At 72.7% G+C, this 56,797-nt stretch carries 55 protein-coding genes and 1 pseudogene (1 of these 56 cut by a window edge); 44 read left to right on the forward strand and 12 right to left on the reverse strand.

What is annotated here, in order from left to right; genetic code table 11:
• Positions 1-108: pseudogene (locus ACYVJE_RS17165) on the forward strand (IS5 family transposase); the annotation flags it as partial.
• 95 nt (positions 109-203) lie between these two features.
• Here the strand turns inward: ACYVJE_RS17165 and asnB are convergent.
• Positions 204-2,099 carry an asparagine synthase (glutamine-hydrolyzing) gene (gene asnB, locus ACYVJE_RS17170; protein WP_461145264.1) on the reverse strand — a complete coding sequence of 632 codons (1,896 nt, stop codon included), beginning with the start codon at positions 2,097-2,099 and terminating at the stop codon, positions 204-206.
• A gap of 288 nt (positions 2,100-2,387) precedes the next feature.
• On the opposite strand from asnB, the gene ACYVJE_RS17175 reads away from it, so the two are divergent.
• Together ACYVJE_RS17175 and ACYVJE_RS17180 are read left to right on the forward strand one after the other, a co-directional pair.
• Positions 2,388-3,035: a winged helix-turn-helix domain-containing protein gene (locus tag ACYVJE_RS17175; RefSeq protein ID WP_461145265.1), complete on the forward strand. Its 648-nt coding sequence runs from the start codon at positions 2,388-2,390 to the stop codon at positions 3,033-3,035.
• A 152-nt stretch (positions 3,036-3,187) separates the two neighbouring features.
• On the forward strand, positions 3,188-3,805 hold the full coding sequence (locus tag ACYVJE_RS17180) for a nucleoside/nucleotide kinase family protein (RefSeq protein ID WP_461145266.1): 618 nt from the start codon (positions 3,188-3,190) through the stop codon (positions 3,803-3,805).
• Between the two features lie 18 nt (positions 3,806-3,823).
• Here ACYVJE_RS17180 and ACYVJE_RS17185 read toward each other — a convergent pair whose 3' ends face one another.
• Positions 3,824-4,363 (reverse strand): hypothetical protein, encoded by a 540-nt coding sequence (locus ACYVJE_RS17185; RefSeq protein WP_461145267.1) that lies wholly within the window; start codon positions 4,361-4,363, stop codon positions 3,824-3,826.
• Between the two features lie 158 nt (positions 4,364-4,521).
• Here ACYVJE_RS17185 and ACYVJE_RS17190 point away from each other — a divergent pair, with 158 nt between their 5' ends.
• Positions 4,522-4,806, forward strand: coding sequence for an acylphosphatase (locus tag ACYVJE_RS17190; RefSeq protein ID WP_459156914.1), 285 nt, complete (start codon positions 4,522-4,524; stop codon positions 4,804-4,806).
• Between the two features lie 110 nt (positions 4,807-4,916).
• Positions 4,917-8,663 carry a chromosome segregation protein SMC gene (smc, locus tag ACYVJE_RS17195; RefSeq protein WP_461145268.1) on the forward strand — a complete coding sequence of 1,249 codons (3,747 nt, stop codon included), beginning with the start codon at positions 4,917-4,919 and terminating at the stop codon, positions 8,661-8,663.
• A 120-nt stretch (positions 8,664-8,783) separates the two neighbouring features.
• Here smc and ACYVJE_RS17200 read toward each other — a convergent pair whose 3' ends face one another.
• Together ACYVJE_RS17200 and ACYVJE_RS17205 are read right to left on the reverse strand one after the other, a co-directional pair.
• Positions 8,784-10,280: a sodium:solute symporter gene (locus tag ACYVJE_RS17200; protein WP_459156912.1), complete on the reverse strand. Its 1,497-nt coding sequence runs from the start codon at positions 10,278-10,280 to the stop codon at positions 8,784-8,786.
• A 2-nt stretch (positions 10,281-10,282) separates the two neighbouring features.
• Positions 10,283-11,464 carry an anhydro-N-acetylmuramic acid kinase gene (locus tag ACYVJE_RS17205; RefSeq protein WP_459156911.1) on the reverse strand — a complete coding sequence of 394 codons (1,182 nt, stop codon included), beginning with the start codon at positions 11,462-11,464 and terminating at the stop codon, positions 10,283-10,285.
• 135 nt (positions 11,465-11,599) lie between these two features.
• Between ACYVJE_RS17205 and ftsY the strand changes: the two genes are divergently transcribed.
• The 3 genes from ftsY (at position 11,600) to ACYVJE_RS17220 (ending at position 15,709) form a co-directional block, all read left to right on the forward strand.
• The gene (gene ftsY, locus ACYVJE_RS17210; protein WP_461145269.1) at positions 11,600-13,387 is read left to right on the forward strand and encodes a signal recognition particle-docking protein FtsY; all 1,788 of its coding nucleotides are present in this window, start codon (positions 11,600-11,602) and stop codon (positions 13,385-13,387) included.
• Between the two features lie 323 nt (positions 13,388-13,710).
• Positions 13,711-14,391, forward strand: coding sequence for a FadR/GntR family transcriptional regulator (locus ACYVJE_RS17215; RefSeq protein WP_459156909.1), 681 nt, complete (start codon positions 13,711-13,713; stop codon positions 14,389-14,391).
• Positions 14,392-14,491: 100 nt separating this feature from the next.
• Positions 14,492-15,709, forward strand: a complete 1,218-nt coding sequence (locus ACYVJE_RS17220) for a CynX/NimT family MFS transporter (RefSeq protein WP_459156908.1) — start codon at positions 14,492-14,494, stop codon at positions 15,707-15,709.
• 694 nt (positions 15,710-16,403) lie between these two features.
• Here the strand turns inward: ACYVJE_RS17220 and ACYVJE_RS17225 are convergent.
• Positions 16,404-16,769: a VOC family protein gene (locus ACYVJE_RS17225; protein WP_461145270.1), complete on the reverse strand. Its 366-nt coding sequence runs from the start codon at positions 16,767-16,769 to the stop codon at positions 16,404-16,406.
• A gap of 89 nt (positions 16,770-16,858) precedes the next feature.
• Between ACYVJE_RS17225 and ACYVJE_RS17230 the strand changes: the two genes are divergently transcribed.
• The 21 genes from ACYVJE_RS17230 to whiG all read left to right on the forward strand — a co-directional run bounded on the left by ACYVJE_RS17230 (position 16,859) and on the right by whiG (position 36,814).
• Positions 16,859-17,635 carry a helix-turn-helix transcriptional regulator gene (locus ACYVJE_RS17230; RefSeq protein ID WP_461145271.1) on the forward strand — a complete coding sequence of 259 codons (777 nt, stop codon included), beginning with the start codon at positions 16,859-16,861 and terminating at the stop codon, positions 17,633-17,635.
• Positions 17,636-17,664: 29 nt separating this feature from the next.
• On the forward strand, positions 17,665-17,808 hold the full coding sequence (locus tag ACYVJE_RS17235; RefSeq protein WP_461145272.1) for a hypothetical protein: 144 nt from the start codon (positions 17,665-17,667) through the stop codon (positions 17,806-17,808).
• A 185-nt stretch (positions 17,809-17,993) separates the two neighbouring features.
• Positions 17,994-18,608 (forward strand): AAA family ATPase, encoded by a 615-nt coding sequence (locus ACYVJE_RS17240; RefSeq protein WP_459156905.1) that lies wholly within the window; start codon positions 17,994-17,996, stop codon positions 18,606-18,608.
• 327 nt (positions 18,609-18,935) lie between these two features.
• Positions 18,936-20,657 carry a DEAD/DEAH box helicase gene (locus tag ACYVJE_RS17245; protein ID WP_461145273.1) on the forward strand — a complete coding sequence of 574 codons (1,722 nt, stop codon included), beginning with the start codon at positions 18,936-18,938 and terminating at the stop codon, positions 20,655-20,657.
• Positions 20,658-20,777: 120 nt separating this feature from the next.
• The gene (gene ffh, locus ACYVJE_RS17250) at positions 20,778-22,334 is read left to right on the forward strand and encodes a signal recognition particle protein (protein WP_459156903.1); all 1,557 of its coding nucleotides are present in this window, start codon (positions 20,778-20,780) and stop codon (positions 22,332-22,334) included.
• Positions 22,331-23,404, forward strand: a complete 1,074-nt coding sequence (locus tag ACYVJE_RS17255; RefSeq protein WP_459156902.1) for an amidohydrolase family protein — start codon at positions 22,331-22,333, stop codon at positions 23,402-23,404. The genes ffh and ACYVJE_RS17255 overlap by 4 nt, the downstream gene beginning before the upstream one ends.
• A gap of 89 nt (positions 23,405-23,493) precedes the next feature.
• Entirely contained in the window at positions 23,494-24,480 is a 987-nt protein-coding gene (locus tag ACYVJE_RS17260; RefSeq protein WP_461145274.1) for a lysostaphin resistance A-like protein, read from the forward strand.
• An 88-nt stretch (positions 24,481-24,568) separates the two neighbouring features.
• A complete protein-coding gene (locus ACYVJE_RS17265) occupies positions 24,569-25,387 on the forward strand; it encodes a lysostaphin resistance A-like protein (protein WP_461145275.1) in 819 nt (272 codons plus the stop codon).
• A 188-nt stretch (positions 25,388-25,575) separates the two neighbouring features.
• Complete coding sequence (gene rpsP, locus ACYVJE_RS17270) at positions 25,576-26,034, forward strand: 30S ribosomal protein S16 (protein WP_459156899.1); 459 nt, start codon at positions 25,576-25,578, stop codon at positions 26,032-26,034.
• Positions 26,031-26,276, forward strand: a complete 246-nt coding sequence (locus tag ACYVJE_RS17275; RefSeq protein ID WP_461145276.1) for an RNA-binding protein — start codon at positions 26,031-26,033, stop codon at positions 26,274-26,276. The genes rpsP and ACYVJE_RS17275 overlap by 4 nt, the downstream gene beginning before the upstream one ends.
• On the forward strand, positions 26,273-26,830 hold the full coding sequence (rimM, locus tag ACYVJE_RS17280) for a ribosome maturation factor RimM (RefSeq protein ID WP_461145277.1): 558 nt from the start codon (positions 26,273-26,275) through the stop codon (positions 26,828-26,830). Before ACYVJE_RS17275 ends, rimM begins: the two co-directional genes overlap by 4 nt.
• Before the next feature lie 92 nt (positions 26,831-26,922).
• Positions 26,923-27,753, forward strand: coding sequence for a tRNA (guanosine(37)-N1)-methyltransferase TrmD (trmD, locus tag ACYVJE_RS17285; RefSeq protein ID WP_461145278.1), 831 nt, complete (start codon positions 26,923-26,925; stop codon positions 27,751-27,753).
• Between the two features lie 209 nt (positions 27,754-27,962).
• A complete protein-coding gene (gene rplS, locus ACYVJE_RS17290) occupies positions 27,963-28,316 on the forward strand; it encodes a 50S ribosomal protein L19 (protein ID WP_459156895.1) in 354 nt (117 codons plus the stop codon).
• A 377-nt stretch (positions 28,317-28,693) separates the two neighbouring features.
• A complete protein-coding gene (gene lepB / locus ACYVJE_RS17295; RefSeq protein ID WP_461145279.1) occupies positions 28,694-29,632 on the forward strand; it encodes a signal peptidase I in 939 nt (312 codons plus the stop codon).
• Between the two features lie 59 nt (positions 29,633-29,691).
• Positions 29,692-30,417 (forward strand): ribonuclease HII, encoded by a 726-nt coding sequence (locus ACYVJE_RS17300; RefSeq protein ID WP_461145366.1) that lies wholly within the window; start codon positions 29,692-29,694, stop codon positions 30,415-30,417.
• Between the two features lie 21 nt (positions 30,418-30,438).
• On the forward strand, positions 30,439-30,762 hold the full coding sequence (locus ACYVJE_RS17305; RefSeq protein ID WP_459156893.1) for a DUF2469 domain-containing protein: 324 nt from the start codon (positions 30,439-30,441) through the stop codon (positions 30,760-30,762).
• Positions 30,763-31,301: 539 nt separating this feature from the next.
• On the forward strand, positions 31,302-31,700 hold the full coding sequence (locus ACYVJE_RS17310; RefSeq protein WP_459156892.1) for a YraN family protein: 399 nt from the start codon (positions 31,302-31,304) through the stop codon (positions 31,698-31,700).
• Positions 31,701-33,230, forward strand: coding sequence for a YifB family Mg chelatase-like AAA ATPase (locus ACYVJE_RS17315; RefSeq protein ID WP_461145280.1), 1,530 nt, complete (start codon positions 31,701-31,703; stop codon positions 33,228-33,230).
• 106 nt (positions 33,231-33,336) lie between these two features.
• Positions 33,337-34,524, forward strand: coding sequence for a DNA-processing protein DprA (gene dprA / locus ACYVJE_RS17320; protein WP_459156890.1), 1,188 nt, complete (start codon positions 33,337-33,339; stop codon positions 34,522-34,524).
• Between the two features lie 138 nt (positions 34,525-34,662).
• On the forward strand, positions 34,663-35,637 hold the full coding sequence (locus tag ACYVJE_RS17325; RefSeq protein ID WP_461145281.1) for a tyrosine recombinase XerC: 975 nt from the start codon (positions 34,663-34,665) through the stop codon (positions 35,635-35,637).
• Positions 35,612-36,814: an RNA polymerase sigma factor WhiG gene (gene whiG, locus ACYVJE_RS17330; protein WP_459156888.1), complete on the forward strand. Its 1,203-nt coding sequence runs from the start codon at positions 35,612-35,614 to the stop codon at positions 36,812-36,814. Before ACYVJE_RS17325 ends, whiG begins: the two co-directional genes overlap by 26 nt.
• Positions 36,815-36,862: 48 nt before the next feature.
• Here the strand turns inward: whiG and ACYVJE_RS17335 are convergent, their stop codons facing one another.
• Positions 36,863-37,522, reverse strand: coding sequence for a M23 family metallopeptidase (locus ACYVJE_RS17335; RefSeq protein WP_461145282.1), 660 nt, complete (start codon positions 37,520-37,522; stop codon positions 36,863-36,865).
• A gap of 610 nt (positions 37,523-38,132) precedes the next feature.
• On the opposite strand from ACYVJE_RS17335, the gene rpsB reads away from it, so the two are divergent.
• The 6 genes from rpsB (at position 38,133) to ACYVJE_RS17365 (ending at position 43,248) form a co-directional block, all read left to right on the forward strand.
• Positions 38,133-38,975, forward strand: a complete 843-nt coding sequence (gene rpsB, locus ACYVJE_RS17340) for a 30S ribosomal protein S2 (RefSeq protein ID WP_459156886.1) — start codon at positions 38,133-38,135, stop codon at positions 38,973-38,975.
• A gap of 126 nt (positions 38,976-39,101) precedes the next feature.
• Positions 39,102-39,917, forward strand: coding sequence for a translation elongation factor Ts (gene tsf, locus ACYVJE_RS17345; protein WP_461145283.1), 816 nt, complete (start codon positions 39,102-39,104; stop codon positions 39,915-39,917).
• A gap of 245 nt (positions 39,918-40,162) precedes the next feature.
• Positions 40,163-40,912, forward strand: a complete 750-nt coding sequence (pyrH, locus tag ACYVJE_RS17350) for a UMP kinase (RefSeq protein WP_459156884.1) — start codon at positions 40,163-40,165, stop codon at positions 40,910-40,912.
• A 102-nt stretch (positions 40,913-41,014) separates the two neighbouring features.
• Positions 41,015-41,572: a ribosome recycling factor gene (gene frr, locus ACYVJE_RS17355; protein WP_459156883.1), complete on the forward strand. Its 558-nt coding sequence runs from the start codon at positions 41,015-41,017 to the stop codon at positions 41,570-41,572.
• A gap of 36 nt (positions 41,573-41,608) precedes the next feature.
• A complete protein-coding gene (locus ACYVJE_RS17360; RefSeq protein ID WP_459156882.1) occupies positions 41,609-42,451 on the forward strand; it encodes a phosphatidate cytidylyltransferase in 843 nt (280 codons plus the stop codon).
• A gap of 59 nt (positions 42,452-42,510) precedes the next feature.
• A complete protein-coding gene (locus ACYVJE_RS17365) occupies positions 42,511-43,248 on the forward strand; it encodes a class I SAM-dependent methyltransferase (protein WP_461145284.1) in 738 nt (245 codons plus the stop codon).
• A gap of 13 nt (positions 43,249-43,261) precedes the next feature.
• Here the strand turns inward: ACYVJE_RS17365 and ACYVJE_RS17370 are convergent, their stop codons facing one another.
• On the reverse strand, positions 43,262-44,035 hold the full coding sequence (locus ACYVJE_RS17370; RefSeq protein ID WP_461145285.1) for a VOC family protein: 774 nt from the start codon (positions 44,033-44,035) through the stop codon (positions 43,262-43,264).
• Positions 44,036-44,281: 246 nt separating this feature from the next.
• Here ACYVJE_RS17370 and ACYVJE_RS17375 point away from each other — a divergent pair, with 246 nt between their 5' ends.
• The gene (locus ACYVJE_RS17375) at positions 44,282-44,734 is read left to right on the forward strand and encodes a hypothetical protein (protein ID WP_461145286.1); all 453 of its coding nucleotides are present in this window, start codon (positions 44,282-44,284) and stop codon (positions 44,732-44,734) included.
• Positions 44,735-44,765: 31 nt separating this feature from the next.
• Here ACYVJE_RS17375 and ACYVJE_RS17380 read toward each other — a convergent pair whose 3' ends face one another.
• Genes ACYVJE_RS17380 through ACYVJE_RS17395 form a run of 4 tightly spaced genes read right to left on the reverse strand, consistent with a single transcriptional unit; the run spans position 44,766 to position 48,001 of the window.
• Complete coding sequence (locus tag ACYVJE_RS17380) at positions 44,766-45,449, reverse strand: metal-dependent transcriptional regulator (protein ID WP_459156878.1); 684 nt, start codon at positions 45,447-45,449, stop codon at positions 44,766-44,768.
• Positions 45,450-45,453: 4 nt separating this feature from the next.
• Positions 45,454-46,299, reverse strand: coding sequence for a metal ABC transporter permease (locus tag ACYVJE_RS17385; protein WP_461145367.1), 846 nt, complete (start codon positions 46,297-46,299; stop codon positions 45,454-45,456).
• A gap of 44 nt (positions 46,300-46,343) precedes the next feature.
• Positions 46,344-47,081: a metal ABC transporter ATP-binding protein gene (locus ACYVJE_RS17390; RefSeq protein ID WP_461145287.1), complete on the reverse strand. Its 738-nt coding sequence runs from the start codon at positions 47,079-47,081 to the stop codon at positions 46,344-46,346.
• On the reverse strand, positions 47,078-48,001 hold the full coding sequence (locus tag ACYVJE_RS17395) for a metal ABC transporter substrate-binding protein (protein WP_461145288.1): 924 nt from the start codon (positions 47,999-48,001) through the stop codon (positions 47,078-47,080). The genes ACYVJE_RS17390 and ACYVJE_RS17395 overlap by 4 nt, the downstream gene beginning before the upstream one ends.
• Before the next feature lie 72 nt (positions 48,002-48,073).
• Between ACYVJE_RS17395 and rlmN the strand changes: the two genes are divergently transcribed.
• From rlmN to ACYVJE_RS17410, 3 genes are all read left to right on the forward strand, one after another.
• Positions 48,074-49,189, forward strand: coding sequence for a dual-specificity RNA methyltransferase RlmN (gene rlmN, locus ACYVJE_RS17400; protein ID WP_461145289.1), 1,116 nt, complete (start codon positions 48,074-48,076; stop codon positions 49,187-49,189).
• A gap of 140 nt (positions 49,190-49,329) precedes the next feature.
• Positions 49,330-49,755, forward strand: coding sequence for a hypothetical protein (locus tag ACYVJE_RS17405; protein ID WP_461145290.1), 426 nt, complete (start codon positions 49,330-49,332; stop codon positions 49,753-49,755).
• A 148-nt stretch (positions 49,756-49,903) separates the two neighbouring features.
• Positions 49,904-50,518, forward strand: a complete 615-nt coding sequence (locus tag ACYVJE_RS17410) for a hypothetical protein (RefSeq protein WP_461145291.1) — start codon at positions 49,904-49,906, stop codon at positions 50,516-50,518.
• Between the two features lie 188 nt (positions 50,519-50,706).
• Here the strand turns inward: ACYVJE_RS17410 and ACYVJE_RS17415 are convergent, their stop codons facing one another.
• Entirely contained in the window at positions 50,707-50,991 is a 285-nt protein-coding gene (locus ACYVJE_RS17415; RefSeq protein ID WP_459156871.1) for a DUF2631 domain-containing protein, read from the reverse strand.
• A 250-nt stretch (positions 50,992-51,241) separates the two neighbouring features.
• Between ACYVJE_RS17415 and dxr the strand changes: the two genes are divergently transcribed.
• From dxr to ACYVJE_RS17440, 5 genes are all read left to right on the forward strand, one after another.
• The gene (dxr, locus tag ACYVJE_RS17420; protein ID WP_461145292.1) at positions 51,242-52,468 is read left to right on the forward strand and encodes a 1-deoxy-D-xylulose-5-phosphate reductoisomerase; all 1,227 of its coding nucleotides are present in this window, start codon (positions 51,242-51,244) and stop codon (positions 52,466-52,468) included.
• Positions 52,469-53,752 carry a M50 family metallopeptidase gene (locus tag ACYVJE_RS17425; RefSeq protein WP_461145293.1) on the forward strand — a complete coding sequence of 428 codons (1,284 nt, stop codon included), beginning with the start codon at positions 52,469-52,471 and terminating at the stop codon, positions 53,750-53,752. It begins immediately after the preceding gene.
• A 352-nt stretch (positions 53,753-54,104) separates the two neighbouring features.
• Positions 54,105-55,256: a flavodoxin-dependent (E)-4-hydroxy-3-methylbut-2-enyl-diphosphate synthase gene (ispG, locus tag ACYVJE_RS17430; protein WP_459156868.1), complete on the forward strand. Its 1,152-nt coding sequence runs from the start codon at positions 54,105-54,107 to the stop codon at positions 55,254-55,256.
• 133 nt (positions 55,257-55,389) lie between these two features.
• Positions 55,390-56,229 carry a GNAT family N-acetyltransferase gene (locus tag ACYVJE_RS17435; protein WP_459156867.1) on the forward strand — a complete coding sequence of 280 codons (840 nt, stop codon included), beginning with the start codon at positions 55,390-55,392 and terminating at the stop codon, positions 56,227-56,229.
• 122 nt (positions 56,230-56,351) lie between these two features.
• Positions 56,352-56,797, forward strand: partial view of a penicillin-binding transpeptidase domain-containing protein gene (locus ACYVJE_RS17440; protein WP_459156866.1) — the 5' end (the start) only. The gene runs 1,396 nt beyond the window's last position; the window shows 446 of its 1,842 coding nt (coding positions 1-446); the start codon lies at positions 56,352-56,354; its stop codon lies beyond the right edge, outside the window.

Genomic DNA, 56,797 nt, shown 5'->3' on the forward strand with positions numbered 1-56,797 from the left:
TGCATCAACCGGCTCAAACGCCACCGCGCCGTGGCCACCCGATACGACAAACTCGCCGTCCGCTACGAAGCCACCGTGACCATCGCCGCCATCAACGAATGGCTCTAACTTATGAAACAGACCCTAGCAGGCGCACTACCAGCAGGGCGTCCGGCGCGGGCTGAGCTGGTGCGGGGGAGGGGCTGGCCCGCGGGAGACCGGACTCAGACCTTCACGGTCGGGGCGTGCAGCTCGAACCAGGTGGAGAAGTCCAGCACGTGCTCGAGCAGGTTCCGCCCGCCGGCGCTGAGCTCGGCCGGTTCGGTTTCGGCGGCCTGGCGCACCTGGCCGGGGTCGAACAGGTCGAACGCCGGCTCCTGCCCGCCGAGCAGGTCGTGCACCTGGTGCTGCAGCGCTGCCGCGTACTTCGCGTCCTGCGTGGACGGGTAGGGGCTCTTGACGCGGTTGGCCACGGACTCCGGCAGGACGTCCGCCGTGGCGCCGCGCAGCAGGCTCTTCTCCCGCCCGTCGTGGGTCTTCAGCGACCACGGCGCGTTGAACGCGTACTCGACGAGGCGGTGGTCGCAGAAGGGCACGCGCACTTCCAGGCCGACCGCCATGGACAGGCGGTCCTTGCGGTCCAGCAGCATCCGCACGAACCGGGTGAGGTGCAGGTAGCAGATCACCCGCATGCGCCGCTCGAAGTCGGACTCGCCGGGAACGGTGGGCACTTCCGCGACCGCGCTGCGGTAGGAGTCGGCGAGGAACGTCTCCGCGTCGACGGCGCGGCGGACGTGGGGGTTCAGGGCTCGGAGGTGCTCGTCCACGTGCGCGGAGGCGGCCGCCATCCAGGGGAACGTCTCGGCCCGCTGCACCCGGGGGTCGTGGAACCAGCGGTACCCGCCGAAGACCTCGTCGGCCGATTCGCCGGACAGCGCCACGGTGGAGTGCTCGCGGATGGCCTTGAACAGCAGGTACAGCGACTGGTCCATGTCGCCGAGGCCGGCGGGGATGTCGCGGGAGCGCACGGCGGCGCGCCGCACGGCCGGGTCGGCCAGCGCACCCGGGTCGAGCACGATGTCGCGGTGTTCGGACTGCACGTGCTCGGCCACGTCGTGCACGTACGGGCCGTCCGGGGTGTCGCGCATCAGGTCGGGCACGAAGTTCTCGGTCTGCCCGACGAAGTCGACGGCGAAGGTGCGCAGGGCCTCACCGGTGCCGCGGAGCTGCTCGGCGGACAGCGCGGTCAGCGCGCTGGAGTCGAGGCCGCCGGACAGCAGCACGCAGCGGGGGACGTCGCTGACGAGCTGGCGCCGCACGATGTCGTCGAGCAGTTCGCGGACGTGCGCGGTGGAGGTGCTCTGGTCGTCGGTGTGCTCGGCGGGTTCCAGGCGCCAGTAGGTGGTTTCGCGCACCCCCGTGCGGTCCACCGCGACCACGGTGCCGGGCTGCACTTCGCGCATGCCCGACCAGATGCCGTGCCCGGGTGTTTTGGTGTGCAGGAGGAGCTCGCGCAGGCCGTCGGCCTCGACGGTCTTCTCGGCCGCGGGGTTGGCCAGGATCGCCTTCGGCTCCGATCCGAACAGCACGCCGCGCTCGGTGGGGTAGTAGTACAGCGGCTTGATGCCCAGCCTGTCGCGGACGAGCACGAGCTGCTCGGTGCGGTTGTCCCAGATGGCGAAGGCGAACATGCCGTTGAGCCGCTCGGCGAGCTCGGTGCCCCACTCCAGGTAGGCGCGCAGCACGACCTCGGTGTCGCTGTCGGTGCTGAAGCGGTGCCCGCGGCTGCGCAGGTCCTCGCGGAGCTCGGTGAAGTTGTAGGTCTCGCCGCTGTAGACGAGGGCGACCTCGCCGTCGCGGACCGCGTCGCCGCTGCGGCCGGGCGTTCCGACGGGGGCGCCTGCTGCGGAGTTGTCGGTGGGGTCGCAGGTCATCGGTTGGGTGCCGCCGGGCAGGTCGATGATCGCCAGGCGTCGGTGCATCAGGGCCGCGTGCTGGGACACCCAGGTGCCGGCGGCGTCCGGGCCGCGGCAGGCCATGGTGTCCGACATGGACTCGAGCGTCGGGGTGTCACCGCGAAGATCGCGGTGGAAATCGATCCAGCCGCAGATGCCGCACATCGTGCGCTCCCTCGTTGGTACCGGTTGTGTGCTCGTTTCGACCGGCCGGTCGGTACCTCGGTTCGTTGCCCTGGACAACTTGTTAGTGACGTTAACGAAGAACTTCCGGGGTGGCCATCCGAGGGCGGAGTGACCTCGCCCACGCCCGATGCGGAGGGGAGGGGCGTGCGGTGCGCACCGGAACGCCGCGGTGCCGTGGGCCTGCCGCTCGCCGCTGCGGAGGTGGTGCCGCGCACAGCGCTCCGCACGATAGGAAGGGAAGCCACCGCACCGAACCGAAGGAGAGGTATGCCGACGGTCGTGGTCATCGCGGAAGCCCCCGACGCCGCACGTGCGTTCCGGGCCGTGCTGTCCCCGCACGGCTACGAGGTGCTCGACGCCACCGCCCCCGAGGAGGCCGAGCCCGACGCGCGCATCGTCGACTTCGGCGCGGCCACGGACGCGGGCGCCGTGGCGCGGCTGCGCACCCGCAGCGACGCACCCGTGCTCGCCGTGGCGCCGCGGGACAGCCCCGGCCTGCGCGCGGAACTGCTCAACGCCGGTGCCGACGACTGCGTGAGCAGGCCCTTCGACGTCGGGGAGTTCCTCGCCCGCCTGCAGGCGGTCACGCGGCGCGGGAGCGGTGGCAGCACCCCCGACGTCGTGCGCACCCCGTCGTTCGCGGTGCACCTCGACGCGAAGAAGGTCGCGCGCGGCGAGATCGCCGTGCGCCTGACGCCGACCGAGTGGGCCATCCTCGAGATCCTCGTGCGCGCGGACGGCGCGCTCGTCAGCCAGCAGGACCTGCTGACCCGGGTGTGGGGCTCCGACTACGCCCGCCAGACCCACTACCTGCGCGGCTACCTGGCGCAGCTGCGCAGGAAGCTCGAACCGGAGCCGGACAGCCCGCGCCACTTCATCACCGAACCGGGGCGCGGCTACCGCTTCGAGATCTGACGGCTTCGAGGCGTGCTACCCGATGTCGGGGATCCCGCAGCGAGGCCTCGCCGGAGGTTCCCCCACCCGACCTGCCACGCCAGCCGATCCGCGGAGTCCCTTCGAGCCCCGCCGGGCCCGCGCGCCGCGCCCGCCGCCCGTAGCCTGGGGCCGTGATCGAATTCGACGCACTCGTGGACCGCGCCCGGACCCTCGCCGCGAGCGGTGAGCGGGAACTGCTCGGCATCGCGGGCGCCCCCGCCGCGGGCAAGGGACGGCTCGCGAAGCTCCTGCTCGGCGCGCTGGGCGAGGACGCGGCGCTGGTGCCGATGGACGGGTTCCACCTGGCCAACGCCGAACTGAGGCGGTTGGGCAGCCAGGACCGGAAGGGTGCGCCGGACACCTTCGACGCGGCCGGGTACGTGGCGCTGCTGCGGCGCCTGCGCGAACCGGGGCGGCGCACCGTCTACGCCCCCAGGTTCCACCGCTCGGTCGAGGAGTCCTACGCGGCGGAGATCGCCGTGCCGCCCGAGGTGCCGCTGGTGATCACCGAGGGCAACTACTTGCTGCTCGACCGCCCGCCCTGGGACGAGATCCGCGACCTGCTCGACGAGGCGTGGTTCCTCGCCCCCGACGACGGCGCGCGCGTCCAGCGGCTCATCGACCGGCACGTGCGGCACGGCCGCAGCCCCGAGCAGGCGCGCGAGTGGGTCGAGCGCAGCGACGAGAGCAACGCCGCGCTGATCGCGCCGACGAGGGAGCGGGCCGATCTCGTCGTGGACCTGGGGTGAGGGGACCGCGGCGCTTGTTCACCCGGACGAGGGGCTGCTCGAAGCCGGTTGCTCCGAGCTGGTCGTCGGTTCGGGAGGGTCCGTCGTGCCCGTGCTCGTCGGCGGTGTGCTCGGTTCCGTCGGATCCGAGGTCGGTGTCGGATCGCTCGTCGGCTCCGGATCCTCGGTGGTCGGCGGCGGTGCGGGCGTGCTGGTTCCGGTGTCCGGCGGTTGCGGAGGCGGCGCGGGCGGGCGGTGCGGCGCGTCCGGTTCCGAGCGCGGCTGCTCCTGCGTGGTCGTCCCGGGCGCGTCCGCGGACTCCGAGCCCGCGGTCGTGGTCCGCGGGTTCTCGGACGACGAGGACGCGGGCGGTGGCGGCTGCGGCGGCCGCGGACCCGACGAGGTGCTGGACTCGACTGCCGAGGTCGGTTGCAGCGTGATGTCCGGTCCCGCCTCGTCCGGGCGTTGCGAGGTGGCGACCATCGCCGCCGTCGTGGCGAAAACGGTGGCCACACCCACGCCGGTGGCGGCGAGCACGAGCAGGCGCCTCGGCCGGGAGTCCGGGTCTTCCTGGTCCATCGCGGTCCTCGCGGATTCGGGTGGTCGGAGCAACACCGTAGCGACCGGGAAAACCGGGATGATCCGCAGGTCCGCGGGATGCGGGCGAGCGCACCCCGCGCACCCCGCCGTGCGGCGGTGGTGTGCCGCCGCCGCGGGAGGTCAGGCATGATGCGGATGTGACCGAAGCAGAGCAGGCGCGAGTGACGGCGTGGGTGCACGGACAGGTGCAGGGCGTGGGTTTCCGCTGGTGGACGCGGGCCCGCGCGCTGGAGCTCGGTCTGGTCGGCAGCGCCGCCAACAAGCCGGGCAGCCGCGTGGAAGTGGTCGCCGAAGGACCCCGGCGGGCCTGCGCGGAGCTGCTGGAGGCGCTGCGGTCCGGCGACACCCCGGGACGGGTCGACAACGTCGTGGAGCAGTGGGCTGAGCCCCGAGGCGGGCTGACGGAGTTCGTCGAGCGGTAGCGCCGCGCGGGAGCCGATGCGGGCCCGGTTCGGCGGTCACCCGGTAGGCTTCCGGTGGTGAAGCGCCGTGACCGGCGGCACCTCGTCACGCGGGAAGGTCGATCGACGCCGTGCACCTGAAGAGCCTGACGCTGAAAGGGTTCAAATCCTTCGCCTCGGCCACCACGCTGCGCTTCGAACCCGGCATCACCTGCGTGGTCGGACCGAACGGCTCCGGCAAGTCGAACGTGCTCGACGCCCTCACCTGGGTGATGGGCGAGCAGGGCGCGAAGGCCCTGCGCGGCGGGAAGATGGAGGACGTCATCTTCGCGGGCACCTCCGGGCGCCAGCCGCTGGGCCGCGCCGAGGTCACGCTCACCATCGACAACGCCGACGGGGCCCTGCCGATCGAGTACACCGAGGTCTCGATCACCCGGCGGATGTTCCGCGACGGCGCCAGCGAGTACGAGATCAACGGCGACACCTGCCGCCTGCGGGACGTGCAGGAGCTGCTGTCCGACTCGGGCATCGGCCGGGAGATGCACGTCATCGTCGGTCAGGGCCAGCTGTCCACGATCCTGCAGGCCAAACCGGAGGAGCACCGGCGGCTCATCGAGGAGGCCGCGGGCGTGCTCAAGCACCGCAAGCGCAAGGAGAAGGCGCTGCGCAAGCTGGAGGCGATGCAGGCCAACCTCACCCGGTTGACCGATCTCACCAGCGAGCTGCGGCGGCAGCTGAAACCGCTGGGCAAGCAGGCCGAGATCGCCCGCAAGGCGCAGACGGTGCAGGCGGACCTGCGGGACGCGCGGCTGCGGCTGCACGCCGACGACCTCGTCTCCGCCCGCCAGGAGCTCGCCAAGGACGAGGCCGACCAGGAAGCCGCCCGCGCCAAGCGGGCCGAGGTGGAGACCCAGCTGCAGCACGCCCAGGCCACGGAGAAGTCGCTCGAGGAGCAGGCGGCGGCCGACGCGCCGCGGCTGAACGAGGCGCAGGACACCTGGTACCGGCTGTCCGCGCTGGAGGAGCGCCTGAGCGGCACGCTGCGGCTGGCCCAGGAACGGCACCGCCACCTCAGCGCCGCGCCGACCGAGGAGCAGCGCCCCGGGCGCGACCCGGAGGAGCTCGAAACCGAGGCCGACGAGGCCGAGGAGCAGGAGGTCGAGCTCCGCGAGGAGACCGAGCAGGCCCGCGAGGCGCTGAACCGCACCACCGAGCGGCGCAAGGAGCTCGACACCGCGGCCCAGCAGGCCGAGCAGGAGCACCTCGCCGCCGTGCGCGCGATCGCCGACCGGCGCGAGGGGGTGGCCAAGCTCTCCGGTGAGGTGGAGTCCACCCGCAGCGCCCTCAGCGCCACCGCCGACGAGATCGAGCGGCTCACCGCTTCGCTGCAGGAAGCCGGCGAGCGCGCGGAGGAAGCCGAACGCGCCCGCGCCGCGGCCGAGGACGCCACCGGGGAGGAGGACTCCGGTGAGGAGCACCTGCAGGAGAGGCTGAGCAGCGCCACCCGGGGACGCGACGCCGCGCGGGAGCGCGTCGCCGAGCTCACCAGGTCCGAGCGCGCCGCCGAGCAGGAGATCGCCTCCTGGAAGGCGCGCGTGGAGGCGCTGTCCATGGGCCTGAACCGCAAGGACGGAGCGGGTGCCCTGCTGCAGGCCGGCGAACGCGTGCCCGGCCTGCTCGGCGCCGTCTCCGCGCTGCTGACCGTGGAGAGCGGTGCCGAGGTGGCGCTGGCCGCCGCGCTCGGCAGCGTCGCCGAGGCGGTCGCGGTGCGGGGCGTCGACGACGCGGCCGCCGCGCTGCGGCTGCTGCGCGGTGACGAGTCCGGGCGCGCCGCGGTGCTCGTCGGTTCGGAGGCGGCCACCACCGACCGCTCCTGCTGGCCCGCGCTGGACGGGGGAGCCCGCTGGGCGGTCGACCTCGTGGCGGCCCCGGAAGCGCTGCGCCCGGCCGTGCTGCGGGCGCTGGACCGCGTCGCCGTGGTGGACGACCTGGACACGGCCTCGGACCTGGTCCGGCGGCACCCCGAGGTGCGCGCGGTGACCACCTCCGGCGACGTCCTCGGGGCGCACTGGGCCAGCGGCGGCTCCGAGGACGCGCAGAGCGCGCTCGAGGTCCGCGCCGCCGTGGACGAGGCGGAGCAGGAACTCGCCGCGGCGCAGCGCCGGCTGGAGCAGCACTCGGCCGCGCTGGAGGGCGCCCGCGCCGAGGAGGAGTCGCGCAACGCGGAACTGCGCGCGGTGCAGGAGGAGATCAACGAGGCCAAGGTGCGCCGCGCCCGCAGCAGCGAGCGCATCAACAGCCTGCGCAAGGCCGCCGAGTCCGCCCAGGCCGAAGTGCAGCGGCTGACCAAGCAGCGCGCCGAGGTGGAGCAGTCGCGGGAGAAGTCCCAGATGCGGCTGGCCGCCCTGGAGGAGCAGCTGGCCGCGGTGCAGACCGAGCAGGAGGAGGCGCCCGAGCCGGACACCACCGAGCGGGACCGGCTCAACGAGGAGCTCACCCAGGTGCGCCAGCAGGAGGTGGACGCGCAGCTGACCCTGCGCACCGCCGAGGAGCGGGCCCGCTCGGTGCAGGGGCGCGCCGACCAGCTGCGCCGCGCCGCGCGCCACGAGCGGGAGGCCCGCGCCCGAGCCGAGGCCGCGCGCCAGGCCCGCGAACGCGGCGCCCGCGTCGCCCGCGCCGTGGTGGAGGGCGCCGAGCAGGCCGCGGACCGCATCCGCACCTCGCTGCGGGCGGCCACCGAAGCGCGGGACGAGGCGCAGCGCAAGCAGGCGGAGAACGAGCAGGCGCTGAACACGGCGCGCCAGCAGGTGCGCGAGCTCGGCGGCGAGCTGGAGAAGCTCACCGACGCGATGCACCGCGACGAGGTCGTCCGCGCCGAGCAGCGGATGCGCATCGAGCAGCTGGAGAACAAGATCGTCGAGGAGTTCGGCGTCGGCCTCGACGACCTCGTCGCCGAGTACGGGCCGGACGTGCCGGTGCCGCCGAGTGCGGCGGAGATGGCCGAGTACGAGGCGGCGAAGGAGCGCGGCGAGCAGGTCAGCGAGCCGCCGTCGGTGCCGTACGACCGGTCCGAGCAGGAGCGCCGGGCCAAGCGCGCCGAGAAGGACCTGCAGCAGCTGGGCAAGGTCAACCCGCTGGCGCTGGAGGAGTACGCGGCGCTGGAGGAGCGCTACAAGTACCTCTCCAACCAGCTGGAGGACCTCAAGGCCACGCGGCGGGACCTGCTGGACGTGGTCAAGGAGGTCGACGAGAAGATCCTGGAGGTCTTCTCCTCGGCGTTCCAGGACGTCGCCGCCGAGTTCGAGAAGGTCTTCTCCGTGCTGTTCCCCGGCGGGTCCGGGCGGCTGACGCTGACCGACCCGGAGGACATGCTCACCACCGGCGTCGAGGTGGAGGCGCGCCCGCCGGGCAAGAAGGTCAAGCGCCTGTCGCTGCTGTCCGGTGGGGAGAAGTCGCTGACGGCGGTGGCGATGCTCGTGGCGATCTTCCGCGCCCGCCCCTCGCCGTTCTACGTGCTCGACGAGGTCGAGGCCGCGCTGGACGACACGAACCTGCGGCGGCTGATCACCCTGCTGGATCAGCTGCGCACCACCTCGCAGCTGCTCATCATCACGCACCAGAAGCCGACGATGGAGATCGGCGACGCGCTCTACGGCGTGAGCATGCGCGGCGACGGCATCACCGAGGTGATCTCCCAGCGGCTGCGCTCGGAAGCGGAGCTCGGCCAGACCGCGGGTGCCGACCCGGTCGAGGTGGCCGCGGGCACCGGTGCGGACGCGGTCGAGCAGGCGGGAACCGGGTCCCCGGATGCCGGGCCCTCGGATACCGGGCAGGAGGGCACCAGCTCGGCGGGCGGCGGGGACGACGCCGCGGAGTGAGCGCGTGCTGCGCCCGCCGCGGGCCCGCCGGAGCCAACGCGGCTACCGCGGCGGGTGGCTGGCCGCACCCCGCGGGCCCGCGGCGCGCTCCCCAACCCCGGAGTCGCGTCCCGCGGGTGCTCACTCGGTCCCGGAGCGCTCGCCGCGCCGCTGCGGCGCCGGGTGCAGCAGCGACAGCGCGGTGCCGACGAGCAGGGTGACGACCACGCCGGCCGGCGTGTACCAGGGGAAGGCCAAGCTGCTGGTGCCGCCCTCCCCGTCGGGCAGGCGCACGCCGTAGCCGAGCGCGGCCACCACGGCCAGCGTGACCACGAACGCGGCGATCGCGTCGGACTGGCGGGCGCGGCGCACGAACAGCCCGAGGGCGAACGCGCCGAGCAGCGCCCCGTAGGTGTAGCTGGCGATCGCCAGGCCGACCTCGACGACCGGGTTGTCGGTGCTGGTGAACATCACCCCGAACAGGACGAACACCGCCGCCCACACCAGCGTCCACAGCTTGCCGAGCCGCAGGACGCGCGCGTCCTGCCCGCCGGTGACCTTGCGGTAGATGTCGGTGACCGTCGACGTCGACAGCGAGTTCAGCGTCGACGACAGGGTGCTCATCGCCGCGGCGAGGATGCCCGCGATGAGGACGCCTGACAGCCCCGGCGGCAGCTCGGTGACGATGAACGTGGGGAAGAGCTCGTCATCGCTGGCCATGCCCATCGACTCGGGCGAGGCCCCGCGGTAGAAGACCCACAGCAGCGCGCCGACGAACAGGAACAGGGCGAACTGGAGGAACACCACCACGCCGCTGGAGATCAGCGCGCGCCGGCCGTCCTGGACGGTGCGGCAGGCCAGCAGGCGCTGCACCATCAGCTGGTCGGCGCCGTGCGAGGCCATCGCGAACAGCGCTCCGCCGAGCACCGCGGTGATCAGGGAGTACTGGTCGGTGAGGATCGGCGCGCCGGGGTCGAACAGCTGGAGCTTGCCCGCCTCGGCGAGGCTGCCCAGCCACCCGTCCGGCAGCCGGCCGACGAGGAAGCCGATCACGGCGAGGGCGCCGAGCACGTAGACGACCATCTGGATCACGTCGACCCACACGACCGCTCGGATCCCGCCGAAGTAGGTGTAGACGACGGTCAGCGCGGCCAGCGCCAGGATGATCTGCCAGTAGGACGTCCCCAGGCCGAACGCGTCGAGCATGACCTTGACCGGGATGGCGGTGGCGAACAGCCGCAGTCCGTCCGCGAGCAGCCGCGTCACCAGGAACGTCACCGAGGCGGTGGCCTGCAGCCCACCGCCGAAGCGCTGCCCCAGGAACGCGTAGGCGCTGACCAGGTCGCCGGCGTAGTAGCGGGGCAGCAGCCAGAACGCGACGACGACGCGGCCGATCAGGTAGCCGATCGCCAGCTGCAGGTAGGTGAACGAGCCCAGGTAGGCCACCGTCGGCACGCTGATCACCGTCAGCGTGGACGTCTCGGTGGCGACCACCGACAGGCACACCGCCCACCACGGCAGCGCGCGGTTGCCGACGAAGTAGTCGCGGGCGGTGCGCTGCCGTCCGCTGAGCAGCAGGCCGAGCGCGGGCATCGCCAGCAGGTAGACGACGATGATCGCGATGTCCACCGAACGCATGGTCACTCCTCGGGCAGGCCGCCGATGCGCAACCGCCGGGGCGGTTCGACGGGGGTGGGCAGGTGCAGGGGTCCCGCGCCCGGGGTGATGGAGCCGAGCACGCGCGGGCCGCGCGCGCCCGTTCCGCCCCGGAGCGTGCCGGGAAGGCCGTGCAGGGTGAGGAACCCGAGCAGCGCGGCCAGGTAGGCCTCCTTCGCCGGGGCGGGCAGGCCGAGGTCGTCGCTGTGCACGAGCCGCCGCCCGTGCACGTGGAGGTGCTCGCGCAGGGCGCGCACGAGCACGGGGTTGCGCACTCCGCCGCCGGAGGCCACGACCACGTCCACCCGGTGCCGCTCGCAGGCCTCGGCGATCGTGGTCGCGGTGAACTCGGTCAGCGTGGCCAGCAGGTCGTGGGGGGTGAGCTCCTCGAGCTCCGCCGTGGCCGCGCGCAGGTAGGTGGCGTTGAAGTGCTCCTTGCCGGTGGACTTCGGCGGCCTGCGGCTCAGGTACGGGTCCGCGAGCAGGCGGTCGAGCAGGTCGTGCCGGACGCGCCCGCGGGCGGCCAGCGCCCCGCCGGTGTCCCGCGCGGCGTCGGTGTACCAGGAGGCGGCGACGTCGAGCAGCGCGTTGCCCGGCCCGGTGTCGAAGGCCAGCAGGCGGTCCTCGTCGACGACGGTGAGGTTGGCGATGCCGCCGATGTTCAGCGCGGCGTGCACCTCCGTCCGGTCGGCGAGCCACAGCGCGTCGAGGGCGCTCGCCAGCGGTGCGCCCTGCCCGCCCGCGGCGATGTCGCGGGCGCGGAAGTCGTGCACCACGGGCAGACCGGTCGTCTCGGCGATCCACGCGGGTTGCCCGAGCTGGAGGCTGCCGAGCGCGGTGCCCTGCTCGACCCAGTGGTACAGCGTCTGCCCCAGGGAAGCGACCAGGTCGGCGCTGCCCCCGGCGAGTTCGACGCCGCGCCGCGCGGCGAGCGCGAAGCACTGCCCGACGGCGGTGTCCAGGTGGCACACCTGCGCGGCGGTCACCGGGGCGGGCGGCAGGGCGCTGGTGAGGTCGGTGCGCAGCGAGTCCGGGTAGTCGATCTCGGTGTGCCCGAGCGGCTCCAGGTGGAGCGTCCCCCCGCGCAGGCGCAGTGCGCAGGCGGCGACGTCCACGCCGTCCAGGGAGGTGCCGGACAGCACCCCGATCGCTCGCCAAGTGGCCACGACCCGTGGTCTAGTCCACACGGCGTGCGAGGCGCAAGCGTTTCGCCCGTTTCGCTGCGGAATCGGTCGTAGCCGGTCGCCCGCGCTGCGGGGTGCGCGCCGGGCTGCGCCGTCGCGGGTGCGAGGATGGAGGCCGTGACCAGCTCAACCGTGATCGTGATCGTCGCCGCGGTCCTCGTGGCACTGGTGCTCGCCGTGACCGCCGGTCTGCTGCTGGCGCGCCGGCGCCGGATCAGCCTGGGCGAGCGGCAGGAACGGGACGAGGTCTCCTCGTCGGAGACGCAGCAGCGCACCGGCTACCGCACGGGCAGCGGCATCAGTCTGTCCAGCGGAGGACCGCCGCAGCAGGGCTCCGGTTCCTCGACGGCCACCGCCGAGCCCGAGCAGCCGGCGGAGACCCGCACCGAAGCGGACGGTGAACCCGCGCTCGGGGACGAGGCGGCCGTACCCCGGGACAGCGAGCGGCGCGGCATCGTCGACGTCGACCTGCCCGACACGGCGACCGGGGCTCCCGGTGTGCCGGACGCGCGCACGGCGCCGGAAGCGCCCGCCGAGCCAGCCGTGACCGAGCGGGAGATCGCCGAGCAGAAGGCTCCGGCGGAACCGGAGACCCCGGCCGATTCGGAGGGCGAGTCGGAGCAGGCGCTCGCGGACGGTGCCGCGACCGCGGAGGCGGACACCGCTGCGGCCGAGACCCCCGCGGCGCAGGAGACCACCGAGGCGCAGGAGACCACCGAGGCGCAGGAGACCGGGACAGGGGAGAGCACCGGCTCCGCCGGCACGACCGCGACTGCCGGAAGCGGCGCGGCGGCCCCGGCGGAACCGGCAGTGCCGGAGCCCGCCGAGCCTGCCGCGACCGAGCGGGAGATCGCCGAGCAGAAGGCCCCGGCCGAGCCGGAGACCCCCGTTGAGCAGTCCCCCGCTGCCGCCGCGCCGGACACCGCTGCTGGCGAGGCCACCGCTCCCGCGGCCGAACGGGAGGAGATCGAACCGACCAGCGGGCGGCTGGAGCGCCTGCGCGGCCGCCTCTCCCAGTCCCGCTCGACGCTCGGGCAGAGCCTGCTCGGTCTGCTCGGCGCCGGTGACCTCGACGAGGACTCCTGGGAGGAGATCGAGGACACCCTGCTGATGGCCGATCTCGGCGCGGCCACCACCACGGAGATCACCGAGCGGCTGCGCTCGGAGATCGCCACGCGGGGGGTGCGCACCTCGGAGCAGGTGCGCGCACTGCTGCGCGAGGTGCTCGTCGACGCGCTCGGCCCGGACATGGACCGCTCGGTGCGGGCGCTGCCGCACGGAGACCCGGTTGACGGCGGCAAATCGGCCGTGGTGCTCGTCGTCGGCGTCAACGGCACCGGCAAGACGACCACCACCGGCAAGCTCGCCCGGGTGCTCATCGCCGACGGGCGCTCGGTGCTGCTCGGCGCGGCCGACACGTTCCGCGCGGCCGCGGTGGAGCAGCTCGGCACGTGGGGCGAGCGCGTGGGTGCCGAGGTGGTGCGCGGCAACGAGGGCGCCGACCCGGCCAGCGTGGCGTTCGAGTCGGTCAGCCGGGCCGGGGAGACGGGCGTCGACGCGGTGCTGGTGGACACGGCCGGCCGGCTGCACACCAAGACCGGCCTCATGGACGAGCTCGGCAAGGTCAAGCGCGTCGTGGAGAAGAAGGCCCAGGTCGACGAGGTGCTGCTGGTGCTGGACGCCACGACCGGCCAGAACGGGCTCGCCCAGGCGCGCGTGTTCGCCGACGTCGTCGACGTGACCGGCATCGTGCTGACGAAGCTGGACGGCACGGCCAAGGGCGGCATCGTGTTCCAGGTGCAGCGCGAACTGGGCGTGCCGGTCAAGCTCGTCGGGCTCGGGGAAGGGCCGGATCACCTGGCCCCGTTCGACCCGGGCGCGTTCGTCGACGCCTTGCTGGAGTGACCCGCTCCCCGGAGTGACCCGGGCGCGGCCGGGGCTCTCCCGGCCCGCCGGGAGAGCCCCGGCTTCCCGGACCCCAGGGCGAGTCTCGGCTCGCTTTGCGGATCCCGGTGGCGGTGGACGTTTCTCGGGACATGTCCACCCGCCTGTGCCGGAGCCCTGCTCGCGGCCGGGGCGGGCGCATGTGCTGTGGCCGGGATCTCCGCGGCAAAAATTGTCTGATGACTGACAACTCTCCTAGCCTGGTCGAGTGAGGGCATCGACCCGCCCCCGCGGAGGGCGAGCCGTCCGCGGGGGCGGGGTGCGAGTCGCGAACAGGGGGAGACATGCGCAGCGTGGGCAAGCGCTCCTCGGTGGAGGACGTCATCGCCCGGCTCACCGAGCAGCTCTCCGCCGGCGCGTGGCGCCCGGGGGAGCGGATCCCGACGGAGCAGGAGCTCAGCGGTGAGCTCGACGTCAGCCGCGCCGTCGTCCGCGAAGCCGTCCGCGCGTTGGTGCACCTCGGCGTGCTGGAGAGCCGCCAGGGCTCCGGGACCTACGTCGTCAGCGCGACCGACCCGACACCCATGCTGCGGCAGCTCAACCTGGCGCGGGTGCGCGAGGTGTTCGAGGTCCAGCTCGGCTACGACGTGACCGCAGCCCGGTTCGCCGCGGTGCGCCGCACCGACGAGGACATCGCGCGGCTGCGGGCCCTGCTGGAACGGCGCGACGAGGCCGCCACTCCCGACGAGTTCGGCTCCGCCGAGGTCGACTTCCACCAGGCCGTGGTGGAAACCGCCGGCAATCCCCTGCTGCTGGAGATGTACCGGTACCTGCTGAGCAGGTTGCGGGAGAGCCTCGAAACCCTGCGCGCGGCGCACGAGCTGGTCGAATCCGGCCCGCAGGCGCACCGCGCTCTGGTGGACGCCATCGCCGGTGGTGATGCCGACGCCGCGGCCCGCGCCGCGCAGGCGGTGATCGAGCCCGGACTCGATTCCCTGCGCAGTGCCCTCGACGAGGACCGATGACGCAACGCCGGGCGCACGCGCGGCGGAACCACCGGCTGCCGCACCGGTCGACCGGCGGCACAGCCGCGCACGCAGAGAGGAATGCAGGAGAGCTGTGAGCATGCGAACCGAAGTGCACGACCACCAGCGGCGGAGGTCCAGCGCGGTCATCGCCACGATGGTGCTCGTCGTGCTGGTCGCGGTGGCCCTGCGACCGCCGTTCACCTCCGTCGCGCCGCTGCTGGAGGGGATTCAGCGCGACCTGGGCCTGTCCTCCTCGTTCGGCGGCGTGCTCACCACGCTGCCCGTGGTGTGCCTGGGGGCGTTCGCCTTCCTCGCGCCGAAGCTGCGGCAGCGGTTCGGCGACGAGCGCGTGCTGCTGGGCTGCCTGGTGGTGCTCGTCGCGGGCAACCTGCTGCGCGCGGCAGGACCGGTGTCGACGCTGCTGCTGGGCACCGTCGTGGTCGGTGCGGGCATCGCCGTGGCCAACGTGGCGCTGCCCGGGCTGATCAAGCGGGACTTCCCGGACAACGTTCCGGTGATCACCGCCGTGTACACGGTGTGCCTCACGCTCGGCGGTGCGGTCGCCGCGAGCGTCGTCGTGCCGATCTCCGAAACCACCGGATCGGCCTGGCGCGCCCCGCTCGGCCTGCTCGCGGTCCCGGTGGCGGTCGCGCTGGTGATCAGCCTGTTCGTGCTGCGCGGGCGCTCCGGTCCGGCGCCGCTGCCCTCTCGCCCGGGGCGGCTGTGGCGGTCGCCGCTGGCGTGGCAGGTCACGGTGTTCATGGGGTTGCAGTCGGCCATGGCCTACGTCGTGTTCGGGTGGCTGCCGAGCATGCTGCAAGGCCGCGAGTTCAGCGCGGGGACGGCCGGCCTGGCGCTCGGCGTGCAGGCCGCGGTGCAGGCCGTCGGGTCGATGAGCGTGCCGGTGCTGGTGCGCCGCACCCGCGACCAGCGGCTCATCGCCGTCGTCCTGGCCGTGCTCATCGCCCTCGGCTTCACCGGGGTCGTGTTCGGCCCGGCACCGGCCGGCGTGTGGGCGGCGGTCGTTCTGCTCGGCGTCGCCCAGGGAGCCGCGTTCGGCCTGGCGCTGACCCTGTTCGGGCTGCGTTCGCCGGACAGCGACACCACGGCGGCCCTGTCCGGCATGGCCCAGGGCGGCGGCTACCTCATCGCGGCCGCCGGTCCGCTGCTGATCGGCCTGATCCACGACCTGTCGGGCAACTGGACCGCACCCCTGGTGCTGCTGTGGGCGTGCTGCGCCGGGCACTTCGCCGCCGGGATGTTCGCCGGACGCCCGGTGCAGGTCGACTCCGTCACCGGAGGAACGAGCTCGTGACCGACCGCCGCCCCTGACCCGGGGCACGGCTCCCCGCGTGATTGGACTCGTTCCAGAGAGCGCAATTTTCATGAAAATTGTGAGTTGTCCCCACGCGAATGGAGCACAAGTTATCCCCAGGGGGTCGGGTTCTCCCCAAGGGCCCTGCGCGTCGGGCGGGGTGTTGCCGTGCGTGTCGGGGCCCGGCGCAGTCCGCGGCGCAGCCGTCCGCACGACGTCAGGGGCGGGTTGCCCGCGATCACGGCCGACATCTTCGGCGCCCGCGTCGCCCGTCTGGCACGGGCGCCGGTGCGCTTCGGCAGCTCCCCACGGGGGCGCTCCGGTGCGGGGGCTGCGCCTCCGCGAGTCGCGCGCACCGGGGCGGGTCTCACGTGTCCGGTGGGGCCTGCGCCTCCGGGCGAGTCGCGCGTGTCCGGGTGGGACCCGCGCGTCCGGACGGTGTCTACGCATTCGGAATGCGTATCTCTACCTAGATCAACACACGGGGGTTCACGGTCTCGGCGCCCCCGCTCGGACCGGCAGACTCATTCGTGCACGGCGCAGAGGGAAGGCCGGGCGGTCAGGGCGAATCCCCGCCCGTTCTGGGGGTCGGGCGGGGATTGCTCAGCCGCCGTGCACGAGGGGAGCCGAGGGGGATCAGGGGGAGAGGCCGGAGCGGCCCGCACGTGGGGGAAGGGCCGCTCCGCGACCTCCGTCAATCCACCGGTGCGACGCGGATCAGGTTGCCGTCGGGATCGGCGACGACGAAGGTCCGCCCGAACACCTCGTCGCGCGGCTCCGCGACGACGTCGACGCCCTTCTCCGACCACGCGCGGAACTGCCGGTCGATCGCCTCGGGCCCACCGGGCAGGGCCACGCACAGCTCGCCGGTCCTCGTCAGCGTCCGGGCCGCGCGCTCCGGATCCCCGCTCCACAGGGCGAGCTGGACACCGCCGTCGAGGTCGAAGGCGATGAACCCGGGGGTTTCGAAGCTGGGAGCCATCTCGAACAGGTCGGCGTAGAAGCGGGCGGACGCCGGTGCGTCGGTGACGTGGACGATGAACATGTTCGGGCGTGGCACGGAAGACCTCCACGTGTTCGTGGTGTGCGGACACGCGGAGACTGCGCGTCATCGGTGACGAGTTCCGGCATGATTGATGAGATCCTCCGGTGGTGCCGCCGGATCGCTTCTTCTCCCTGCTGATCGCGCTGCAGAGCTGCGAGTCCACGACCACAGCCGAGCTGGCCCGCGAGCTCGGGGTCTCCGTGCGGACCGTGCTGCGCGACCTGCGTTGGTTGCAGGAGGCGGGTTTTCCGCTGCTGGTGCGGCGCGGCCGGTGGGGCGGGGTGGCACTGCTGCCCGGTGGAGCCCTGGACGCATCGCGGCTCGCACCGGCCGAACGCGACCACCTCGCGCTGGAGGGCCTCGACGACGAGCAGCGGGACCAACTGGGTACCGCTGTCGAGGCCCGGCGCGCCCGCAGCAAGGTGGCAGCCGTCCGGCGGCCACCGGAGCAGGACGCACTGCCGCTGAGCGCGGTCGTCACCACCGACAACACGCCGTGGTTCGGCCCCCGGCCGGGAGGGATCTCCCCGGCGGAGCTGCTCGGGGACCTGCGCCGGGGAGTGCGCCTGCGCATCCACTACCGCCGCTCCGAGGGGGCCGAGCCCGCCTGGCGGGCGGTGGATCCCTACGGTCTGCTGGCCAAGGGCGGCCGCTGGTACCTGGTCGCCGACCGCGGCGGCTCCCCCGCCTGTACTCGCTCGAGCGCCTCGTCGAGTGGCGGGCGCTGCGAACACCGCGCCGCCTGCGCGCGGGGGCGACGTTGCCCCGCGTCGCCGCGGAGCTCACCGAGCAGTGGGAAGCTCCCGCCCCGCTGCGGGTCGAGGCCGTGCTCGACTCCGCCCAACTCGACCGCGCGAAGCGCATCCTCGGCAGCCGGCTGACTGTGCGCTCCGCCGAGCAGTGCGACCGGGTGGACATCGCGGTGGCGTGCCGCGAGGTGGAGGACGTGCGCCAACTGCTGCAGTTCGCCGACGGCATCACCGTGACCGGGCCGCCCGCGGCGCGGGACCGCCTCCGCCAGCTCGCCGCCGACACCTTGCAGCAGTACCTCTAGTGGCGCGTCAGGTCGTTTTGCGCACGGGGCGGCCGGGGCAGGTGGGAGGAACCTCCTGCACGTCCCAGCTGCCCCCGAGCACCCGCCCCGGATGACGGAACCTCGAGCACCGACCCGCCAGCGGCGCGGGGGGAGGCGGTGGTCGGGCGCGAGCGACCAAGATCGACGCGTAACCTGTTGATGTCGTGGACCCCTCCGCGGCGCCTGCCGCCGACCCGCCGGTCATCAGCGTGCCCCGGCGCTCGCTCGTCGTCTTCGCCGGCATTCCCGGCGCGGGCAAGAGCACCGTGCTCGGCCGGTTGTCCACGCGCGCCGGCGCAGCCGCGCGCGCAACGCCCGGGGAACCGGTCGTGCTCGACTCGGACGAGGCGCGCGAGCGTCTGCGCTCGGTGCTGCCCGGCTGGGTGCGCTACGGCTGGTACCGCCCCCTGGTGCACGTGCTGCACGGGTTGCGCATCGTCCGCTGGTGCCTCGTCGCCAGCGGTCCCGTCGCAGCGCACGAGCCGGCCACCCGGGCGAGCAGCCGCGCTCTCCTGGCGTTGTGCGCGCGGCTGAGCGGGAGGGAGCGGGTGCTCGTGTGGCTGCGGGTCGATCCCGGTGACGCGCTCGACGGGCAGCGCGCCCGCGGCCGCCTCATCGGCGCGTGGTCCTTCGCCCGCCACGTGCGGCGCGCGGTGCGCATCGAGGGCCTGCTCGCGACCGGGGCCGGCCTGCGCGGCTGGCCGCGGGTGCACGCGTTCAGCAGGCACCAGCTCGACGGCGGGATCCGCGTGGACGTGTCCGAGCAGTGCTCGCGGTGACGTTCGTCCCCGTTTCCCGGGGTGGCGCGCGCAGCGGCGATCGTCCTGGTTAGGCTGGTGGACCGTGCGGCGGGCAGATTCCGCCGTTCCGGCTGAGATCATCGAGCTGCGAGTGACTGGCAACGGGGTGCTCATCCCGGTGCGTGGTGTGGCCACCCGCGGGATGTGCTGGGTGGCGTCGACACGTGGTCGACTGTGTGGTGACGCACTGCCGTGATGGCGCACTGCGTGATGACGCGCTGCGCTGTTTCACCCCGGACGTGCCGCGTAGGGCCGCTTCGGATCTGATCCAGCCCTGATCGACCTACGAGGAGACCCGCGTCCAGCATGCCGACTTTCGATGAGCTCGATCTCGACCCCGAGGTACTGAAAACTCTGGTCGAGCTCGGTTACGAAACACCGACCCCCATCCAGGAACGCACGATCCCGCCGCTGCTGGAGGGCAACGACGTCCTGGGCCTGGCCCAGACCGGCACCGGCAAGACAGCGGCGTTCGCCCTGCCCATCCTGTCCACGGTGAACGTGGCGGAGCAGCAGCCGCAGGCGCTGGTGCTGTGCCCCACCCGCGAACTCGCCATCCAGGTCAGCGACGCGATCCAGAGCTACGCCACCGGCCTCGACGGCCTGCGCGTGCTGTCCATCTACGGCGGTCAGAGCTACCGCCCGCAGCTGGAGGGCCTGCGCCGCGGCCCGCACGTGGTCGTCGGCACGCCCGGGCGCGTCATCGACCACCTCAACCGCGGCACGCTCGACCTCAGCGGCCTCGAGCACGTCGTGCTCGACGAGGCCGACGAGATGCTGCGCATGGGCTTCGTCGAGGACGTCGAGACGATCCTGAGCTCGGCGCCCGCCCAGCGCCGCACCGCGCTGTTCTCCGCGACGATGCCGCCGGCGGTGCGCCGCATCAGCCAGTCCTACATGCGCGAGCCGGTCGAGGTCACCGTGGAGAGCTCCACGCGGACGGCCGCCACGGTCAACCAGCGCTACCTGTCCGTGCGGGACTCGGCCAAGCGCGACGCGCTGACCCGGGTGCTGGAGGCGGAGCAGTGCGACGGCGTGATCGTGTTCGTGCGCACCAAGCAGCTCACCGAGGAGCTCGCCGAGTACGTGCAGGCGCGGGGCTTCCGCGCCACCGCCATCAACGGTGACGTGCCGCAGCAGCTGCGCGAGCGCACGATCGGCCAGCTGCGCGACGGGAAGGTCGACATCCTCGTCGCGACCGACGTGGCGGCGCGCGGGCTCGACGTCGAGCGCATCTCGCACGTGTTCAACTACGACATCCCCCGCGACCGCGAGGCCTACGTGCACCGGGTCGGCCGGACCGGCCGGGCCGGCCGCACCGGTGAGGCGATCCTGTTCGTCTCACCGCGCGAGCGCGGGCTGCTGCGCGGGATCGAGAAGTCCACGGGGCAGACGATCACGCCGATGCAGCTGCCCACCGTCGAGGAGGTCAACAAGCAGCGGCTCGCCCGCTTCGCCGCGCAGATCACCGACACGCTCGGCAGCGGGGACCTCGAGGTGTTCGAGGACCTGGTGCGGGACTACCAGAGCGAGCACGACGCGGACCCGGTGCGGATCGCCGCGGCGCTGGCGAGCATGGCCCAGGGCGACCGGCCCCTGCTGCTGGACCCCTCCGACGAGCTGGAAACCCCGGACTTCGAGTCGAACAAGTCCGACAAGGAGACATACCGGGTCGAGGTGGGGCGCCGGAACCGCGTGACGCCGAAGGCCCTCGTCGGGGCGCTGGCGAACGAAGGCGGGCTCGCCAGCAAGCACATCGGCAACATCGACATCCGCGCCGAGCACACGCTGGTCGAACTGCCCGCCGACCTGCCCGAGCAGCTGCTGCGCAAGCTCGGCCGGACCCAGGTCGCCGGGCGCGGGCTGCACATCAGCCGCGCCGATGACGAGGTCGTCGGGCGGCGCGGCGGGCGGCCGAACCGCGGCCGCGGCACCGACCGCGGGCGGAAGAGCGGCGCCGGACCGCGCAAGGAGGGTCGCGCGGGCCGGTTCGACAAGCGTCCGCGCCGCCCGCACAGCACCTCCTGACGCGGGCCTCCGGCCGGACGCGGGTGGCGCGGAACCGCCACCCGCGTCCGGCACTGGCGCACGCCGGTTATCCTTCAGGGGTGCCGAGGTACACGCATCGACTCTGGAGCCTGTGACCCCGTGTTCGACACACTTTCCGACCGGCTCACTTCGGTCCTGCAGAACCTGCGCGGAAAAGGCCGCCTGACCGACGCGGACGTGGACGCCACGGCCAGGGAGATCCGCATCGCCCTGCTCGAGGCCGACGTCGCGCTGCCGGTCGTCCGCGAGTTCATCAAGGGCGTGAAGGAGCGGGCCAAGGGCGCCGAGGTCTCGCAGGCGCTCAACCCGGCCCAGCAGGTCATCAAGATCGTCAACGAGGAACTGGTGAACATCCTCGGTGGCGAGACCCGGCGGCTGGACTACGCCAAGCACCCGCCCACGGTGATCATGCTCGCCGGTCTGCAGGGTTCGGGAAAGACGACGCTGGCGGGCAAGCTGGCCAAGTGGCTGTCCAAGCAGAACCACACCCCGCTGCTCGTGGCCTGCGACCTGCAGCGGCCGAACGCGGTCAACCAGCTCCAGGTGGTCGGTGAGCGCGCCGGCGTGCCGGTGCACGCGCCCGAACCGGGCAACGGTGTCGGCGACCCGGTCGCCGTGGCGCGGCAGGGCGTCGAGCAGGCCCGGCACAGCCACCACGACATCGTCATCGTCGACACGGCCGGCCGGCTCGGCGTCGACGAGGAGATGATGCAGCAGGCCTCGGACATCCGGGACGCGGTCGAGCCGAACGAGACGCTGTTCGTGCTCGACGCCATGGTCGGTCAGGACGCGGTGACCACCGCGGAGGCCTTCCGCGACGGTGTCGGGTTCACCGGCGTGGTGCTGACGAAGCTGGACGGCGACGCCCGCGGCGGTGCTGCGCTCTCGGTCCGCCAGGTCACCGGCGAGCCGATCCTGTTCGCCTCGAACGGCGAGAAGGTGGACGACTTCGACGTCTTCCACCCGGACCGGATGGCCAGCCGGATCCTCGGCATGGGCGACATGCTCACCCTCATCGAGCAGGCCGAGCAGGCCTTCGACCAGGACCAGGCGGAGCAGGCCGCGGAGAAGCTCGGCACCGGTGACCTCACCCTCGAGGACTTCCTCGAGCAGATGCAGGCGGTGCGGCGGATGGGGCCGCTGCAGAACCTGCTCGGCATGCTGCCCGGCGCCAACGGGATGAAGGACCAGCTGGAGAACTTCGACGAGAAGCACCTCGACCGGGTCCAGGCGATCATCCGCGGCATGACGCCCGATGAGCGGTCCAACCCCAAGATCATCAACGCTTCGCGGCGGCAGCGCATCGCGCGCGGTTCCGGCGTGCAGATCAGCGACATCAACGACCTGGTCAACCGGTTTTTCGAGGCGCGCAAGATGATGCAGCAGATGGCCGGCCAGTACGGCATCGGCGGCGGCAGCGCGACGAAGAGCAAGAAGGGGAAGAAGGGCAAGAAGGGGAAGAAGGGCAAGAACAAGGGCCCCACGCCGCCGAAGGGCGGACGCGGGATGCCCGGTGGCATGCCCGGCATGCCCGGAGGCCTCCCCGGCGGCATGCCGGGTGGCGGCAACCAGGACATGTCCAAGCTCGAGCAGGGCCTCAACGACCTGCCCGCCGGGTTCGACCCCTCCAAGCTCAACTTCGGAAAGAAGAAGTGACGGCGCTCCACCTCAGCGGTGCGGTGCTGCCCGGCGGTGAGCACCGCGACCTGTGGATCAGCGGCGGTGCGGTGCGCGCCGAACCGGTCCCGGAGGCGGAAACCGTCTTCCGCGGCGGCTACGTGCTGCCGGGGCTGGTCGACGCGCACTGCCACGTGGGCATCGGCCCGCAGGGGCCGGTGGACCTCGTCGAGGCCGCCGAGCAGGCCGAGACCGAGCGGGACGCAGGGGTGCTGCTGCTGCGCGACTGCGGTGCGCCGGGCGACACCCGCCCGCTCGACGCGCGGGAGGACCTGCCGCGGATCATCCGCGCCGGGCGGCACCTGTCCAAGCCGAAGCGCTACATCCCCTCGCTGGCCGAGGAGCTCGAGGACGAGGCGCAGCTGCCCGATCTCGTGGCCAAGCAGGCCCGCGCCGGGGACGGGTGGGTCAAGCTCGTCGGCGACTGGATCGACCGCTCCGCGGGCGACCTCGCTCCCGTGTTCTCGGACGAGGTGCTCGTCGACGCGATCGCCGCCGCCCACGGCGAAGGCGCCCGGGTGACCGCGCACGTCTTCGGCGAGGACGCGCTGCCCGGGCTGCTCGACGCCGGGATCGACTGCATCGAGCACGGCACCGGGCTCACCGACGGGACCATCGAGCGGATGGCGCGCAACGGCACCGCGCTCGTGCCGACGCTGATCAACGTGGCGAACTTCCCCGCCTTCGCCTCCGCGGCCACGAAGTACCCCGCCTACGCCGCGCACATGACGGCGCTGCACGAGCGCGCGGACACCACCGCGGCCAAGGCGATCGAGGCCGGCGTACCCGTCTACGCGGGCACCGACGCCGGTGGCAGCATCAGCCACGGCTCGCTCGTCGACGAGCTGCACGCGCTGCACCGCGTCGGCATGTCCCGCGAGCGGGCGATCGGCGCGGCCTGCTGGGCCGCGCGCGACTGGCTCGGCGCCGCCGCCGGCGTTCCCGGTGGCGCGGCCGACCTGCTGTGCTACGACACCGACCCGCGCGAGGACCTCGCCGTGCTGCGCCACCCGCGACGCATCATCCTGCGGGGGCGCGTGCTGCGTTGATGCGCGCCCCGCGCGGGTCGGATGTGATTCCGGCGGACGCCGCCGTGCCGGGCGCGCGTCCGCGGTGGGTCGAGCGAGGAGTAGTGCGAGTGGTGCGAGAGGGACAGCCCTCCGAGGAATCCGACGACGCGCGGGACCAGCAGGGGGCGACTCCGGACGCGGGCGGGCCCGCCGGTGCGCCTCCGCCCGGCCCGCAGGCCGGGAACACCGGTGTCCCCGGAGGTACCGGGGCCGCGGGGGATGCCGGCTCCGCCGGGGGCGGGGACGCCGGAAGCAGCGGGGGGTCGGGCATCTGGAACATGCCGGCGATGGGCGAGGCCGATGACGTGCGCGACCGCGACCTGCACCGCTGGTTCTGGCAAGCGCAGCTCGAAACCGCGCGGCGGGGTTCGCTGGCCTGGGGGTTCGCCGCCTTCTTCCTCGGCTACGGCGGCTACTACCTGGCCGGGATGATCATTTCGCTCGTCCAGCGGACCCAGCAGAGCGGTTTCGACCCCGCGCAGCCGCCGAACGCCGGACCGGTCCTGCTGCTGGCCTTCGCCCCGAACGTGCTGCTCGGGCTGCTGCCCGCGCTGTTCTCCTGGCGCCGCGGCCACGGGCTGCGCTCCGACTTCGGGATCGTGCCGAAGTGGCGGGACCTGAAGATCGGCCTGGCCTGCGGCGGTATCGCCCTGCTCGGCTCCTGGCTGCTGACGATCGTGCTGATCAGCCTGAGCGGGCCGCCGCCCGACACCGAGATCAGCCGGCTGATGGGCGGGGACCGCACGGTCTGGTTGTTCGTCTTCGCGCTGTTCGCGTTCATCGGCGCCCCGCTGACCGAGGAGCTGCTCATGCGCGGCGCCCTGTGGGGGGCGCTGGAGCACCACCGGATCCCCCGCTGGGCGATCCTCGTGCTCACCGCGCTCGTGTTCGCGCTGATCCACCAGGAGATGTGGCGCACGCCGGTGCTGTTCTTCGGCGGGCTGGCCATCGGGGCGGCACGCATGATCACCGGCCGCGTGGGAGCGAGCGTCGTCGCGCACGCGACGAACAACTTCCTCCCGGCGCTGCTCCTCTTCGCCACCGCGGGGTCGTGAACGGCACCGATCGGGTTCTCGCTCCGGTGCGGTGCTGATCGCTAGGCTGGCAGGCCTGCCGCCGCGCCGGAGGGAGGAGCGACACCGCGTGAGCGCGTCCCCGGAGGAACCCGCAGCCAGCGGCGACGTGCGTCCGGACAGGCCCGCGCAGTCGGGCGGGGCGGAACACTCGGGCGGAGCGGGGCGGCCGGGCGGTTCCGCACCGCCGGCGGGGAGCGAGCGCGCCGAGCGCGAGCACCGCTGGGGGCTGGGCGCGTTCTTCCTCGCGCAGGCGGTGTTCGTGCTCGTGTCGGTGGTGCTGGCCGCGCTGCTGGCCAGCCCGGACGAGCTGGAGCTCGTGCTCATGCTGGTGCTGCCCACGCTCGTGGCCGGCGGGGTGGCGGTGCTCATCACCGTCGTGCGCGGCAACGGACCGCGCGTCGACTTCGGACTGCGGTGGCGCCGCTCCGACATCGTGACGGGGCTGTCGATCGGCGGCGCGGGCCTGGTGACGACGACGATCGCCACCGGCCTGTGGACGCGGTTCGGCCCCTCCGGGGGGAACTCCGCGGTCACCGGGGTGCTCGACGAGCTGCAGCTGCCGCCCGCGCTGGCCGTGGTCATCTTCCTGTACATCTGGCTGGTGGCCCCGCTGTGCGAGGAGCTGATCTACCGCGGACTGCTCTGGGGCGCCATGGAACGGCTGCGGTGGAGCCGCCCGAACGTGCTGGTGCTGACCACGGCGATCTTCGCGATCGGGCACCTCGAACCGGAGCGCACCTGGCTGCTCGTGGTGATCGCGGTGCCCGTGGGCATCGCCCGCATGGTCACCGGCCGGCTGACCGCCAGCGTCGTCGCGCACCAGGTGAACAACTTCCTGCCCGCGCTGGGGCTGCTGCTGGTGTCGCTGGGGCTGCTGCCCGCGTGAGGGCCGTGGACAGGGGGATCCCGACGAGGGCAACCGGGTCCGTCTGGCACAATGGGCAGTTGTTCACCGCGAGCGGTTCCCTCTCACCGCCCGCGGTTGGTAGACCTACGAGCGTTCCATCCGTTCTCCCCACGCGGAGTGGCATGCTCGCCGACGCACGAACGTAGAGCTGAGGAGCACCACCAGCCGTGGCTGTGAAGATCAAGCTTGCGCGGATCGGCAAGATCCGCGAACCGCACTACCGCATCGTGGTCGCCGACGCCCGCACTCGGCGGGACGGCCGCCCGATCGAGACGATCGGCCAGTACCACCCGAAGGAGAGCCCGAGCCACATCGAGCTCGACTCCGAGCGGGCGCAGTACTGGCTGGGCGTCGGCGCGCAGCCGACCGAGCCGGTCCGCGGCATCATGCAGGTGACCGGTGACTGGCAGAAGTTCAAGGGCCTGCCGGGCGAGGAGGGCAAGCTCCAGGCCAAGGAGGCCAAGACCTCCAAGCAGGAGCGCTTCGAGGCCGCCCTGGCCGCCGCCTACGAGGAGCCGGGCGTCGAGGCCGTCACGCCGAAGAAGAAGGGCGGCAAGAAGGAGGACAAGGCCGAGTCGGCCGAGTCCTCCGAGTCCGCGGAGGACACCGAGGAAGGTCAGCAGTGACCACCACGGTCCTCGCGGACGCGCTGGAGCACTTGGTGCGGGGCATCGTCGACAACCCCGACGATGTCCGCGTCCAGTCCTCGACCAACCGGCGCGGCCGGACGCTCGAGGTGCACGTGCACCCCGATGACCTGGGCAAGGTCATCGGGCGGAGCGGTCGCACCGCGACCTCCCTGCGTACCGTGATCTCCGGCATCGGCGGTCGCGGTGTCCGGGTCGACGTGGTGGACACCGACCGGTGAGCTCCACCGGCGACACGGCCGGGCGTGATTCCCTCGAGCTCGCCGTCGGTCGGATCGTCAAACCGCACGGCATCCGCGGCGAGCTCGTGGTCGATCCGCTGACGGACAGCCCCGAGCTGCGCTTCGCCGCGGGCTGCGCGCTCGAGGCGCGGCGCCGCGGTGGCAGGACGGCGCACAACGTGACGGTGGCATCCGTCCGCCCCCACGGCGGGCGGATGCTCCTGTCTCTGCGGGAGGTCGCCTCCCGCGACGAGGCCGAGCAGTGGCGGGGCGTGCTGCTGGTCGCGCACGTCGACCCGGACGAGGCCGCCGAGGACCCGGAGGAGTTCCACGACCACCAGCTGGAAGGCCTGCGGGTGGACGACCGGGCCGGCCGGCGGCTCGGTGAGGTCCGCGAGGTCGTGCACACCCCCGCCGGCGAGCTCCTCGCGGTGCGCACGCCGGACGAGGCGGAGGTGCTCGTGCCCTTCGTCGCGGAGATCGTGCCGGAGCTCGACCTGGAGCGGGGGTACGTCGTGGTGGCACCTCCGGAGGGCCTGTTCGGCGCTGAGTGATCAGCCCGGCACGGCACCGGTCCGCGGCCCGAGCGGCTTTCGGCACGACCAGCGCGGCGCTGCGGCGCCGCCCCGGCAGGCGGGACCCGACCATGCGCATCGACATCCTCACGATCTTCCCGGACTACCTGACGCCCCTGCGCGAAGCGCTGCTCGGCAAGGCCATCGACGCGGGACGCATGCGGGTGGACGTGCACGACCTGCGCGGCTGGACCCACGACGTGCACCGCTCCGTCGACGACAGCCCGTACGGCGGTGGGCCGGGGATGGTGATGAAGCCCCAGGTCTGGGGCGAGGCGCTCGACGAGGTCTGCGCCCCGGACGAGCGGGGCGCGGTGCCGCGCCTGGTCGTGCCCACTCCTGCGGGGCGGCCGTTCACGCAGGAGACGGCGGCGCGCTGGGCGCAGGAGCCGTGGCTGGTCTTCGCCTGCGGGCGCTACGAGGGGATCGACGAGCGCGTCGTGGAGGACGCTGCCGCGCGCATGCCGGTCGAGGAGGTCTCCCTCGGCGACTACGTGCTCGTCGGTGGCGAGGTCGGCGCGCTGGTGATGGTCGAGGCCGTGGCCCGGCTGCTGCCGGGGGTGCTGGGCAACCCCCGTTCGGCGGCGGAGGACTCGTTCTCCGACGGGTTGCTGGAGGGGCCCAGTTACACGCGCCCCGAGGTGTGGCGGGGGCGGGCCGTCCCCGACGTGCTGCGTTCGGGCAACCACGCCGCGATCGCGCGCTGGCGCCGGGACAGGGCCTTGGAGCGGACCTACCACCGGCGGCCGGACCTGCTGGAGCGGTTCTCCGCGCAGGACCTCGATGCGGCCGACCGGGCGCAGCTCGCTAGACTGGCCGAACCCGAGCGGTCCGGATCGACCGAGCCGCCCGCCGGGCAGCGGTGGGGCGGCCACCCGCAGTCCCCGGAGCAGGGGCAGTAGCGGACGGTCCCCCGGCTGCGCCGCGCCGGAAGTCCACCCCGGGGTAGGGTGGTAATCCGCGCGTGGCACACTGGAAGGGTTGCTGCCGCCGGGAACTGTTCCCGGCGTGCTGAGCACAAGTTCACCCCGTGTCAGACGGTTGCCCACCGTGCGGTTGGGTCACATGCGAGAACACGGGTGCCATCGACACGGATGAGGACGGACGACCGATGAATACCTTGGACGCATTGGACGCCAAGTCGCTGCGTTCCGATATCCCGGATTTCCGGCCCGGCGATACGCTGAAGGTCCACGTCCGCGTCATCGAGGGTTCGCGCGAACGGACTCAGGTTTTCCAGGGCGCTGTGATCCGTCGTCAAGGCGACGGCATTCGGGAGACCTTCACCGTGCGCAAGGTGTCCTTCGGTATCGGCGTGGAGCGGACGTTCCCGGTGCACACCCCGAACATCGCCAAGATCGAGGTCGTGACCCGCGGCGATGTGCGGCGCGCGAAGCTGTACTACCTGCGCGACCGGCGCGGCAAGGCGGCGAAGATCAAGGAGAAGCAGTTCGCGAAGTCCTGACCGCCGACCGGCTCCGCTGCGGCCGAACGACCCGGGTGTGCGCGCACCCGGGTCGTGGTGTGTCGGGCGGCTTCGTGCCCGGAGGGACGCCTCCCGGCGGGCGGCGCAGTGGTCCGGGTGGTTGGTCCGCGGCCAGCGGGGCTGAGCTGGGGCGGGCTCGTCCCGCGCTCCGCGCTGTGACCCCCGTCTCCGCGGTGCGGCTCGGCTGGCGACCACTTTCGAGTGATCACAATGCGAACGGTTTGCGCTTTTCGCCCGAAACGATGTTCCGGAATGGGCGAATGCGCACGTCAGCCGGGGTGTGCGTGCTCGGCGGCGCAGGGCGCCGGCGCGGGGGAGTTCGTCCGCGGCCCCGTCCGGTCCAGTAGCCTGGGCCGGTGGCCGATGTGATGCGCTCCGGTGGGCCGACCGGCCCCGAGGAACCCTCCGAGTCCGACGAGCGGGGGTCGCAGCAGGACGACCCCGCGCGCGAGCGCTCGGACCGGAAGAAGAGGAAGAACGCGAAGAAGGGCTCGTTCTGGCGCGAGCTGCCGATCCTCATCGGTACTGCCCTGGTGCTGACGGTGCTCATCCAGGTGTTCCTGGCGCGGGTCTACCTGATCCCGTCGCAGTCCATGGAGGAGACGCTGCACGGCTGCCCCGGGTGCAACAACGACCGGGTGCTCGTGGACAAGGTCACCTACCGGTTCAGCGACCCGCAGCCGGGTGACGTGGTCGTCTTCCGCGGCCCGCAACCCTGGGTGCAGGGCGAGCTCAGCAGTTCTGAACCGACGAACCCGGTGGTCAGCGCCGTCCGCTACATCGGATCGCTGATCGGCTTCGGCTCACCCAGCGAGAAGGACTTCGTCAAGCGCGTCATCGCCACCGGCGGGCAGACCGTCGAGTGCTGCGACCCGCAGAACCGGGTGATGGTCGACGGCGAGCCCCTGGAGGAGCCCTACATCCACTGGGAGGGCGAACCGCACCAGCGGTCGTTCGGCCCGGTGACGGTTCCACCCGGACACCTCTGGATGATGGGGGACAACCGCAACAACTCGGCCGACTCCCGGCTGCAGGGCGGCGGCGGTGCGAACGGCGCCGTGCCGGTGGACAACGTCATCGGCAAGGCGCAGGTCATCGTGCTGCCACCGACGCGCTGGCAGGGCATCCCCGAGCCGAACCCGCAGGAGCGGGCTCAGGCCATGGACGCCCCGGCGTGGCAGGGGGGCGCTCCGCTGGCCGCGGGGGCCGCTGCGGCGTTCCCCACCGTGTGGGCGGGTCGTAGGCTCGGTGGTGTGGTGACGCGCGGAGTGAAGCGGGAGCGGGAGCGGCACTGACGTTGGCGAGGCTGGCTTCGACGGCAGGACGCAAGCCGGGAGCGTGGCCACCGCGCGCGGTGATCCGCCGGGACAGCGGGACGTGGGCGCTGCAGAGCGCGCTGGACCGCACCGGCCTCGGCCCCGTCGCGGGCGTCGACGAGGCCGGTCGAGGGGCGTGCGCGGGGCCGCTCGTCGTGGCCGCGTGCGCGCTGCGGTCCGGTGACGCGCGGCAGTTCGACGGCCTGACCGATTCGAAGGCGCTCAGCCCCGCGGAGCGGGAGCGGCTGCACGACCGCATCACCAAGCGGGCGCAGAGCTGGTCGACCGTGGTCGTGCCGGCCGAGGAGGTCGACGCGCACGGCATCCACACGTGCAACCTCGAGGGGATGCGCCGCGCGGTGGCACGGCTCTCCGTCGACCCCGGCTACGTGCTCACGGACGGTTTTCGCGTGCAGGGGCTTCCCTCGCCGAGCGTGGCCGTGGTCAAGGGGGACCTCGTGGCCGCGTGCGTGGCCGCGGCCTCGGTGCTGGCGAAGGTGGAGCGCGACCGGATCATGGCGGAGCTGGACCGGGAACATCCCGGGTACGGCTTCACCGAGCACAAGGGCTACTCCACAGCGGCGCACACCGCACGGCTCAACGAGCTCGGTCCGTGCCTCCAGCACCGGTGGTCGTACGCGAACGTGGTGAGCGCGGCGCGGGAGAACGGTGTCCGCTGCCCGCGCCAGTTGCTGGGAAAACCCGGTTTGCTCGATGCTGCCACGGGTAGCGTGGGGAATAATGGCAAGTCGTCCGATCGGTAACGGAGAAGGGCTCGCAGAGCGATGAGCGCCGAGGATCTCGAGAAGTACGAAACCGAGATGGAGCTGCAGCTCTACAAGGAGTACCGCGACATCGTCGGGCAGTTCACCTACGTCGTCGAGACCGAGCGGCGCTTCTACCTCGCGAACGCGGTGGATGTGCAGGTGCGCAACTCCGATTCGGAGGTGTACTTCGAGGTCGCCATGTCGGACGCGTGGGTGTGGGACATGTACCGGCCCGCTCGTTTCGTCAAGAACGTCCGCGTGATCACGTTCAAGGACGTCAACGTCGAGGAGCTGGACAAGCCCGACCTGCGGCTGCCCGAGGGCGGTCCGTTCGGCGGGTGACGCCCGCCCCTCGGAACCAGCGCCGCCCCTCGGGGCAGCGCCGACCTCCGGGTCCGGTGGCCCGGGCGGTCGAGCGCTCGGACGGGTTCGGTGCTCGCACGACCGCGCCGCGGTGAGGCCTCGTCAGGCACTGCCGCGGCGCGGTCGCGCATCGGCCGCCGCAGCGGGGAACCTCCGCTGCGGCCATGCGGGTGCGGGCGCCTGATCGGTGCGGGCGGATCGGTTCCCCCGGCCTGATCGCGCCCGGGCGGGTCCGATCGGCCCGGGCGCTCTCCGCACGTGAGTGCGGTCCCGCGGGAAAGCCCCCGCTCGCGTGCACTCCCCTCGCGTGGTCGTGGGAGAACGAGGCCCCGACATTCTTCGGCGTGTCGGCGGATGTCATCGGATCGTGGTTGCCGAACGAGTGAGGAAACCCGAGAAAAGGTTGAGCTGTCCCCAAGGGGGCGAGTTGTCCACAGATTTCTCGGACGTCGTGGTGCGGCACTTTTCCTCCCGGCACAGTGGGATCACGACGATCACCGATCCGGGAGGAAAGCACCGTGGTCAGCGCTATCACAGGAAACCTGTCCGATGATGACACGCGCGGTCGGCGCCACGAACTCGGCGCGGAAGGAGAACGCGTCGCCGCCCAGGCGCTGGAGCGGCACGGCCTGACGGTCCTCGAGAGGAACTGGCACTGCCGCCACGGCGAACTGGACATCATCGCCAGCACCGGTGATGCCGTGGTCTTCTGCGAGGTGCGCACGCGCTCCTGCACCGACTACGGAACACCTGAGGAGAGCGTCCGCGCGGACAAGATCCGCCGCGTGCGCGAGTTGGCCCGGCACTGGCTGCACGAGCGCGGGCTCACCGGATGCCGCGTGCGGTTCGACGTGCTCGCCGTGCTGTGGCCCCCGGGGCGGGCCCCGCACGTGAAGCATTTCCAGGGGGTGTTCTGAATGCTGCGGAAGACCTGGTCCGTGGCCCTGTTCGGAATCGACGGCGTGCTCGTGGAAATCGAGGCCGACGTCCGATCGGGCGGGCTTCCCTCGGTGCAATTGCTGGGCCTTCCGGATTCCGCGCTGCAGGAATCGAAGAATCGGGTTCGGGCCGCGGTGCACAACTGCGGGGAGAAGTGGCCGGACAGTTGTGTGACGCTCGCGCTGTCCCCGGCGGCATTGCCGAAGACCGGGACCTCGTACGACTTGGCGCTGGCCTGCGCGGTCCTGGCCGCCGCCGAGCGCGTGCCCGCGCACCGGCTGCCGGGAACCCTGCTGTTCGGCGAGCTCGCCCTGGACGGGCGGCTGCGGTCCGTACCCGGGCTGCTGCCCGCTCTGCTGGCGGCGCGGCGGGAGGGGATGCGGCGCGCCGTCGTGCCCGTCTCCGGTCTGGCCGAAGCCCGCCTCGTCGACGACCTGGAAGTTCTCGGTGCGGAGAGCCTCGACGAAGTCCTGGCGTGGTTGCGCGAGCTCGATGAGCTGCGGTGCGAGCCCGCGGACCCCGAATCCGGCGCGGAACAGCCCGTTCCGGAGCTCTCCGACGTCGTGGGGCAGCCGGAGGCCCGGTGGGCGCTCGAGGTCGCCGCGGCCGGCGGCCACCACCTGCTCATGGTCGGCCCGCCAGGTACCGGAAAGACCATGCTGGCGCGCCGCCTGTGCGGGCTGCTGCCCGAGCTGACCTGGCAGGAAGCCCTCGAAGTGACCGCGGTGAGCTCCGCGGCGGGTGATCTGATGGATGGTTTCGACGGGGCCGAGCGAGCCGTCAGCCGCACGCCGCCGTTCACCGCGCCGCACTCCTCGCTGACCGTGCCGGCGCTGATCGGCGGCGGTACCGGGTGGGCCCGTCCGGGAGCGGTCAGCCGCGCCCACCGCGGGGTGCTGATGCTCGACGAAGCCTGCGAGCTCGGGACGAAACGGCTGGAAGCCCTGCGCACAGCGATGGAGGAAGGGGAGGTTCGGCTCGCGCGCGGTGACGGGACCGTCCGCTACCCGGCCCGGTTCCAGCTCGTGCTCGCCACGAACCCGTGCCCGTGCGCACCCGTCCGCGACGTGGACTGCCAGTGCCCGCCGCAGGCGCGGCGCCGCTACCTCGGCAAGCTGTCCGGACCGCTGCTGGACCGGGTGGACCTGCGGGTGTCGATGCGCCCCGTCACCGCGATGGCGCGCACGGCCGACGCCGATCCCGAGTCCACCGAGGTCGTGCGGGAGCGCGTGGCGCGGGCGCGCGGTGCTGCGCGGGAGCGCTGGGCCGCGCACGGGTGGCGCTCCAACACGGAGGTGCCGGGTCCGGCGCTGCGGCGGGAGTTCGCACTGCCCGCGGAGGTGACCGCTCCGCTGGACCGCGGGTTGGAGACGGGCGCGCTGACCGCGCGGGGTGCGGACAGGTGCCTGCGGGTGGCCTGGACGCTGGCGGATCTCGAGGGCTGCGAGCGCCCCGAGGCCGACCACGTCTCCGCCGCCCTCGATTTCAGGGAGCGGAAGGGGCCGTGATGGTCGGGCGATGCGGAGCCGGGCAGCGGGCGCCGTTCGGCAGGGATGCATGTCTGCGCTGGGTACATGATGCGTGGCACTGCCCCGGCGGGAGAGGAGGAGGACGATGAGCACGCGGGACGAACGGATGCGCCGGGCCCGGGCGTACCTGGCCGCTGCGGCCGAACCGCCTGCGGCCGCGTTGGCCGCGTTCGTGGCCGAGTGCGGTCCGGTGCGGGCGGTGGAACTGATCGAGCGGGGGCGCGAGCCGGAGGAGGTCGGTGCGGACCTCACCGCTCGGCACGTGTCGGCCGACGAGGTCCTCGCGGCGACCGAGCAGGCGGGAGCCCGGCTGGTCGTGCCGGAAGACCCCGAGTGGCCGGAGGGACCGTTCGCCGTGCTGGCCCGTGCCCGTGCGGTGGGCGTGGCCAGTGAGACCGAACCGCTCGCGCTGTGGGCCCGCGGGCAGGGCACGGTGGGTGCGCTGCTGGAGCGCGCGGTGGCGGTGGTCGGTGCACGCGCGGCGTCCGGTTACGGCGAGCACGTCGCCGCCGAGATCGCGCACGGCGCGGCGCGTGCCGGGTGGACCGTGGTCTCCGGTGCCGCCTACGGCATCGACGGCGCGGCGCACCGGGGAGCGCTGAGCGCCGACCGGCGTACCGTGGCGTTCCTGGCCTGCGGCATCGACCGGGACTACCCGGCCGGGCACGGCCGATTGCTGCGGGTGATCGCCGGGCAGGGCGTCGTGCTCAGCGAGTACCCACCGGGCACGGAACCGCGCAGGCACCGGTTCCTCGTGCGCAACCGGCTCATCGCGGCGGCCGGGCAGGCCGCGGTCGTCGTCGAGGCCGGGGCCCGCAGCGGTGCAGTGAACACGGCGAACCACGCGGACGCGCTGGGCCATCCCGTCATGGCCGTGCCGGGCCCGGTGACCGCGAAGAACTCGGTCGGCTGCCACGACCTGCTGCGCAGCGGCAGGGCAGCACTGGCCACCGGGGCGGGAGACCTGTTGGAGATGCTGGAGCCGCTGGGGTCGGTGGCCGAGCCGGCCGCGGGACCAGCGGAGGAGCCAGCGGAGCAGCGGGCGGGGCCGAACCGGAACCTGCTGCCCGCGCAGGCGCGGGACGTGCTCGACGCGCTCGAGTCCGGGACGGCCGGTGCGGACGAGGTCGCGCGGCGCTCGGCCGTGCCGTTGCGCACCGTGCGGGCGCTGCTGCCGGAGCTGGAACTCGCCGGGTTCACCCACCGCTCCGATCGGGGGTGGTCTCTGGCGGATTCCGCAGCCGAGCACGGTGACACGGACGCGGCGCGGTGACACGGGTGGGGCTGGAAAGGCGCGGACACGGCACGTGGGATGCGGACGAGGCAGGATGATGCGGACGCGGCGCGGTGATACGGACGCGCCGAGTCGTGGTGCTTGACGCGCTCCCGATCGGTCGCGAGCGTCGAGACCATGGTCCGCAAGCCTGCCCGAGCCGCGCGCCCGAACCTCCGTGCCGCCCGTGCGGAGCTGCCGGAGGCTCTGGGCGGGGCCGTGGATCGGTTCGAACGGCATCTGGCCGCGGAACGCGGCCTGTCCGGGCACACCGTGCGGGCCTACCTCGGCGATGTCGTGTCGCTGTTGTCCTACCTGTGCGAACGGCGCGGTTCCGCGGCGCAGCTGGGGGAACTGGACCTCGACGTGCTGCGCGGGTGGTTGGCCCTGCAGCACGAGGAAACCGCCGCGCGCTCGAGCGTGACGCGGCGGGCGGCCTCCGCGCGGAGCTTCACCGCGTGGGCCCACCGGACCGGGATGCTCTCCGCGGACCCCGGTCCGCGGCTGTCGGCACCGCGGGAGCGGCGCACGCTGCCGGCCGTCTCCCGCGCGGACCAGGCCGGCGAGGTCATGCGCACGGCTGCGCTGGGGGCCGAGCAGGGGGAACCGGCCGCGGTGCGCGATCACGCCCTGCTGGAGCTGTTGTACGCCACCGGCGTGCGGGTCTCGGAGCTGTGCGGTCTCGACGTGGACGACGTCGACAGCGAGCGCAGTGTGGCGCGCGTGCGGGGCAAGGGCGGCAGTGAGCGGTACGTCCCGTTCGGTCGGCCCGCTGCGCACGCGGTGGACCGCTGGCTCACCGCGGGTCGCCCGGCCCTCGCGCGGGCGGAGTCCGGGGCTGCGCTGTTCCTCGGCGTGCGCGGTGGCCGGATCGATGCCCGCGTGGCGCGGCGTGTCGTCCGCGCCGCGTTCGACGCGGTCCCCGGGGCTCCTGAGCTGGGTCCGCACGGTGTGCGGCACTCGACGGCGACCCACGTGCTGGAGGGCGGAGCGGACCTCCGTAGCGTTCAGGAGTTGCTTGGTCACGCTACGCTCGCTACGACCCAGCTTTACACGCATGTGACCGTCGAACGGCTGAAGGCGATTCATGAGCGAACCCACCCCCGTTCCTGACAGTGCCGGGGGCGGCGCCGATCCGGGGCCCGCGCGGCCTGGCTCGGCGCGTGCGGCCTCCCGCGGCGCGGACGGCCACTCGAACCGGCAGCGCGTCGTCTCCCCGCGCGGCGGCGACGGGGTGCAGGCGGACGCGATGGATGCCGGCTCCGGCGGCAGCAGATCGGGCAGGCGCGCAACGACCGCGGGGCGCGCGGGGGCCGGCGCCCGCTCCGCTGCCGTGCGCACCGGGGAGGGCGCTGAGAGCTCGGCTGCCGCGTGGTTCGACACCGCCTCCGGGGGTGCCGGGGCCGGAGGGCTCGACCGCGAGTGCTCGACGGGACCGGTCGGTGGCACCGACACTGGCGGGGTGGACACCGGCGCCTTCGGGGTGGAGACCCTGGACCAGGACGGTGCGGAGCACGTGGATCCGCACGACGACGTGGAAGCCGGGATCGTGGCCCTGTGGCGCGCCTTCGGCGAGCAGCGCGACCAGCGGCTGCGGGATCGACTCGTGCTGCACTACGCACCGCTGGTGAAGTACGTGGCCGGTCGTGTCGGCACCGGCCTGCCGGCGCACGTGGAAGTATCCGACCTGGTGCAGTCGGGCATCTTCGGGCTGGTCGACGCGATCGAGAAGTTCGAGCCGGAGCGCGGGCTGAAGTTCGAGACCTACGCCATGCAGCGCATCCGCGGGGCGATCCTGGACGACCTGCGCGCGCTGGACTGGGTGCCGCGCTCGGTGCGCAGCCGTTCCCGCGACGTGGAGCGCGCGTTGGAACGCCTGGAAGCGCGTCTGCAGCGCACGGCCACGGACGCGGAGCTGGCCGAGGAAGTCGGGCTCGACGTCGCCGAGCTGCGCGAGCTGTTCGCGCAGTTGCAGATGACCAGCGTCGTGGCCCTGGACGACCTCATCGGCGGCGGTGGGGCCAGCCAGGTGTCCCTGGCGGAGACGCTGCGCGACGACCGCGCGGAGGACCCGGTCAACGCCCTGGTCAACCGGGACAGCAGGCGGCAGCTGGCCGAGGCCGTCAAGCGGCTGAGCGAACGCGACCGGGTCGTGGTGACGCTGTACTACTTCGAGAACCTCACGCTGGCGGAGATCGGCAAGGTCCTCGGTGTGACCGAGTCGCGGGTGTGCCAGCTGCACACCCGCGCGGTGCTGCGCCTGCGCGGCAAGCTGGCCGAGCAGAACTGACGTGCCCGCGCCGGGCGGCGCCGCCCGGAGCGGGCACGTGCCGTTCGTTCAGTCCCGGCCCGCGTCCCAGGGCAGCAGCCTGATCTCGACGCGGTGCACCAGCCGCACCGGATCGATGTAGGTGTCCCCGCGGCGCGCACCCCAGTGCAGGCACGCCCGCTCGCCCTCCGGGCGGGGGTCGCCTGCTGCCGCGGCGGGCGGGCAGCCGGGGTGTCCCGGCGCCAGCCTGCCGATCCGGTCGCCGCGAGCGACGGCATCGCCCGCGGCGACCTCCGGCACGACGGGTTGGTACGTGGTGCGCAGCCCGCCGGGGTGCTCGAGGGAGACGACCCCGTGCTCGGCGACGGGGCCGGCGAAGGAGACGCGCCCGTCGGCTGCGGCCAGGACGGGCTGGCTCGCCGTTCCGGCGAGGTCGAGGCCCCGGTGTCCGGGACCGTACTCGGTGGCCGGCGGGTCGAACGGGCGCACCGGCCGGGGCGGCCGCAGCGGCCAGCCGAAGGTGGTGCCGCGCCGCTCGGTCGAGGTCCGGTGGGGCGCCGCCGGGGACGCTGCCGGGGGCGCTGCGCTCGCCGCGGCGGTTCCGGCACCGGCCGGCTGGAAGCCGGCCGGTGGGGCCGCCGTCAGCGGCAGCAGGGTGCTGAGCAGCAGGCCCAGCGCGCCGAGCGCGCCGCGGATCCGCTGCGGTGCGTGCGACCTGGTGTGTGGCATCCCCTCAGCGTGCGCGCGGGAACGCGGCGGCGGTACTGACCGGCGCGCGGGTTGTGGACAGCCGGCGCCGTTGTGGACAACTCGGGTCCGCGATCGGGTCTCCGCCACTTGTCCAGTACACTCGGGGCGCGGTCGCCTGTGTCCGGTGTCCGCGGTACCGAGTCCCGAACAGCGGAGTCCCCACGGCGAGTCCCGGCGGTGCCGGGGCACCGGCGCGGGGTTCCCAGGGGTCCCCAGCGGCTGAACTGCCAGCGGCTGAGCCATCAGGGGCTGCGCTGCCAGCGGTGGCGCGGCCAGTGGTCGCGATCCCCGCGTCCGGGCCCGGTGCCGCCGCCGCGATGCGAGGCGAACCGACTTCGCGTGCTCCGCGCGGTCCTGAGCCGACCGCGGTGCCGAGTGCCGCGTTCCGCCCGAGGGCCGGATCTCCCCGGCCCGCCCGCGGAGCGAGCCCTCGTGCCGCGGGAGCGCAGAGGGCTGTCGGATCCCCGCTGGTCCCGTGCCTCGCACGGGTGGGGCACCGAGGAGCACCAGGGCGGTGACCAGGCTTCACCGCGGCAACCGGAAATCCGCGCGCTCCGGCGCGCCAGACCGACGAGGTGCGAATCAGGCTATGGCCGTCGTCACCATGAAGCAGCTGCTCGACAGCGGCGTGCATTTCGGACACCAGACCCGGCGCTGGAACCCGAAGATGAAGCGCTACATCTTCACCGAGCGCAACGGGATCTACATCATCGACCTGCGGCAGACGCTGTCGTACATCGACACCGCGTACGACTTCGTCAAGCAGACGGTCGCGCACGGCGGGTCGATCCTGTTCATCGGCACGAAGAAGCAGGCGCAGGAAGCGATCGCCGAGCAGGCCCAGCGGGTCGGGATGCCGTTCGTGAACCAGCGTTGGCTGGGCGGCATGCTGACGAACTTCCAGACCGTGCACCGCCGGCTCCAGCGGCTCAAGGAGCTGGAGACCATGGAGCAGACCGGCGGTTTCGAGGGTCGCACCAAGAAGGAAATCCTGATGCTGACCCGCGAGAAGGAGAAGCTCGAGCGCACGCTCGGCGGTATCCGGGACATGGCCAAGGTCCCGAGCGCGGTGTGGATCGTCGACACCAAGAAGGAGCACATCGCCGTCAGCGAGGCCCGCAAGCTGGGCATCCCGACGGTGGCCATCCTCGACACCAACTGCGACCCGGACGAGGTCGACTACCCGATCCCGGGCAACGACGACGCGATCCGCTCCGCCGCGATGCTGACCCGCGTGGTGGCCGACGGCGTGGCCGACGGCCTCATGGCGCGGAGCAGCCGGGAGAACGGTGCGGCCGCGGAGAGCTCCGCCGAGAGCGGCGAGCCGCTGGCCGAGTGGGAGAAGGAACTGCTGGAGAGCGGCCAGGCGGAGGGCGCCTCCGCCGAGGCGTCGGCCGAGCAGGCCGGCGAGCAGCAGGCTGCGCAGTCCTGACACACGTCGAGTGTCGTCGCGCCCGCGCAGCGCGGGCGCGACGACGCACATGTCCGGGCGTGCACGACAGCGCCCGTGACCTTTTCCTACGCGTACACATTCCGGAAGAGGACGGACACACGCACGATGGCGAACTACAGCGCAGCCGACGTCAAGCGCCTTCGGGACATGACCGGCTCCGGCATGATGGACTGCAAGAAGGCGCTGGAGGAGAACGACGGCGACTTCGACAAGGCCGTTGAGCACCTGCGCATCAAGGGTGCCAAGGACGTGGGCAAGCGCGCCGAGCGCTCCACGGCCGAGGGGCTCGTGGCGGCCGACGGCGGTGTGATCATCGAGCTGAACTGCGAGACCGACTTCGTCGCGAAGAACGACGAGTTCGTCGCCCTCGCCGACCGCATCGTCACCGCCGTCAAGGAGGCCGGTGCCACCGACCTCGAGTCGGCGAAGGCGCTGCAGGTGGACGGCAAGATCGTGGACCAGGCCGTGCAGGACCTGGCCGCGAAGATCGGTGAGAAGCTCGAGCTGCGGCGCGTGGAGAACCTGGACGGCCAGGTGGCCACCTACCTGCACCGCCGCGCTTCCGGCCTGCCCCCGGCCGTGGGCGTGCTGGTGCAGTACACCGGTTCGGACGAGGAGGCCGCGCGCGGTGCGGCCATGCAGGTTGCGGCGCTCAAGCCGAAGTTCCTCAACCGCGACGAGGTGCCCGCGGACACGGTGGAGAACGAGCGGCGGATCGCCGAGGAGACCGCCAAGTCCGAGGGCAAGCCGGAGCAGGCCCTGCCGAAGATCGTCGAGGGCCGGCTGAACGGCTTCTACAAGGACCAGGTGCTGCTGGACCAGCCGGCGGTGCAGGACAACAAGAAGTCCGTCAAGGACCTGCTGGACGAGGCCGGCGTCACCGCCACCCGCTTCGTCCGCTTCGAGGTCGGCCAGGACTGAGCGGCGCTCGAGCCGGCGGTGGTCGGCTCGGCCCGGTCCTGCGGACTCGTGGCTTCCCGCTGCGGATCGGGTGGCGGGAAACCCGTGTTGACGTGGTGCGATCGGCGCCCCGCCTTGTGCCAAGGCGGGGCGCTTTCGCGGGTCGCCCGGGTGCCGTCGGCGGCGGTACCGGGCACGATCGACCAGGCCGGCCTGCTCGTCGGCGAGTGGCCGCCGTCAGCTGATCACCGCAAGGAGGATTCCAAGTGAGCGACGAGGAACCGGCCCACCGCGGCTACGGCCGGGTTCTGCTGAAGCTGGGTGGCGAGATGTTCGGCGGCGGTGACGTGGGGATCGACCCCGACGTCGTCGGCGCGGTCGCCCGCCAGATCGCCGAGGTCGTCGGGGACGGGGTCGAGGTGGCCATCGTCATCGGCGGGGGGAACTTCTTCCGCGGTGCGGAACTGCAGCAGCGGGGCATGGAGCGCGCCCGCGGCGACTACATGGCCATGCTGGGCACGGTGATGAACTGCCTGTCGCTGCAGGACTTCCTCGAACGGGAGCACGCGATCGACACGCGCGTGATGACGGCCATCGAGATGGGGCAGGTGGCCGAGCCGTACATCCCGCGCCGGGCCATGCGGCACATGGAGAAGGGGCGCGTGGTCATCTTCGGTGCGGGTACGGGGATGCCGTACTTCTCCACCGACACCACCGCTGCGCAGCGGGCGCTGGAGATCGGCTGCGAGGTGGTGCTCATGGCCAAGGGCGTCGACGGGGTGTACTCGGCCGATCCGCGCACCACGCCGGATGCCGCGTTGTTCGAGACCATCACCCACCGGGAGGTCATCGAGCAGGGCCTGAAGGTGGCCGACTCTACGGCGTTCAGCCTCTGCATGGACAACCACCTGCCGATCCTGGTGTTCAACCTCCTGCAGGAAGGCAATATCGCCCGGGCGGTGGGTGGTGAGAAAATCGGGACGTTGGTGCGGACCCCGGCGGCACCGTCTGCCTAGGTCAGCTGCGATCCTGATTGGGCAGAATCGATACCTGCGGTCGCTCGGTGCAGCGGGCGGCAGCTGTCATGTCCACCGGTGGCCAGACTCGAAGGAGCAGCCGTGATCGACGAAGCTCTTCTCGGCGGCGAGGAGAAGATGCAAAAGGCGGTGACGGTGGCCAAGGACGACTTGGCGACCGTCCGCACCGGCCGTGCCAATCCCGCGATGTTCTCGGGGATCGTGGTCGACTACTACGGTTCCCCGACGCCGCTGAACCAGTTGGCCAGCATCAGCGTGCCGGAGGCGCAGCTGGTGGTGATCAAGCCGTACGACCAGAGCCAGCTCAAGGCGATGGAGACGGCGATCCGGGACTCGGACCTCGGCGTGAACCCGTCCAACGACGGCAAGCTCATCCGCATCGCGATCCCGCAGATGACCGAGGAGCGGCGCAAGGAGATGGTCAAGCTCGCCCGGCACAAGGGCGAGGAGGCGCGCATCAGCGTGCGGAGCATCCGCCGCAAGGTCAAGGACGAGATCGACAAGGCGGTCAAGGACAGCCAGGTCAGCGAGGACGACGGTGCCCGCGGGGAGAAGGAGCTGGAGAACCTCACCCAGCGCTACGTCGGCAAGATCGACGACCTGGTCAAGCACAAGGAATCCGAACTTCTCGAGGTCTGAGCGGTGACGACCGGCCAACGCGAGGGTGAGTCCGGAATGTCCAGTTCACCGCTGGGCTCGTCTTCGCATTCGGAACGGGCCGGTCGTGATCTTCCCGCGGCGATCGCCGTCGGCGTCCTGCTGGGCGCGGGCATCGTCGCCGCGCTGCTGACCGTGCCCGTCCTGTTCGTGGTGATCGTGGCAGTGGCCGTCGCGATCTCCACGGCGGAGTTCGCGGGCGCGCTGCGCCGCGGTGCCGACGTGCGGGTGAGCCGGCTGCCCGTCCTGCTCGGCGGCCAGGCGATGCTCTGGTCCGCCTGGTTCCTCGGCCTGCGCGGCCTGCTGCTGTGCTTCGCGATCACCGTCCTGGTGTGCTTGGCGTGGCGGTTCCGGGCCGGGGCGGAGAACTACCTGCGCGATGCGTCCGCCTCCGTGCTGACCGCCGCCTACCTGCCGCTGTTCGCCTCGTTCGCCGCACTGCTGGTGCGGCCGGAGGACGGCGCGTTCCGGGCGCTGTGCTTCATGATCGGCGTGGTGGCTTCGGACACCGGCGGCTACGCGGCCGGCGCGTGGTTGGGCCAGCACCCGATGGCCCCGCGGGTGAGCCCGAAGAAGTCCTGGGAGGGCTTCGCCGGCTCACTGGCGACCGGACTGCTGGCCGGGGCGCTGTCGGTCACCTTCCTGCTCGGGGGCCAGTGGTGGGAAGGCATGCTCTTCGGCGCCGCGCTGGTGCTCAGCGCCACGGTCGGCGACCTGATGGAATCGCTGATGAAGCGCGATCTCGGAATCAAGGACATGGGCACCCTGCTGCCGGGGCACGGGGGGCTCATGGACCGGATGGATTCGCTGCTGCCCTCGGCCGCCGTGGCCTGGATGATGCTGTACTGGCTCGTGGCGTAACGACTGGTGCTCGCCGGTGCCGGGCTCAGCGGTGGCCGGGCGAGCGGGGGGAGTGGAGCGTGTTCACGCGCGAGCGGCCGGCGGGTCGCGACGATCAGGTCCGGCCGAGCCCGAACATCTGGAACTGGCCCGAGGTGTACGAGGCCGAGAACCGGGCGCAGGACAGCACCGGGGCGATCTGGCGGACCCTGAGCACCCGCGTCGACTGGGTGGGCGGCGACGTGGTGGACCTCGGCTGCGGCGACGGGTTCCACCTGCCGCTGTTCGCCGCGACCGCGCGCAGCGTCATCGGCGTGGAGCCGCACGCGGGGCTGGTCGAGCGCGCCCGCCGCCGCGTCGCCGGCGTGCCCGGGGTCGACGTGCGCGCAGGGGCGGCGCACGAGCTGCCGCTGGCGAGCGCGAGCGCGGACGTGGTGCACGCGCGCACCGCCTACTTCTTCGGCCCGGGCTGCGAGCCGGGGCTGGCCGAGGTGGAGCGGGTGCTGCGCCCCGGCGGTGCGCTCGCGATCGTCGACCTCGACGCGACGTGCCCGCCGTACGGCACGTGGATGCGGGCCGACCTGCCGGACTACGACCCGGACGCGGTGGAGCGGTTCTTCACCCGGCAGGGGTTCGACAGCGTCTCGGTCGACACGCTGTGGCGCTTCACCGACCGCCGCAGCTTGCAGAGCGTCCTCGGCATCGAGTTCTCCCCGCGGGTGGCGCAGCGCGCGTGCCGGGAGACGCCGGGGCTGACGATCCCGGTCGGCTACCGGGCGCGGTTCCGGCGCAAACCCGCCGGTCTGCGCGCTCCCTGAGCGCACCGGCCGGTCACTCGCCGGTGCGGGTGGCCGTGTCGATGAGGAAGAACGGGGCGCCGACCACGTCGCGCACCAGCGCGATGCGTCCGTAGGGCGAGTCGGAGGGCGGGCGCAGTTCCGCACCGCCGAGCTCGCGCACCCGCGCAACGGCCGCGTCCGCGTCCTGGGCGGGGTTCACCTGGAAGTAGAGGTGCCACTGGCCCGGGTTGAACTCGGGCACCGCGGCGGTGGTGACGAACCGGCCCAGCGTGGGCAGGTCGTCGAGGTGCCAGACCGCGTAGTCGATGTCGGAGCTCATGTCGCCGATCGGTTCCTGCCGGTAGCCGAACAGCGCGGTGTAGAACGAATCGACCCGGGAGCTGTCCCAGGTGTGCAGCTCGGCCCAGCTGAGCATGCCGTCGTTGTCGTGGCCGAGGTCGCCGTCCGGGGGCGCTTGCCAGAGCCCGAGCATCGCGCCGGCCGGGTCGCGGGCGACGGCGAAGACCTCGTCGCCCGGTGTCCCGGTGGGCCCGATGACGATCCGGCCGCCGAGCTCCTGCACGCGGTCGGCGGTGCGAGCCGTGTCCCCGCACTCCACGAACAGCGTCCAGTGCGCGGGCACCGGCGGGTCCGAGGGCGCGGGAACCCGGACGCCGGCGACGGGTGCGCGGTGCTGGAACGCGATGTTGTACGCCGGCCGCTCGAGCCAGCTCCAGCCGAACAGCCCGGTGTAGAAGTCGCGGGTGGCGGCGGCCTCCTGCGTGGGCAGTTCCACCCATCCCGGGGCGCCGACGGGGCGGGCCATGCGCACCTCCGTACCGGCTTCGCGGGCGCCGGTCGGACGGTCCGACGACCGGCGCGGGACCACCCCGGGGGTGTCCGCAGCGGCGGCGCGGGAAACGCGGCGCCGGTCCGGGACCGCGCGTCCGGTGCGCCCCGGTGCCCGGCGCCGGCGTGCGCGCTCCGCGCGAGTCCGCCATCGCCGCGGTCTTGAACACCGCGCAGCTTCGTGATCGACTGCCAGGTTCGGGGGAGTGAATGAGGTGAGGGCATGGCTCAGCGCGCAGCACAGCCGGTCACCGCGGGACTGCACCGGCTCGCCGAGCTCGACCGCCGCGAGCGGGCCCGCATCGTGCGCCACCTGTGCGCGCACTACCCCGCGTTCCGCTCCCTGCTGCGCAAGGTCACGATCGCGCGCGGCGTCGTGTTCGCCTCGAGCGTGGTGGTGCTGCTGGGTGTGCTGCTGCTCGCCGACGGTGTGGCGCAGTGGGCCGTCACCGCCCTGGTGCTGACCGGGCTCGCCGGTTTCGCCGCGGCCACCGTGGTGCTCACCAACAACCGGTTCGACCTGCTGCTGGCGGTGCTCGGCGCGCACCGCACGGACGAGCTGCACCAGCACCTGCTCGCCGAGCAGATCTACGGTGCCGATCCCGCGACCGCCGAGACCGGGCGGAACGACGAGATCGGGCTGAACGGGGCCGGGCGGAACGACGAGGCCGCCTGAGCGGGCGGCGGGCGGGTGAACGCGTGGCACCTCACCGGTGCACGTCGATGAGCAGCGCTGCGGCGATCTCGGTGCCGAGGAAGAGCGTCTCGTCCGCGTCGTCGTCCCCGACGCGCACCACCAGCGGGCCGCCGAACGGTTGGCGCTCCACGAGTTCGATGCGCGTGCCCAGCGTCAGGCCGTTGTCCGTCAGGTACCGCAGCAGTTCCGGGTCGGTGTCCCACACGCGCGCCACCGTGCCCACGGTTCCGGGCTCGACCTGGTCGAGCAGCTGGGTGGGCGGGGTGTGCACCGTGCCGTCGGAGGCGGGGATCGGATCGCCGTGCGGGTCGTGCGTGGGGTGGCCCAGCTTCGCCGCGAGGTGTTCGACGAGGTTGTCCGACACGGCGTGCTCGAGGGTGTCGGCCTCGTCGTGGACCTCGTCCCAGGTGTAGCCGAGCTCCTCGACGAGGAACGTCTCGATGAGCCGGTGGCGCCGGAGCACGTCGTGGGCGAGCTTGCGGCCCTGCTCGGTGAGTTCGATGCTGCGGTACCGCACGTGGGTGACGAGCCCGAGCTGGGCGAGCTTGTTGAGCATCCCGGAGATCGACGAGGGGCTCAGCCCCAGCCGTTGCGCCACGGTGGTGTTCGTGATCGCGGCGCCGCGCTCACCGAGCCCGTGGATGGTGCGGAGGTAGTCCTCCACGGACGGCGAGGGGCGTGCGGTAGTGCTCATGTCTTCACGATACGGGCGGTGCGGTGGGAACCGCCGAACGGTCGTGGCGGGTCCGGCGGCGCAGCAGCCGCGGCACGAGCCCGTGCCGCGGGGCGCCGAGGTAGACCGCGGTGAACAGCGCGGCCTGGCACAGCACGATCATGCCGCCGGTCGAGGCGTCCACGTGGAAGCTCAGGTACACGCCGAGCACGGAGCTGAACACCGACACCCCGGCCGCGGTGGCGAGCATGGCCGGGAACCGGCGGTGGAGCAGGAACGCGGTCGCGCCCGGCGTGATGAGCATCGCGGTGACGAGGATGACGCCGACCGCTTGCAGCGCGACCACGACGGTCAGCGCCAGCATCGCCAGCAGCAGCGCGCCGGTGCGCCGCGGGTTCAGCCCGATCGCGTGCGCGTGGGTGGGGTCGAACGCGTACAGCGTGAGGTCGCGCCGCTTGACCAGGGCGGCGGTGAGCACGCCCGCGGCGATGAGCGCGACCTGGAGGATGTCGGCGTCGGTGACGCCGAGGACGTTGCCGAACAGGATGTGGTCCAGGTCCACCTGGCTCGGCGTGCGCGAGAGCAGCACCACGCCGAAGGCGAACAGCGCGGTGAACACCACACCGATGGCGGTGTCCCCGTGCAGGCGGGTCGTGCCGCGCACCCCGGCGATGAGCGCGACCGCGAGCATCCCGAACAGGAACGCGCCCACCGAGAACGGCAGGCCGAACAGGTGGGCCAGCACCACGCCGGGCAGCACCGCGTGCGAGACGGCGTCGCCGAGCAGCGACCAGCCGATGAGCGTGATCCAGCAGGACAGCACCGCGCACACGAGTCCGGCCAGCAGGCTGACCAGCAGCGCGCGGCGCATGAAGCCGAACTGGAGCGGTTCGAGCAGCCAACCGGCGAGGTCGGTCACGGTCCCTCCACGGGTGCGGACGGCGGGGTGCCGAAGGCGCGGGCGAGGACGTCGGGCGCGACGACGTCCTGCACCGGGCCGTGCGCGAGCACGCCGCGGTACAGCAGCACGGCCTCGTCGCAGAGCTCGCCGACGCCGGCGATGTCGTGCGTGGACACGAGGACCGTGCGGCCTTCCCCGCGCAGGGCGTGCAGCAACTCGGTGATCGTGGCCTGCGAGGAGCGGTCGACCCCGGCGAAGGGTTCGTCGAGCAGCAGCAGTTGCGCCCCCTGGGCGATGCCGCGGGCGACGAAGGTGCGCTTGCGCTGTCCCCCGGAGAGCTGCCCGATCGGCCGCGCGGCCAGCTCGGCCAGCCCGACGCGCTCCAGCGCGTCGTGCGCCGCGGCCCGGTCCGCGCGGCGCGGGCGGCGCAGCGGGCCCATGTGCGCGTACCGGCCCATGAGCACCACGTCCCGCACGGTGACGGGGAAGCGCCAGTCCACCGCTTCGGACTGGGGCACGTAGGCGATCGACGCGTTCGCGCGGGCCCGCCGCTGCGGCCGGTCGAGCAGCCGGACCTGGCCGCGCTCGGCGGGGACGAGGCCGAGCAGGGCTTTGAACAGGGTGGACTTGCCGGAGCCGTTCGTGCCGAGCAGCCCGCACACGCGGCCGTCGCCGACGCGCAGGGACACGTCGTCGAGCGCCAGGGTCTCGCCGTAGCGCACGGTCAGTCCGCGGGTGTCGACGGCGGTCATCGCGCCTCCCGCCGGAGCCCGGTGACGATGGCGCGCGCGTCGTGGCGGAGCAGTCCGAGGTAGGTGGGCACGGGCCCGCCGGGCGCGGACAGCGAGTCCACGTGCAGCTTCGGGCCCAGCCGGGCGCCGGTCTCGCGGGCCACCTGCCGCTGCGCGCGGTCGCTCACGGTCGATTCGCAGAACACGGTCGGGATGTCGTGCTCGCGCACCAGCCGCGTGGTGGCGGTGATGCGCTGCGGCGTGGCGCCGGACTCGGAGTTGACCGGCCACAGGGAGGCCTCCCGCAGCCCGGCGTCGCGGGCGAGGTAGGAGAAGGCGCCTTCGCAGGTGACGAGCCAGCGGTGCCGTTCGGGGATGCGGGCCAGCTGCGCGCGCAGGTACCGGTCGACGGTGTCGAGGCGGGCGGTGTAGCGCTGCGCGTTCGCGCGGAAGTCCGCCGCGTGGGCCGGGTCGAGCCGGGTGAGCGCGTCGCGGATGGCGGCCACGTAGGTCTTTCCCTGCCGGGGTGACATCCAGGCGTGCGGGTTGACCGCGCCGGGTGCGCCGCCGTGCAGCGGCACCGGGTCGACGGCGCCGGTCAGCGTCACGTGGCGGGCCTCGCTGCGCTGCACGAACCGCTGGAACCAGCGTTCGAGCCCGAGACCGTTGTCGAGAACCAGGTCGGCCTTGGCCGCGGTGAGCATGTCGCTCGGGGTCGGCTCGTAGTCGTGCACCTCGGCGCCGGGTTCGAGCAGCGAGTGCACGGCGATGTGCCCGCCGGCGACGGCGCGCGCCATGTCGGCGATCACCGTGAACGTGGTGACCACCTGTTTGCGCTGGTCGTTCCCGGTGTCCGCGGGAAGCGTGCAGGCGCCCGCGACGAGCAGGACCGCCGCGCCGAGAGCAACGTTTCGCCATGCCGATGCAGCAAGTTTCGCCACGGCGAAAAACAGTACCTGTGCGGGGGAAGGCGTGCCACCCCCGGGTGGTGCGTATGGGACACTGGTGGCGCTATGACTGCGACTTCCCTTCCGCTCGCCTTCGAAGCTCCCCGGCGCGGCATGCCTCCGCGCCACCTGGCCGACCTCTCGGCCGAGCAGCGCGAGGAGGCCGTCGCCGAGCTCGGCGAGAAGCCCTTCCGGGCGCGGCAGCTGGCCCGGCACTACTTCGCGCGGCTGACCGGGGACGTCACGCAGATGACCGACCTGCCCGCGAGCAGCCGGGAGGTGCTCGGGGAGCGGTTGCTGCCGACCCTGCTCACCCCGACGCGGCACGTCGACACCGACGAGGGGGCCACCCGCAAGACGCTGTGGCGCGCGCACGACGGCACGCTGCTGGAGAGCGTGCTCATGCGCTACCCGGACCGCGCCACCGTCTGCATCTCCAGCCAGGCCGGGTGCGCCATGGCCTGCCCGTTCTGCGCCACCGGCCAGGGCGGGCTGCAGCGCAACCTCTCCACCGCGGAGATCGTCGACCAGGTGCGCCAGGCCGCGGCGATGATGCGCGACGGCGACGTGCCGGGCGGGCCGGGGCGCCTGTCCAACGTGGTGTTCATGGGCATGGGCGAGCCGCTGGCCAACCCGAAGCGCGTGCTCGCAGCGGTGCGCCGGATCTGCGACCCGGAGCCGGGCGGCCTCGGGCTGTCGCAGCGCTCGGTGACCGTCTCCACCGTCGGCGTCGTGCCGGCGATGCGGCGGATGATCGAGGAGGACCTGCAGGTCACCCTGGCGGTGTCGCTGCACACCCCGGACGACGAGCTGCGCGACACCCTCGTGCCGGTGAACAACCGCTGGAAGGTCGCCGAGGTGCTGGAGACCGCGCGGGCCTACGCCGAGCACACCGGCCGCCGGGTGTCCATCGAGTACGCCCTCATCCGCGACAAGAACGACCAGCCCTGGCGCGCCGACCTGCTCGGCCGGCTGCTGCACGAACACCTCGGCCGGTTCGCGCACGTCAACCTCATCCCGCTGAACCCGACCCCGGGCAGCGAGTGGGACGCGAGCCCGAAGCACGTGGAGCGGGAGTTCGTCCGCCGCGTCCAGGACGCCGGCGTTCCGTGCACCGTGCGCGACACGCGCGGGCAGGACATCTCGGCGGCCTGCGGGCAGCTCGCCGCCGACGAGGAGTGACGGCCGCCGGGAACGGGCGAGCGGTTCCGCCGCCGGCGGGTTGCGGGTGGCGCTTCGGCCGGCGCGATCGAGCACGAGGGAGGACACGCCGCGATGACGGGAGATGCCGCGATGACGGGGCCCGCACTATGACGGGTCTCGTGCGAAGGGGCCGCACCGGCGCCGCGGCCGTGTTCGCCGGCGCCGCGTTGCTGCTCAGCGCGTGCGCGAACGAAGCCGGACCGACCGCCACGCAGCAGCCCGCGCAGGAGATCTCGCTGGCGAACGTGGCGCACAAGGTCGAGCTGGTGCAGCACGACCCGTGCTACGAGCGGCCCGTGCAGCACGGCCCCACGAACTGCGAGCGCTATCTCGTCGAGGTGCGCAACATCGCCGATTCGGCGGCCGACTCCCCCGTCGCGAGCCCGGAGGTCCGCTCCGCCGCGCGCGATCTGGGCGGTGCGGTGCAGACGCTCTACGACGACCAGTGCCTGCCGCCGAGCCCGGAGGACCAGCGGACCTGCAACGAGGACCTGGCCGCGATCGCGCGGGCGATGGACGGCCTGGCCGAGGTGCTGCCCCGCTGACCCGCGTCAGCGCCGGAGGGCACGTGGGCCCCGAAGAACCGCTGCTCCTCGCCGATCCCGAGGACGGGCTGCGGGCGGGAGCCGGGTGGGGCTCCGCGCGCTGCCCGTTTTGTCGTTCACGCCGGGTGGCGTCCGTAGAATCGTCCGCGTGGACGCGCCCGTCGACGCCGCGCAGCAGCGCGCGGAGCGGCTCGAAGAGGTGTTGCACGTCCCCGTGCTCATCGCGGCGGCGATGTCCGTGCCCGGCGTGTTCCTCAGCGCGCTGGACGGCCCCGCGGGGATCACCGGCACCGTCGTCAACTGGCTGTCCATGCTCGTGCTCACCGGCGAGTCGGCCCTGCTGTTCCTGGCCAGTCCCGACCGGCTGCGCTGGCTGCGGGAGCACTGGTGGATCGTCGCCGTCACGCTCGTGAGCATTCCCGCCGTCGTGTTCGCCGTCGGACCCGCGCAGGTGCTCCGGCTCGTCCGCGTGGTGACCGCCGTGCAGGTGCTCAAAGTGGGGCGGCTGCTCAAGGTCGCGCGGGTGGTGCTGCGCCGCGGGGTGTGGTTCGGCCGCGCCCGCGGGGTGCTGGCCGGCGCCACCGTGCTGCTGGCCGCGGCGCTCGTGGGCGTGCTGCTCGCCGATCCGGACACCGCCGTGCGCCAGGTCTGGGACGCGGGTGTGCAGCACTGGGGGTGGGGGCCGCTGCTCGGTGCCGTGGTCCTCGCCGGGAGCGCGGCCGTCGCCGCGGGCGGCCTGCTGCACCGCCGCTTCCGCCGCTAGCGGGACTGCGCCGCTAGGAGGACTGCGCCGCTGACAGGACTGCGGTGAGTCGTTCTGCGCAGGTGCCGGTGACGTGCCGGAACACCACCGGGGCTGCGCACACGTGACGCGGGGGAGCGCGGCGCGAAACGGCACCCCGCCGGGGACGAGGTGCCGGGAGGTGGCGGGCGGGGCGCCGCCCGCGGTGGTCACCGGCTGCGCCAGGACCTCTTCTTGCGGCGCAGGTCCACCAGCAGTCCGAGCACCATGAACGCGGCGATGATGATCAGGAAGTACTCCGCGACCTTCATCTGACCGGTCATGAGCACGCCTTGATGGTTGCCGATGAGCATGAGCAGGACGGCGGCCGTGCAGAACCAGCCGGCGATCTGAGTGCCCTTCGGGAAGCCCCCGTGCCAACCCCACTCGACCGACGGTTCCTCGGCCGGGTCGATGGCCTCGCTGGGCTTCTTCTCCAGCTCGGTGTTCGCCACGTTCCCCTCCTTGCCACGTCCGGCCGTGCGGACCGGTGCCCGCGTGCCCCGCCGGCTGAGCCACTGCTCGAAAACCCTGCTGGAGGACGCTCCCGGGCACCGCAGGCGCTGCCGGCAGCTCAGCGGATCATCTTCGCGCGGGCTCATCTTCGCACACCGCACCCCTGCACCGGCACGCCCAGGGCAGTGGGCCGCGCCACCGGGCCGACCGCGCGCCACCGCGGGGAGGGGCCGCGGGACAATGGTGCCGATGCAGCCCGATGATCTCCCCTCCGGCGAGGCGCGCAGCGTGCTCGTGCTCGGTTCGACCGGTTCGATCGGTACCCAGGCCCTCGACGTGGTGCGCCGCAACCCCGGCCGGTTCCGGGTCGCCGGCATCGCCGCGGGCGGCGGCGACCCGGTCGCGCTCGCCGCGCAGGCCTGGGAGTTCCAGGTCGGGGCGGTGGCCGTGGCGCGCGGCACCGCCGTCGAGGACGTGCAGCTCGCGCTGTACGCGGAAGCGCAGCGGCACGGCTACGACGAGGGCAACGTGCGGCTGCCCCGGATCCTGGCCGGACCGGACGCGGCGACCGAGCTCGTCGAGTCCGCCCCGGTCGACCTCGTGCTCAACGGCATGGACGGTTCGCGGGGGCTGGCGCCGACGCTGGCCGCCCTCGACACCGGGGCGACGCTGGCGCTGGCCAACAAGGAGTCGCTCATCGCGGGCGGCCCGCTCGTGCTCGACCGCGCCGCACCGGACCAGATCATCCCCGTCGACTCCGAGCACTCCGCGCTCGCGCAGTGCCTGCGCGGGGGCCGCGGCGCCGAGGTCGACCGGCTCGTGCTCACCGCCTCCGGCGGTCCGTTCCGCGGCCGCGGCCGAGCGGAGCTGGAGCAGGTCACCGTCGAGCAGGCGCTGGCGCACCCGACCTGGGCGATGGGCGACGTCGTCACCATCAACTCGGCGACGCTGGTGAACAAGGGGCTGGAACTCATCGAGGCCCAACTGCTGTTCGGCGTACCCTATGAGCGGATCGACGTCGTGGTGCATCCGCAGTCGATCGTGCACTCGATGGTGACGTTCGCCGACGGGTCCACGCTGGCGCAGGCCAGTCCACCGGACATGCGGCTGCCGATCGCGCTGGCGCTGGGCTGGCCCGACCGCGTGCCGCAGGCGGCTCCGCAGCTGGACTTCACCGAGGCGATGTCGTGGACCTTCGAGCCGCTGGACCACGCGGCGTTCCCCGCCGTGGAGCTCGCGCGGCACGCCGGCAGCACCGGCGGTTGCCTGCCGGCCGTGTACAACGCGGCGAACGAGGAAGCGCTGGCCGCGTTCGTCGACGGAGGTCTCGGGTTCCTCGGCATCGTGCACACTGTCAGCGGAGTACTCGCCGATGCCGACCAGTGGCGGAAGGCGCCTGCGGACGTCGACGAGGTTTTCGCGGCCGAACGGTGGGCGCGGCAGCGCGCCCACGAACTGCTCGGGAGGGCAAACTAGATGCTGGTCGTCGTGGGCATCGTGATCTTCTTCCTCGGCCTGCTGTTCTCCATCGCGTGGCACGAGCTGGGGCACCTGGCCACGGCGAAGATGTTCGGCGTCAAGGTCACCCAGTACATGGTCGGCTTCGGACGCACCCTGTGGTCGCGCAGGATCGGCGAGACCGAGTACGGGATCAAGGCCGTCCCGTTCGGCGGTTACATCCGGATGATCGGCATGTTCCCGCCGAAGAAGGACGAGGAGCACGGCCGCACCGCCTCCTCGGCGCCGTGGCGGGTGATGATCGAGGACGCCCGGCAGATGTCGGCCGAGGAGGTCGCCCCCGAGGACTCGCACCGGCAGTTCTACCAGCGCAAACCGTGGAAGCGGATCATCGTCATGCTGGCCGGGCCGGCGATGAACCTCATCCTCGCGGTGGTGATCTTCGCCGCGCTGCTCATGGGTTACGGCATCCCCCAGCCCACCACCACGGTGCAGGAGGTCAGCGAGTGCGTCGTCTCCGCCGACGTGCAGGACACGAGTCGCTGCCCGGAGGGCGCGCCGCCCTCGCCCGCCGCCGCGGCCGGCATGCGGGCGGGTGACCGCATCGTCGCGTTCAACGGCCAACCCGCCGTGTCCTGGCAGCACCTGCAGCAGGAGATCCGCGACTCGCGCGGCAGCGCCACCGTCGTCGTCGAGCGCGACGGGCAGCGCGTGCCGCTGCGGGCGAACCTGATGCAGTCCGAGCAGCCGAGCCTCGACGACCGGGACGAAACGGTGCGCGTCGGCTTCCTCGGCGTGAGCCCCACCCAGCACTACGTCCGGCAGGACTTCGGCGAGGTGGCCGGTGCGATCGGCCAGTACGTGTCGTTGACCGCCGAGAAGGTGGTCCAGCTGCCGCAGCGCGTGCCGGACCTGGTGCAGGCCATCGGCGGCGGGGAGCGCGAAAAGGACTCGCCGGTCGGCATCGTCGGTGCCAGCCGCCTCGGCGGGGAAGTGCTCTCCTCGGACCAGTTCGACCGCCAGGCGCGCGTGGTGCTGCTGTTCAACCTGCTCGCCGGGGTGAACCTCTCGCTGTTCGTGTTCAACATGCTGCCGCTGCTGCCGCTGGACGGCGGGCACGTGTTCGGTGCGCTGTGGGAGGCGGTCCGGCGCCGGTTCAACCAGCTGCTGCGGCGCCCCGACCCCGGTCCGTTCGACACCGCCAAGCTCATGCCGATCGCCTACGCGTTCACCGTGGTGCTCATCGGGTACTCGCTGCTGCTGGCGGTGGCCGACCTCGTCAACCCCGTCCGCCTGTTCTGACCCCGTGCTCCGGACCGGCACCGCCCGTTGCCGGATCCGGTCCGCCCGCGCCGGGAGCAGCGCCCCTCCGGCGTGCGGATCACCTCTTCGTGTGGGATATGTCATGGGGCGCGCGTGCGTGGCGCTGCCGTGGGAGTTCGGCGGCGGCGCGGCGACGCGCGGGTGTCCCCGGCGTGTCCGGGGAGCGACGGACGTGCGGACGTACGTCGTTCACGCGGGTAAGGCGGCCTCGCTCCGAACGAGCAGTGCATCACGCTCCGTCACCGGTCGGGGAGTCGCTGCCGTCCGGCCGGATGAGCTGCGATGGGTATCGTGGAGTGCGGCGGCCAACCTACGAGGCGGAGAGGAATCGATGACGGTCGATCTCGGCATGCCCGCGAACCCCGCGCCGACGCTGGCGGAGCGGCGCAAGACGCGACAGCTGCACGTCGGCCCTGTGGGAGTGGGCAGTGAGTACCCGGTCTCCGTGCAGAGCATGACCACGACGAACACCACGGACATCAACGGCACGCTGCAGCAGATCGCGGAGCTCACCGCGAGCGGTTGCGACATCGTGCGCGTGGCCTGTCCCAGCGCCGACGACGCGGAGGCGCTGCCGATCATCGCCCAGAAGTCGAAGATCCCGGTGATCGCCGACATCCACTTCCAGCCGAAGTACGTCTTCAAGGCCATCGAGGGCGGCTGCGCCGGTGTGCGGGTGAACCCGGGCAACATCCGCAAGTTCGACGACCAGGTCAAGGAGATCGCGCAGGCGGCCAAGGACCACGGCACGCCGATCCGCATCGGCGTCAACGCCGGCTCCCTCGACCCGCGGCTGCTGGCCAAGCACGGCAAGGCCACCCCGGAGGCGCTGGCCGAGTCGGCGCTGTGGGAGGCGGGCCTGTTCGCCGAGCACGACTTCCACGACATCAAGATCTCGGTCAAGCACCACGACCCCGTGGTGATGATCCGCGCCTACGAGCTGCTCGCCGAGCAGTGCGACTACCCGCTGCACCTCGGCGTGACCGAGGCCGGTCCGGCGTTCCAGGGCACGATCAAGTCCTCCGTCGCCTTCGGCACCCTGCTGCGGGAAGGCATCGGCGACACCATCCGCGTGTCCCTGTCGGCCCCCCCGGTGGAAGAGGTCAAGGTCGGCCAGCAGATCCTCGAGTCGCTCAACCTCCGCCCGCGCAAGCTGGAGATCGTCTCCTGCCCGTCCTGCGGCCGCGCCCAGGTCGACGTCTACAAGCTCGCCGACGAGGTCACCGCGGGCCTGGAAGGCATGGAGGTGCCGCTGCGCGTGGCCGTCATGGGCTGCGTCGTCAACGGGCCCGGTGAGGCCAAGGAGGCCGATCTCGGCGTCGCCTCGGGCAACGGCAAGGGGCAGATCTTCGTCAAGGGCGAGGTCATCAAGACCGTGCCGGAGGACAAGATCGTCGAGACGCTGATCGATGAGGCCAACCGCATCGCCGAGGACATGGAGCCGCAGGAGGGCGCGGAGCCCGACGTCACCGTGGGCGGCTGACCAGCTCCTCCGCGGCGGGCTCCCGCGGACCGGTGCGCCGCCGCGAGCGCGTCCGGCGGCCGCGCACCGGGCGGAGATCACGTCGCCGGAGTCGGGGAAGCCGAGCGCGGGCGGTGTCTGGCACCCTTGGCGCGTGCTCAAGCTCGCCGGCGCCAGGCTCCTCGACGACCGCGACGCGGTCGAGGTGGAAGCCGTCCTGTCGTCCATGCCCCTGACCGCCTGCATGGTGGCTTCCCGGGTGGAGCACGTCGGTCTCCACCCGGTGCGGCTCGGCGGCGAGATGTGGGGCTACGGGGAGGCTCTGGAGGGCCTGTGCTTCTCCGGGGCCAATCTCGTCCCGCTGCGCGGCAGCGCCCGCGCCTGGGACGCGTTCGCCGACCGCGCGCTGCGTCGCCGCCGCCTGTGCTCCTCGCTCGTCGGTCCCGTCGAGCAGGTGCTGCCGCTGTGGGAGCGCCTCGCCCCCTACTGGGGTCCTGCTCGCGAGGTGCGCGACGACCAGCCGCTGATGGTCTGCTCCGACGTGCCGCCGGTTCCGGGCGATCCGCTGGTGCGGCAGGTGCGGCCGGAGGAGCTCGACCGGTACCTGCCCGCCGCCGTGGCCATGTTCACCGAGGAGGTCGGTGTCGACCCGAACCGGGAAGCCGGCGCGGCGGCTTACCGGGCCCGCATCGACGAGCTCATCCGCGCCGGGCGCGCGTTCGCGCGCTTCGAGGACGGGCACGTCGTGTTCAAGGCGGAGATCGGGGCGATGTCCCGCGGTGTCGGCCAGATCCAGGGCGTGTGGGTGCACCCGGACTACCGGGGTCGCGGTTTCGGCACCCGCGGGATGGCCGCGGTGACCGAACGCCTCGTGCGGGATTTCGGGCGCACGGCGAGCCTGTACGTCAACGACTTCAACGTCGCCGCGCGCCAGGCCTACGACAAGGTCGGCTACCACCGCGCCGGAACGTTCAGCACCGTGCTGCTGAGCTGACGGGCCGCACGGTGGCGATCGCGCGCTCGGCGCGGCCGCCGGGCCCGAGATCGGACGTAGCCGCCATCCGGGCGCGTGTCGGGATTTCGTGCACCGCGGACCCCGCGCCCTACACTCGCAGGATGCGTTCGACCGGAACTCGGCTCTGGCGGACCGCGGCACGCTCCCTCGGAGTCGGCGCGGCGCTGCTGTTAGCGATCCCCCTCGCCGGCTGCGGCCCGCTCGGCGGCCCCTCGGAGGAGGACGCCGCGCGCGCCTTCCTCACCGCGATGACCACGGGCAAGCCGGCTGACGCGGCGAACCGGACCACCGACCCGGACGCGGCTCGCACGGCGATCGCGCAGAGCAGGCAGGGGCTCGACGCCGAGTCGGTGCGGGCGCAGCTGCGCGAGGTGACCGAGAACGACCGCGGGCAGACCGTCGCGCACTACGGCCTGCGCTGGGACTTCGGGCAGGGCGAGGTGTGGCGCTACGACGCCTCGGCGCTCCTCGTCCCGGACGAGGAGCAGGGCTGGAAGGTGCGCTGGTCACCGAAGGCGCTGCACCCGCGGTTGGCGCAGGGGCAGTC

The sequence above is a fragment of the Salinifilum aidingensis genome, from assembly GCF_054782015.1.

Excerpts from the sequence above, each read along its gene's own strand:
- asnB (WP_461145264.1), bottom strand. The coding sequence starts at position 2,099 with ATGTGCGGCATCTGCGGCTGGATCGATTTCCACCGCGATCTTCGCGGT.
- ACYVJE_RS17175 (WP_461145265.1), top strand. The coding sequence starts at position 2,388 with ATGCCGACGGTCGTGGTCATCGCGGAAGCCCCCGACGCCGCACGTGCG.
- ACYVJE_RS17185 (WP_461145267.1), bottom strand. The coding sequence starts at position 4,363 with ATGGACCAGGAAGACCCGGACTCCCGGCCGAGGCGCCTGCTCGTGCTC.
- ACYVJE_RS17200 (WP_459156912.1), bottom strand. The coding sequence starts at position 10,280 with ATGCGTTCGGTGGACATCGCGATCATCGTCGTCTACCTGCTGGCGATG.
- ACYVJE_RS17215 (WP_459156909.1), top strand. The coding sequence starts at position 13,711 with ATGCGCAGCGTGGGCAAGCGCTCCTCGGTGGAGGACGTCATCGCCCGG.
- ACYVJE_RS17220 (WP_459156908.1), top strand. The coding sequence starts at position 14,492 with ATGCGAACCGAAGTGCACGACCACCAGCGGCGGAGGTCCAGCGCGGTC.
- ACYVJE_RS17245 (WP_461145273.1), top strand. The coding sequence starts at position 18,936 with ATGCCGACTTTCGATGAGCTCGATCTCGACCCCGAGGTACTGAAAACT.
- trmD (WP_461145278.1), top strand. The coding sequence starts at position 26,923 with ATGCGCATCGACATCCTCACGATCTTCCCGGACTACCTGACGCCCCTG.
- rplS (WP_459156895.1), top strand. The coding sequence starts at position 27,963 with ATGAATACCTTGGACGCATTGGACGCCAAGTCGCTGCGTTCCGATATC.
- ACYVJE_RS17305 (WP_459156893.1), top strand. The coding sequence starts at position 30,439 with ATGAGCGCCGAGGATCTCGAGAAGTACGAAACCGAGATGGAGCTGCAG.
- ACYVJE_RS17315 (WP_461145280.1), top strand. The coding sequence starts at position 31,701 with ATGCTGCGGAAGACCTGGTCCGTGGCCCTGTTCGGAATCGACGGCGTG.
- dprA (WP_459156890.1), top strand. The coding sequence starts at position 33,337 with ATGAGCACGCGGGACGAACGGATGCGCCGGGCCCGGGCGTACCTGGCC.
- ACYVJE_RS17325 (WP_461145281.1), top strand. The coding sequence starts at position 34,663 with ATGGTCCGCAAGCCTGCCCGAGCCGCGCGCCCGAACCTCCGTGCCGCC.
- whiG (WP_459156888.1), top strand. The coding sequence starts at position 35,612 with ATGAGCGAACCCACCCCCGTTCCTGACAGTGCCGGGGGCGGCGCCGAT.
- ACYVJE_RS17335 (WP_461145282.1), bottom strand. The coding sequence starts at position 37,522 with ATGCCACACACCAGGTCGCACGCACCGCAGCGGATCCGCGGCGCGCTC.
- rpsB (WP_459156886.1), top strand. The coding sequence starts at position 38,133 with ATGGCCGTCGTCACCATGAAGCAGCTGCTCGACAGCGGCGTGCATTTC.
- tsf (WP_461145283.1), top strand. The coding sequence starts at position 39,102 with ATGGCGAACTACAGCGCAGCCGACGTCAAGCGCCTTCGGGACATGACC.
- ACYVJE_RS17360 (WP_459156882.1), top strand. The coding sequence starts at position 41,609 with ATGTCCAGTTCACCGCTGGGCTCGTCTTCGCATTCGGAACGGGCCGGT.
- ACYVJE_RS17370 (WP_461145285.1), bottom strand. The coding sequence starts at position 44,035 with ATGGCCCGCCCCGTCGGCGCCCCGGGATGGGTGGAACTGCCCACGCAG.
- ACYVJE_RS17375 (WP_461145286.1), top strand. The coding sequence starts at position 44,282 with ATGGCTCAGCGCGCAGCACAGCCGGTCACCGCGGGACTGCACCGGCTC.
- ACYVJE_RS17380 (WP_459156878.1), bottom strand. The coding sequence starts at position 45,449 with ATGAGCACTACCGCACGCCCCTCGCCGTCCGTGGAGGACTACCTCCGC.
- ACYVJE_RS17385 (WP_461145367.1), bottom strand. The coding sequence starts at position 46,299 with ATGCGCCGCGCGCTGCTGGTCAGCCTGCTGGCCGGACTCGTGTGCGCG.
- ACYVJE_RS17390 (WP_461145287.1), bottom strand. The coding sequence starts at position 47,081 with ATGACCGCCGTCGACACCCGCGGACTGACCGTGCGCTACGGCGAGACC.
- rlmN (WP_461145289.1), top strand. The coding sequence starts at position 48,074 with ATGACTGCGACTTCCCTTCCGCTCGCCTTCGAAGCTCCCCGGCGCGGC.
- dxr (WP_461145292.1), top strand. The coding sequence starts at position 51,242 with ATGCAGCCCGATGATCTCCCCTCCGGCGAGGCGCGCAGCGTGCTCGTG.
- ACYVJE_RS17425 (WP_461145293.1), top strand. The coding sequence starts at position 52,469 with ATGCTGGTCGTCGTGGGCATCGTGATCTTCTTCCTCGGCCTGCTGTTC.
- ispG (WP_459156868.1), top strand. The coding sequence starts at position 54,105 with ATGACGGTCGATCTCGGCATGCCCGCGAACCCCGCGCCGACGCTGGCG.